The 48155-nt window shown below is 56.2% G+C and carries 57 protein-coding genes and 4 tRNA genes (1 of these 61 only partly in view); 3 read left to right on the plus strand and 58 right to left on the minus strand.

The window, feature by feature from the left end; translation table 11 throughout:
* Positions 1-2: a 2-nt sliver of an OmpW/AlkL family protein gene (locus KL786_RS17750; RefSeq protein ID WP_215518457.1), read on the plus strand. Its footprint begins 697 nt before the window's first position; a 2-nt sliver of its 699-nt coding sequence is all that appears in the window; its start codon lies beyond the left edge, outside the window; the stop codon is cut by the window's left edge — 2 of its three bases fall inside, at positions 1-2.
* A 139-nt stretch (positions 3-141) separates the two neighbouring features.
* Here the strand turns inward: KL786_RS17750 and KL786_RS17755 are convergent, their stop codons facing one another.
* The 4 genes from KL786_RS17755 to KL786_RS17770 form a co-directional block, all read right to left on the minus strand.
* Complete coding sequence (locus KL786_RS17755) at positions 142-1026, minus strand: sugar nucleotide-binding protein (protein WP_032861622.1); 885 nt, start codon at positions 1024-1026, stop codon at positions 142-144.
* 147 nt (positions 1027-1173) lie between these two features.
* Positions 1174-1929, minus strand: a complete 756-nt coding sequence (locus KL786_RS17760; protein ID WP_215518458.1) for an alpha/beta hydrolase family protein — start codon at positions 1927-1929, stop codon at positions 1174-1176.
* Positions 1919-3028: a DUF3182 family protein gene (locus KL786_RS17765; RefSeq protein ID WP_215518459.1), complete on the minus strand. Its 1110-nt coding sequence runs from the start codon at positions 3026-3028 to the stop codon at positions 1919-1921. Before KL786_RS17765 ends, KL786_RS17760 begins: the two co-directional genes overlap by 11 nt.
* Positions 3029-3231: 203 nt before the next feature.
* Positions 3232-4215, minus strand: coding sequence for a GlxA family transcriptional regulator (locus tag KL786_RS17770; RefSeq protein WP_215518460.1), 984 nt, complete (start codon positions 4213-4215; stop codon positions 3232-3234).
* A 96-nt stretch (positions 4216-4311) separates the two neighbouring features.
* Here KL786_RS17770 and KL786_RS17775 point away from each other — a divergent pair, with 96 nt between their 5' ends.
* A complete protein-coding gene (locus tag KL786_RS17775) occupies positions 4312-4860 on the plus strand; it encodes a cysteine hydrolase family protein (RefSeq protein WP_215518461.1) in 549 nt (182 codons plus the stop codon).
* Between the two features lie 39 nt (positions 4861-4899).
* Here KL786_RS17775 and tam read toward each other — a convergent pair whose 3' ends face one another.
* From tam to KL786_RS17800, 5 genes are all read right to left on the minus strand, one after another.
* Positions 4900-5661 carry a trans-aconitate 2-methyltransferase gene (gene tam, locus KL786_RS17780; protein WP_215518462.1) on the minus strand — a complete coding sequence of 254 codons (762 nt, stop codon included), beginning with the start codon at positions 5659-5661 and terminating at the stop codon, positions 4900-4902.
* 114 nt (positions 5662-5775) lie between these two features.
* Positions 5776-7011, minus strand: coding sequence for a type II toxin-antitoxin system HipA family toxin (locus KL786_RS17785; protein ID WP_215518463.1), 1236 nt, complete (start codon positions 7009-7011; stop codon positions 5776-5778).
* Positions 7004-7249, minus strand: coding sequence for a helix-turn-helix domain-containing protein (locus tag KL786_RS17790; RefSeq protein WP_215518464.1), 246 nt, complete (start codon positions 7247-7249; stop codon positions 7004-7006). Before KL786_RS17790 ends, KL786_RS17785 begins: the two co-directional genes overlap by 8 nt.
* Positions 7250-7549: 300 nt before the next feature.
* A complete protein-coding gene (locus KL786_RS17795) occupies positions 7550-8065 on the minus strand; it encodes a single-stranded DNA-binding protein (protein ID WP_017849542.1) in 516 nt (171 codons plus the stop codon).
* 9 nt (positions 8066-8074) lie between these two features.
* Positions 8075-9469, minus strand: a complete 1395-nt coding sequence (locus tag KL786_RS17800; protein WP_215518465.1) for an MFS transporter — start codon at positions 9467-9469, stop codon at positions 8075-8077.
* A 180-nt stretch (positions 9470-9649) separates the two neighbouring features.
* On the opposite strand from KL786_RS17800, the gene uvrA reads away from it, so the two are divergent.
* Entirely contained in the window at positions 9650-12484 is a 2835-nt protein-coding gene (gene uvrA / locus KL786_RS17805; RefSeq protein ID WP_029299403.1) for an excinuclease ABC subunit UvrA, read from the plus strand.
* Positions 12485-12551: 67 nt separating this feature from the next.
* Here the strand turns inward: uvrA and bfr are convergent, their stop codons facing one another.
* From bfr to birA, 49 genes are all read right to left on the minus strand, one after another.
* Complete coding sequence (gene bfr, locus KL786_RS17810; RefSeq protein ID WP_215518466.1) at positions 12552-13016, minus strand: bacterioferritin; 465 nt, start codon at positions 13014-13016, stop codon at positions 12552-12554.
* 155 nt (positions 13017-13171) lie between these two features.
* Positions 13172-14620 (minus strand): catalase, encoded by a 1449-nt coding sequence (locus KL786_RS17815; protein ID WP_215518467.1) that lies wholly within the window; start codon positions 14618-14620, stop codon positions 13172-13174.
* A 240-nt stretch (positions 14621-14860) separates the two neighbouring features.
* Positions 14861-15247: a 50S ribosomal protein L17 gene (gene rplQ / locus KL786_RS17820; RefSeq protein WP_007918448.1), complete on the minus strand. Its 387-nt coding sequence runs from the start codon at positions 15245-15247 to the stop codon at positions 14861-14863.
* A gap of 41 nt (positions 15248-15288) precedes the next feature.
* Positions 15289-16290: a DNA-directed RNA polymerase subunit alpha gene (locus KL786_RS17825; RefSeq protein ID WP_215518468.1), complete on the minus strand. Its 1002-nt coding sequence runs from the start codon at positions 16288-16290 to the stop codon at positions 15289-15291.
* A gap of 22 nt (positions 16291-16312) precedes the next feature.
* A complete protein-coding gene (rpsD, locus tag KL786_RS17830) occupies positions 16313-16933 on the minus strand; it encodes a 30S ribosomal protein S4 (RefSeq protein ID WP_003210056.1) in 621 nt (206 codons plus the stop codon).
* An 18-nt stretch (positions 16934-16951) separates the two neighbouring features.
* Positions 16952-17341 carry a 30S ribosomal protein S11 gene (rpsK, locus tag KL786_RS17835; RefSeq protein WP_002555466.1) on the minus strand — a complete coding sequence of 130 codons (390 nt, stop codon included), beginning with the start codon at positions 17339-17341 and terminating at the stop codon, positions 16952-16954.
* 30 nt (positions 17342-17371) lie between these two features.
* Positions 17372-17728: a 30S ribosomal protein S13 gene (rpsM, locus tag KL786_RS17840; RefSeq protein ID WP_024077676.1), complete on the minus strand. Its 357-nt coding sequence runs from the start codon at positions 17726-17728 to the stop codon at positions 17372-17374.
* 129 nt (positions 17729-17857) lie between these two features.
* Positions 17858-17974 (minus strand): 50S ribosomal protein L36, encoded by a 117-nt coding sequence (gene rpmJ / locus KL786_RS17845; protein ID WP_002555468.1) that lies wholly within the window; start codon positions 17972-17974, stop codon positions 17858-17860.
* A 28-nt stretch (positions 17975-18002) separates the two neighbouring features.
* Entirely contained in the window at positions 18003-19331 is a 1329-nt protein-coding gene (secY, locus tag KL786_RS17850) for a preprotein translocase subunit SecY (RefSeq protein WP_018612224.1), read from the minus strand.
* Positions 19332-19769, minus strand: a complete 438-nt coding sequence (gene rplO, locus KL786_RS17855; RefSeq protein WP_016969471.1) for a 50S ribosomal protein L15 — start codon at positions 19767-19769, stop codon at positions 19332-19334.
* 3 nt (positions 19770-19772) lie between these two features.
* Positions 19773-19949 (minus strand): 50S ribosomal protein L30, encoded by a 177-nt coding sequence (rpmD, locus tag KL786_RS17860; protein ID WP_003176408.1) that lies wholly within the window; start codon positions 19947-19949, stop codon positions 19773-19775.
* Positions 19950-19951: 2 nt separating this feature from the next.
* A complete protein-coding gene (gene rpsE, locus KL786_RS17865) occupies positions 19952-20452 on the minus strand; it encodes a 30S ribosomal protein S5 (protein ID WP_003186035.1) in 501 nt (166 codons plus the stop codon).
* Between the two features lie 3 nt (positions 20453-20455).
* The gene (gene rplR, locus KL786_RS17870; RefSeq protein ID WP_003186037.1) at positions 20456-20806 is read right to left on the minus strand and encodes a 50S ribosomal protein L18; all 351 of its coding nucleotides are present in this window, start codon (positions 20804-20806) and stop codon (positions 20456-20458) included.
* 10 nt (positions 20807-20816) lie between these two features.
* On the minus strand, positions 20817-21350 hold the full coding sequence (rplF, locus tag KL786_RS17875) for a 50S ribosomal protein L6 (protein ID WP_003176412.1): 534 nt from the start codon (positions 21348-21350) through the stop codon (positions 20817-20819).
* Positions 21351-21362: 12 nt separating this feature from the next.
* Positions 21363-21755 (minus strand): 30S ribosomal protein S8, encoded by a 393-nt coding sequence (gene rpsH, locus KL786_RS17880; RefSeq protein WP_017848802.1) that lies wholly within the window; start codon positions 21753-21755, stop codon positions 21363-21365.
* Positions 21756-21963: 208 nt separating this feature from the next.
* Positions 21964-22269, minus strand: a complete 306-nt coding sequence (gene rpsN, locus KL786_RS17885; RefSeq protein WP_159955817.1) for a 30S ribosomal protein S14 — start codon at positions 22267-22269, stop codon at positions 21964-21966.
* Between the two features lie 13 nt (positions 22270-22282).
* Complete coding sequence (gene rplE, locus KL786_RS17890) at positions 22283-22822, minus strand: 50S ribosomal protein L5 (RefSeq protein WP_003210069.1); 540 nt, start codon at positions 22820-22822, stop codon at positions 22283-22285.
* 22 nt (positions 22823-22844) lie between these two features.
* Entirely contained in the window at positions 22845-23159 is a 315-nt protein-coding gene (gene rplX, locus KL786_RS17895; RefSeq protein WP_029299388.1) for a 50S ribosomal protein L24, read from the minus strand.
* A gap of 11 nt (positions 23160-23170) precedes the next feature.
* Entirely contained in the window at positions 23171-23539 is a 369-nt protein-coding gene (rplN, locus tag KL786_RS17900; RefSeq protein ID WP_002555479.1) for a 50S ribosomal protein L14, read from the minus strand.
* Positions 23540-23562: 23 nt separating this feature from the next.
* Positions 23563-23829 (minus strand): 30S ribosomal protein S17, encoded by a 267-nt coding sequence (rpsQ, locus tag KL786_RS17905; RefSeq protein WP_003176419.1) that lies wholly within the window; start codon positions 23827-23829, stop codon positions 23563-23565.
* A 2-nt stretch (positions 23830-23831) separates the two neighbouring features.
* Entirely contained in the window at positions 23832-24023 is a 192-nt protein-coding gene (gene rpmC, locus KL786_RS17910) for a 50S ribosomal protein L29 (RefSeq protein ID WP_002555481.1), read from the minus strand.
* Positions 24023-24436 (minus strand): 50S ribosomal protein L16, encoded by a 414-nt coding sequence (gene rplP, locus KL786_RS17915; RefSeq protein ID WP_003232424.1) that lies wholly within the window; start codon positions 24434-24436, stop codon positions 24023-24025. The genes rpmC and rplP overlap by 1 nt, the downstream gene beginning before the upstream one ends.
* Before the next feature lie 12 nt (positions 24437-24448).
* Positions 24449-25135, minus strand: coding sequence for a 30S ribosomal protein S3 (gene rpsC, locus KL786_RS17920; protein WP_003176422.1), 687 nt, complete (start codon positions 25133-25135; stop codon positions 24449-24451).
* 13 nt (positions 25136-25148) lie between these two features.
* Positions 25149-25481 carry a 50S ribosomal protein L22 gene (gene rplV / locus KL786_RS17925; RefSeq protein ID WP_003103908.1) on the minus strand — a complete coding sequence of 111 codons (333 nt, stop codon included), beginning with the start codon at positions 25479-25481 and terminating at the stop codon, positions 25149-25151.
* Between the two features lie 11 nt (positions 25482-25492).
* Complete coding sequence (rpsS, locus tag KL786_RS17930) at positions 25493-25768, minus strand: 30S ribosomal protein S19 (protein WP_002555486.1); 276 nt, start codon at positions 25766-25768, stop codon at positions 25493-25495.
* A gap of 16 nt (positions 25769-25784) precedes the next feature.
* Positions 25785-26609, minus strand: coding sequence for a 50S ribosomal protein L2 (gene rplB / locus KL786_RS17935; protein ID WP_003176423.1), 825 nt, complete (start codon positions 26607-26609; stop codon positions 25785-25787).
* Between the two features lie 14 nt (positions 26610-26623).
* Complete coding sequence (rplW, locus tag KL786_RS17940; RefSeq protein ID WP_002555488.1) at positions 26624-26923, minus strand: 50S ribosomal protein L23; 300 nt, start codon at positions 26921-26923, stop codon at positions 26624-26626.
* Complete coding sequence (gene rplD, locus KL786_RS17945) at positions 26920-27522, minus strand: 50S ribosomal protein L4 (RefSeq protein WP_029299292.1); 603 nt, start codon at positions 27520-27522, stop codon at positions 26920-26922. Before rplD ends, rplW begins: the two co-directional genes overlap by 4 nt.
* A gap of 12 nt (positions 27523-27534) precedes the next feature.
* A complete protein-coding gene (gene rplC, locus KL786_RS17950; RefSeq protein WP_003194649.1) occupies positions 27535-28170 on the minus strand; it encodes a 50S ribosomal protein L3 in 636 nt (211 codons plus the stop codon).
* 81 nt (positions 28171-28251) lie between these two features.
* A complete protein-coding gene (rpsJ, locus tag KL786_RS17955) occupies positions 28252-28563 on the minus strand; it encodes a 30S ribosomal protein S10 (RefSeq protein ID WP_003186070.1) in 312 nt (103 codons plus the stop codon).
* 158 nt (positions 28564-28721) lie between these two features.
* Positions 28722-29915, minus strand: a complete 1194-nt coding sequence (gene tuf, locus KL786_RS17960) for an elongation factor Tu (protein ID WP_003176426.1) — start codon at positions 29913-29915, stop codon at positions 28722-28724.
* Between the two features lie 30 nt (positions 29916-29945).
* A complete protein-coding gene (gene fusA / locus KL786_RS17965; protein WP_003232412.1) occupies positions 29946-32051 on the minus strand; it encodes an elongation factor G in 2106 nt (701 codons plus the stop codon).
* A 30-nt stretch (positions 32052-32081) separates the two neighbouring features.
* A complete protein-coding gene (gene rpsG / locus KL786_RS17970; RefSeq protein WP_002555493.1) occupies positions 32082-32552 on the minus strand; it encodes a 30S ribosomal protein S7 in 471 nt (156 codons plus the stop codon).
* Between the two features lie 117 nt (positions 32553-32669).
* On the minus strand, positions 32670-33041 hold the full coding sequence (gene rpsL / locus KL786_RS17975) for a 30S ribosomal protein S12 (protein WP_002555494.1): 372 nt from the start codon (positions 33039-33041) through the stop codon (positions 32670-32672).
* A gap of 216 nt (positions 33042-33257) precedes the next feature.
* Complete coding sequence (gene rpoC, locus KL786_RS17980; protein WP_215518469.1) at positions 33258-37457, minus strand: DNA-directed RNA polymerase subunit beta'; 4200 nt, start codon at positions 37455-37457, stop codon at positions 33258-33260.
* A gap of 64 nt (positions 37458-37521) precedes the next feature.
* Positions 37522-41595 carry a DNA-directed RNA polymerase subunit beta gene (gene rpoB, locus KL786_RS17985; RefSeq protein ID WP_090292184.1) on the minus strand — a complete coding sequence of 1358 codons (4074 nt, stop codon included), beginning with the start codon at positions 41593-41595 and terminating at the stop codon, positions 37522-37524.
* Between the two features lie 219 nt (positions 41596-41814).
* Positions 41815-42180: a 50S ribosomal protein L7/L12 gene (gene rplL / locus KL786_RS17990; protein ID WP_003176432.1), complete on the minus strand. Its 366-nt coding sequence runs from the start codon at positions 42178-42180 to the stop codon at positions 41815-41817.
* A 78-nt stretch (positions 42181-42258) separates the two neighbouring features.
* Positions 42259-42759, minus strand: a complete 501-nt coding sequence (rplJ, locus tag KL786_RS17995) for a 50S ribosomal protein L10 (RefSeq protein ID WP_032861608.1) — start codon at positions 42757-42759, stop codon at positions 42259-42261.
* 199 nt (positions 42760-42958) lie between these two features.
* Positions 42959-43654, minus strand: a complete 696-nt coding sequence (rplA, locus tag KL786_RS18000) for a 50S ribosomal protein L1 (protein ID WP_003176434.1) — start codon at positions 43652-43654, stop codon at positions 42959-42961.
* Positions 43654-44085, minus strand: coding sequence for a 50S ribosomal protein L11 (rplK, locus tag KL786_RS18005; protein WP_003210097.1), 432 nt, complete (start codon positions 44083-44085; stop codon positions 43654-43656). The genes rplA and rplK overlap by 1 nt, the downstream gene beginning before the upstream one ends.
* 117 nt (positions 44086-44202) lie before the next feature.
* Positions 44203-44736 carry a transcription termination/antitermination protein NusG gene (gene nusG / locus KL786_RS18010; protein ID WP_003176436.1) on the minus strand — a complete coding sequence of 178 codons (534 nt, stop codon included), beginning with the start codon at positions 44734-44736 and terminating at the stop codon, positions 44203-44205.
* Between the two features lie 9 nt (positions 44737-44745).
* Entirely contained in the window at positions 44746-45114 is a 369-nt protein-coding gene (gene secE / locus KL786_RS18015) for a preprotein translocase subunit SecE (RefSeq protein ID WP_029299242.1), read from the minus strand.
* A 45-nt stretch (positions 45115-45159) separates the two neighbouring features.
* Positions 45160-45235: transfer RNA gene (locus tag KL786_RS18020), tRNA-Trp, on the minus strand.
* A gap of 158 nt (positions 45236-45393) precedes the next feature.
* Positions 45394-45469 (minus strand) — tRNA-Thr (locus tag KL786_RS18025).
* Between the two features lie 26 nt (positions 45470-45495).
* Positions 45496-45569: transfer RNA gene (locus KL786_RS18030), tRNA-Gly, on the minus strand.
* 24 nt (positions 45570-45593) lie between these two features.
* A tRNA-Tyr gene (locus KL786_RS18035) sits at positions 45594-45678 on the minus strand.
* 142 nt (positions 45679-45820) lie between these two features.
* The gene (locus KL786_RS18040) at positions 45821-46267 is read right to left on the minus strand and encodes a hypothetical protein (protein ID WP_215518472.1); all 447 of its coding nucleotides are present in this window, start codon (positions 46265-46267) and stop codon (positions 45821-45823) included.
* 7 nt (positions 46268-46274) lie between these two features.
* A complete protein-coding gene (locus KL786_RS18045) occupies positions 46275-47024 on the minus strand; it encodes a pantothenate kinase (protein ID WP_215518470.1) in 750 nt (249 codons plus the stop codon).
* The gene (gene birA / locus KL786_RS18050) at positions 47014-47973 is read right to left on the minus strand and encodes a bifunctional biotin--[acetyl-CoA-carboxylase] ligase/biotin operon repressor BirA (protein ID WP_215518471.1); all 960 of its coding nucleotides are present in this window, start codon (positions 47971-47973) and stop codon (positions 47014-47016) included. The genes KL786_RS18045 and birA overlap by 11 nt, the downstream gene beginning before the upstream one ends.
* Between the last annotated feature and the right edge of the window lie 182 nt (positions 47974-48155).

Genomic DNA, 48155 nt, shown 5'->3' on the forward strand with positions numbered 1-48155 from the left:
AAGCCCGGCTTAATAAACGCCACAAAACAATGTGGGAGCGGGCTTGCTCGCGATGACGGTGAATCAGTCAATACATCCGGTGACTGACACCCTGCCATCGCGAGCAAGCCCGCTCCCACATTTTGTTATGCGCCGGACCCGTCAGTTATGCCGGTAGAAGCGATCGAGCAACGCCGGCAATCCCGCACGCCACGCCCGTGGCTTGATGCCAAACGTATGCAGGATCTTTTTGCAGGCCAACACCGCATGTTGCGGTTCGTCGGCAGCATCCGGCCGTGCGGCATGGGCTTGGGCTGTCGGCGATTCGACGGCCAGCGCATGGAAATTGCGCGCCTCGGTAAGGATCGCCTGGCCCAGGGCCACAGGGGTAGTCGCCTCTTGCCCGGCGTAGTGGTAGGTGCCCCACAACGGCGCTGCACAATCGAGTTGCTTGAGCACTGAAATAATTACGCGCGCCGCATCGTCAACCGGTGTCGGGTTGCCGCGTCGATCGTCGGCCAGCAGCAACTCCTCGGGTTTCTCGGCACGCGCCAGGAAACGTCCGAGCGTGCCGTCAGCGCTGTCATCGAGCAACCAGCCAAAGCGCAGCAGCACATGTTGCGGGCAGGTGGCACGCACACTCTGCTCAATGCGCCATAGCGCCTGGCCACGCAGGCCCAAGGGCACCGGTTCGTCTTTTTCGCTGTAGGCCGTGGCGCGCGAGCCATCGAACACCCGGTAGCTGGACGGTTGCAGCAGCGTGATGTTGTGGTGCTGGCACAATTCCGCCAAGCGCTCGACGGCCGATTCCTGCCCGGCCAGTCGCGCCTCGTTTACGCTCTCGGCCTGGAACCAGTCGAAATAGTAGGCGAGGTTGATCAAGGCGTCGGGACGGGTGTCGTCGAGCAATTGGGTAAGGCTGGCGGCATCCCAGCCGTCTTGGGGCGGGCGCGGGGCGAGGAAGCCGATGTCTTCTTCCGCACCGAGGCGAATCAGCGCCTGCCCGAGGGCATTCCCGCCGCCCAGTAACATAAGGCGCATTCGCATAGATTGAGCAGGCCCGGTCTGTTTGGAACGATGGCTATTATCGACAGGCGGTCAGGCCGTGCCGTTGGTATTTGCCAGAATCGTTGCATTTTGCGGGTTTGTAGCGCAACCGTCACTTACTAAGTGCCTTTGCATTGCGTGCCCCAATCATCGGGCCTGAATAATGCTCAACCGTTCGCCCACCACCATCTCGGTGATCCAGTCCACCAGGATAGAGGTGTAGGCCTGCTGGGACACCGGGTCGCTCAATGAATGATCTCCACCGTCGATGATCCGATGCGTCAACGAATGGGTCTGCTGGCACGCCGCCCGGTAGCTCATGATGGTGGCGTGGGGCACGTGCTCATCGGTTTGCGATTCAACAATCAACACATCGCCGGTAAACGCAGCGCAGGCGTGCAGTGCACGGTTGGTCTCGGCTTGTACCAGGGTGCTGCGGTAATCTAGCAAGTCGGCTTTATCCAGGTCGCGCTTGGGCGTGTGCCACTGCTGGTCGCGGTACAGCGCCGGCACGCGCAGCGCCAGCCAGCGCACCGGGCGCAAGGAGGTGAGAATCGCGGCCAGATAGCCGCCATAACTGGTACCCACCACCGCGACCGCCGAGGTGTCGATGGCCGGGTGCGCCAGCAGTCGATCGTAGGCCGCCAGCAAATCCCGCAGGTTGTCCTCCCGGGTGACCCGCGACAGGGGAATGCCGTTGCCTGCATGCCCACGCAGATCAAAGGTCAGGCACACGCAGCCCAGGCCAGCAATGCCTTTGGCGCGCTCCAGATCCCGCTCCTGGCTACCGCCCCAGCCGTGGACAAACAACACCCCCGGCACTTTTGACTTGGGACTGAGGAAAGTCCCGCTCATCTGTTCATCGTCAATCTCGATGGTGATGGTTTCGCTTCTAGCCGTCATAAGGTTTGACCGTTACGTACTTGAGAAGAAAGTCGCCGTGCTCCGCCGGGCCGCGATAGATCTCGATGGCGTTGGCGGGCAATGACTGGTCGATATAGGTCTCAACGCAAGACACACGAATCGCGCGCAGGCCCGGATCATTGATAAAGCTCTGCAACGCCGCGACCTCCGCGCTGCTGGCACCGCCCATGCGCCAGGATTGCTCCAGCACACCGCTACGGCGCCGGCCTTGATGGTCCAGGCCCTGGGCGATGTCGTAGTTGCGGCGCGAGGCATAAAAACCAGGATAGGCTTCGTCGGCCGCGCTATCGAAGACTTGCGCTTGTTTAATCGCCAGGCGCACGTCATCGTCCAGCACCAGCGCCAGCAACTCGTCGTAGTAACCCGGCACTACCAACAGATCGGAGCCGCCATAGACCGCTTCGCCCTGCCCGTCTTGCGTCAGGTACTGCTCACCGCAATAACTGAAGACATGACCACCGATAAAGCTTTGTCCGACGCTGTGGGTGATCACATCCTGCAAGTCCTGCTCCAGCACCACGCCTTGGGCGAACAACTCGGCGGCACCGGGCCGGGCGAGGATGCCGTGCACTTGAGCGAGGCCTTTGATCACTTCCTGTCCGCGTCCGGCACAGGCATGCGCCGGTTTCAGGCGAATCGGCCCGCTTTCGAGCAAATGTTCGGCCCCCGTGTGCGCATCCTCCAAGGCAAACACGCTCACGCCCTCCAGCACCACGGCACCCACCCGCTCGCCAAACACCGGCGACCAGCCATCGGGCGCAGTTGCAGCAGTGCCGACGAGGCCATGGCTAATTGTCTTGGTGCAGATGAAGTCATGGTCGACATAACCGCCCCATAAATCCTCTGGCCCCTTCACGCCCAGGCTCAATGCCTGGGCCGGGCCGACCAGAGTCTGGGTGGGCAGCAGGTACAGATCGCAATGGGCATGCAAGTCGAGGCTGTAACTGCCGCCGTATTCAAGCCCGAGGATCTGCGCCAGCCATCGGGCAAGGGCGCGGTTGGTTTCGACTTCATGTAACGGGGCATCGGGCCGGACCGAGTGCGCCACCACGATTTTCTTGCGGTTGGTCGGGGTCATGCGTCCCCCTTTGCAAAGGTTTGCGTGTGTGTAGTGCGAGGGTTGCAGGGATCAGGCCAAGGCACGGCCGGGGCAAAGGGCTAGAGGATCAAACGGTTAGTGAAGAAGTGATAGCATTTGGCCTGCTTCATTCTGCACGAAGGGCTGGGATAGATCCGGCGTTCTGCACGATATAGGTCCCAGCAGCGCCCACATTGGTTGACTCAGGCCTGAGCCTTCACCCCGAAGCGGTTGCGGTAATCGCTGGGCGCAAGGCCGGTGATTTTCCTGAAAATCGCACGAAAGGCGCTCGGGTCCTGATAGCCCACGGTCCAGGCAATCTGATCAATGGTGGTGTTGGTGAACTCCAGCATCTGCCGCGCCTTGCCAACCCTCAGGTGCTGGCAATACTCGGTGGGTTTCAGCCCGGTGGCATTGCGAAAACGCCGCAGGAAGGTGCGCTCTTCCAGGCAGGCTACCTGCGCCATCGCCGCGAGAGAGACATCCACCGCGCCGCTGGCCTGCAAGGCGTGCTGGACCTTGAGGATTGCCCCGTCGCCATGGCTCAGGATCGGCGCAAAGTTGCTGCCGCACTGGCTGGCGCTGTCACTGTGCTCGATCACCAGGAAGCGCGCGGTGCCAGCGGCGATGCTCGGGCCCATGAGGCGGTCGACCAGGCGCAGACCCAGTTCGGACCAAGCCATCAGCCCGGCGCTGGTGATCAGGTCGCCATCATCGACGATAGGCTTGTCGGCCTCCAGGCGCACCGCCGGGAAACGACGGGCAAACGAGTCGGCCGACGACCAGTGGGTCGTCGCGCTGCGTCCATCGAGCAAGCCACTGCGCGCCAACATGATCGAACCGATGCACACGCCGCCCAGCACGGTGCCGGCCGCATGTTGCTGGCGCAGCCATTGCAATAGCTTGGGCGGTGCCTGTTCTTCGCAAAACTCGCCAATCGACGGCGGCACCAGCACCGCCATCAACGGTTGATCGGGGCCAGGCAGGCTGTCGAATGCCCGAATGGGAGTACCATCGCCAGCAACCTGCCAATGGCTGATACGCAACAACGGCAACTGCTCGGCCTGATGTTCGGCGGCAATGCGATTGGCGACCCCAAACAGGTCGGTCAAGCCGTGTACAGCCGCCATCTGCGCGCCGCTGTAAATCAGTACGCCAAGCTCGACGATCGAGCGTTCCAGAGCCATTGTCAGTTTTCCCCCTGTTATTGTCGGTGCGGCCAATCCCCGAGCCACATGCCAGCCACGATACTGGACGCATCAACCCATCACGAGAAAACACCCATGGCCAAGCAAGCACTTATCCTAATTGATATCCAGAACGACTACTTCCCCCAGGGCAAATGGCCACTGGCTGGTGTCGAGGCTGCCGCCGACAAGGCACAACAACTGCTCCAGGTATTTCGCCAGGCCGGTGATGCGGTGATCCACGTGCGCCATGAGTTCACCTCTGACGAGGCGCCCTTTTTCACGCCTGGCTCCGAAGGCGCGCACTTGCACCCCAAGGTGCTGAACGAAAACGACGAGCCAGTGGTGCTCAAGCATTTTGTAAATGCGTTTCGCCAAACCAACCTGCGCGAGTTGCTGGAACAGCGCAGCATCACCGACCTGGTAGTCGTGGGCAGCATGAGCCACATGTGCATCGACGCCGTGGTGCGGGCAGCGGCGGACCTTGGCTACACCGTTACAGTGATCCACGATGCCTGCGCCACCCGTGACCTGGAGTTCAATGGCAAGACCATCCCGGCGGCCCAGGTGCATGACGCGTATATGGCGTCGCTGGCATTTGGCTATGCGAGCGTGGTCTCGGCCGATGAGTTTCTACAGGCATAAACAGGTGGCAATCTGACTGCCACCTGTTGGCATGGAAAGTTAGCGCGTGGCGATGATGAACAGGCGCGGAAAAGGCAGCAACACCGTGCCATCTGCCAAGGCCGGATAGGCCTTGGTGATTAGCCCCAGGTAGGTATCGAGGAAGGCACTTCTCTCGGCGTCATCCAGGGGCGCCAGGAAAGGCCGCAACCCCGTGCCCTTGAACCACTCGACCACGGCGCCATGATCGCTGAGCGGGTGTTGATAGATGGTGTGCCACACATCCACGGTGCTGCAATGTGTGCTCAGCAGTTCGTAGTAGTAGCTCGCCGAGTGGCGCGCGTTGTGTTTGACCGCACCGATCTTGCCCGCCCACGGCCCTTGCGCCGCCACCTCACGGGCCAGGCGGTGAGCGGGCTCGTCAAGGTTGTCCGGGGTCTGCACCGCCAGCGTGCCACCGGGCGTCAACTGGTCCACCAGGTGCGGATAGAGCGTGGCGTGGTCCGGTAGCCATTGCAGCGAGGCGTTGGCAAGAATCACGTCGAATTTTTGCGCCGGGTTCCAGGCGCCGATGTCGGCCAATTCAAAGTTGAGCGCCGGCAGCCGTTCACGGGCGCTGACCAGCATGTCATCGGAACTGTCCAGGCCGGTGACCTGCGCCTGGGGAAAACGCCTGGCCAGCACCTCGGTGGAGTTACCCGGACCACACCCCAGGTCAACTGCGGTGCGCACATCGCCCGCTGGAATGGCAGCCACCAGGTCTCGAACGGGACGGGTGCGCTGTTGCTCAAACATCGAGTACTGCTGGGCAGACCAGGTCATCGGGGTTTCCTTATTCGGCACGGGAATGGGCTACAGCCTAAATCTTGTGGCGCTGAGGGACAAATGCCAGAACAGGGGAATTCTCCTACTTCAAAATAAGCCCCCTCAGGCAAATCACTCCGGCGCGATACTCCTGGCCAGCCCAGCAGTCCATGCAGCAGTCATCTTCTCACCTACCCCTTCGAATTCTGGGTTACTGCCTCGATAGTCCGAAAGCTCCTTCATCGCACAACTCATGCCGTGCTGCACTCGGGCGAGCAGCCCATTGCAGCGCGCTTCTGATAAACCACATGAGCTGCGCCCGAACTGGACCAGCATCTTGCGCTTTGGCCAGGCCTTCGACCCCCCCAGCAACAGAGCCATGATATCGCTGCCCTTATACACAGTGGTGGTTACGAGGTCGTAAGCTGGCGCAAGCCAAATGTCCGCATCCTCGGCACAACTCTCATAGAGCACGCCGAAGTTCTTCAGGTGGCCATCACCATTTTGGATACCGGCAGAGAGCGCCACCATCATGAAGAAGTCTTCCAACGCCTTGGTTACGCGACTTGGTGTGACATACGCTTTGATCAGTTTTGCGCATCCCTGATAGCTGCCGTCGTATTTCCTACCTGTTGCCCATCCTGATAGAACACACATGTCCTCAAATCCTAGGTACGCGCTATCACCGATATCGAACCGTTTCACCACCAGGAACTTCCCCTGCCTACTCAGCTGAAACTCAGGAACCTCAAGGCCAGCATGAAATGCTGCCCGCATGCAGAAAAACTCATTGGCAGCCAGTTGAGGATACTCTTGATCATTGAACGTCTTCACCAGATGCGTGGCTCCCCGGTGGGTGAACCGCGCAACGTCCTGGCTGGTGTCGTCAACGTCGCGCACCAATACCTTCGGTTGAACGCCCGAAACCCCTGAGTAGGCCGCGTAAGTGTTCATAAGGTCATTGAACAGATCTTTAGCCCCGTCATGGACCAACAGCCCAGAGAGCTTGATCTCAGGCAGCGATTTGTCACTGGCGTCATGGGCAATACTGATGCGGCCAAGCTGATGCGGGCCCACGATACTCAGCAAGGCGAAGTCGTCAAAACCACGCACTGACTTGCTGAAACGTCGCACGAGTTCGTCCTTGAGGTGCCCCTCCGGGAGATGCATTTCGAACAGCGGGTGGACTCCATACTCCCAGTTGTAGCTCTGCAAGCGTACTGGCATGGTCAAGGAGACTGCATCCTGTTCGGCTACCGCTTCGTTATACGAGAAAACGCAATCGCGCCTATTGGTTTCGTTTCGCCCGAGTGTTCCAGCAGCCACATCGCCAGCGCCGACATATAGCCGGTCACTTTTCTTAATCATGAACACTTCCTGACTTTAGTTCATCGAGAGTCTTACGCCGATGCTTGGGTGTAGCAGTCAATTCGTACCCGAAGCCCTCAAAGATTGCTGCAACCTTACGAATACCCACTTCAGGGATGGTGTTGTTCTCAATTCCAGAGATGGTTGCGCGGCTCATGCCGTGACGTTGTGCGAGCTGACCTTGTGACAGACCCGCAGCCTTACGCAGGCTTTTAATCAGGGGACCTAAATTGTCCATAAAGCGCACCATATACAATGCATTTATAAAAACAAACAATTAATGCATCGTATAGGATGCATTCGACACTGGATAGCTTTTTATTTGCGCAACAGCGAAACCAGGCATTCCCAACACGCCAGTGCCCAGCGATGTATATGACAGTCAGCCGGCACGGCTTTAGAGCCATTGATAGACTCCTTCGAGAGATAAACGCTTAACAAATGTAGTTCTTAGCGCGCAAGAATCTGCAGACCATAAAAAAGCGAAGCCAAATTAATGGCTTCGCTTCATATGTTGTCACTTGCGAGCTAACGGCTTTTAGAACGGAATATCGTCATCAAAGCTGTCGAAGTCAGCGGCTGGCTGCGGTGCGGCCTGCTGTGGTGCTGGGCGCGACTCACGCTGTGGCTGCTGGCTTGGCTGTGGACGCGACTGCTGTGGACGCGGTGCCGAGTTGGACATGCCACCCTGGCCCTGTTGGTCGCCCTGTGGACGGCCGCCCAGCAGTTGCATGGTGCCTTGCATATCGACCACGATTTCAGTGGTGTAACGCTTGATACCGTCTTTTTCCCACTCGCGGGTCTGCAGTTTGCCTTCGATGTAGACCTGCGAGCCCTTGCGCAGGTACTCACCGGCGATCTCTGCAACCTTGCCGAACATCGACACACGGTGCCATTCGGTTTTCTCGACCTTCTGGCCGGTCTGCTTGTCGGTCCACTGTTCGCTGGTCGCCAGACTCAGGTTGGTCACGGCATTACCGTTAGGCAAGTAGCGAACTTCGGGATCCTGGCCGCAAGTACCGACCAATATGACTTTGTTAACCCCACGGGCCATAACGTTCTCCTAGGCTGGGCGCGCTGTCGGCACTGGGTTGACCAGTTGCTCAAGCGTCGCGCGATCCAATAGTTCGGTGTCCAATTTGATGTAAATGGCCGCCTCTTCAGCGACCACGACTGCATCCGTTACCCCTACGACTGCCTTCAGGCGCTCTACCAGACCGCTTTCACGGATCGCCTCGGGCGATAGCGGCAAACGCAGGCTTGTGACGTAGGGAGGTTCGCGCATGGTAACAGCAAAGAGCAGCCAAAGTGCAGCCAGCCCGGCGCATCCGAGGAACACAACCGACAAACCGCCATGCTGGAACATCCAGCCGCCCATGATGCCACCCAGCGCCGAACCGAGGAACTGGCTGGTGGAATAAACCCCCATTGCCGTGCCCTTGCCACCTGCCGGCGAAACCTTACTGATCAGCGAAGGCAGTGAGGCCTCCAGCAGGTTGAATGCGGTGAAAAACACCACCGTCCCAATGACCAGTGCCCGTAGGCTGTCGCCGAACTGCCAGAAGAATAGTTCAGTGAGCATCAATGTCGCGACGGCGCCGAGCAAAACTCGTTTCATTTTGCGTTTCTTCTCGCCGTAGATGATGAACGGGATCATGGCGAAGAATGAAATCAACAACGCGGTGAGGTAGACCCACCAGTGCTCTTCCTTGGGCAAGCCGGCTTTTTCCACCAGGGCCAGGGGCAAGGCGACGAAGCTGCACATCAGCATCGCGTGCAATACAAAGATACCTAAATCCAGGCGCAGCAGGTCCGGGTGCTTGAGCGTCGGCAGCAGCGCTTGTTTGGCCACACCCGACTCACGGTGCTGCAGCGGCCCGGTGGAGCGCGGCACCATAAAGGCCACGATCACGATACCGAACAACGCCATGCCACCGGTGGCCAGGAACAGGCCGTGCAGGCCGAACGCACGGGTCAGCAGCGGGCCAACCACCATCGCAACGGCAAACGACAGGCCGATGGTCATGCCGATCATGGCCATGGCCTTGGTGCGATGCTGTTCGCGAGTCAGGTCTGACAGCAGCGCCATCACTGCCGCGGAAATTGCACCCGCGCCTTGCAGGATGCGCCCGGCGATCACGCCCCAGATCGAATCGGCATTGGCCGCCAGCACACTGCCCAGGGCGAAGACGATCAACCCCAGGTAGATCACCGGCCGGCGGCCAATGCGGTCGGAAATGATCCCGAACGGAATCTGGAAAAGTGCCTGGGTCAGGCCGTAGGCGCCAATCGCCAGGCCGATCAGGGCTGGGGTCGCGCCGGCGAGGTCCATGCCATAGGTCGCCAGTACCGGCAACACCATGAACATGCCCAGCATACGGAAGGCGAACACCAGTGCCAGACCGCTTGCCGCTCGGGTCTCGCCGCTACTCATGCGTTCGCTGTGGGGATCGTGCATGGAAAAACCTCGTGTGAACCGGCGGCGATTCTACCAGTCCCATCGATTGAGAGGGTATATGCGGCGCTTTGCCGCGCAGCTTTCATCCAAGCCTGAAATGGGCAAATCGACAGTGTATATTCATCCAGTCTTTAGCCGTATACTCCTGCATTATTTATACGCCCGCCGTACGAGGCCATCTTGGACAAGATCCTGATTCGTGGGGCTAGAACCCACAACCTGAAGAACATCGACCTGACCCTGCCCCGGGACAAACTGATTGTCATCACCGGTTTGTCCGGGTCTGGCAAGTCGTCGCTGGCGTTCGATACGCTGTATGCCGAAGGCCAGCGTCGTTATGTGGAGTCGCTGTCGGCCTACGCCCGGCAGTTCCTGTCGATGATGGAAAAGCCTGATGTCGACACCATTGAAGGCCTGTCGCCAGCCATTTCCATCGAACAGAAATCGACCTCCCACAACCCGCGCTCCACCGTGGGCACCATCACCGAAATCTACGACTACCTGCGCCTGCTGTACGCACGCGTCGGTATTCCGCGCTGCCCGGATCACGATATCCCGCTGGAAGCCCAGACCGTCAGCCAGATGGTCGACCTGGTACTGGCCCAGCCGGAAGGCGCCAAGCTGATGCTGCTGGCACCGGTGATCCGCGAGCGCAAGGGCGAACACCTGTCGGTCTTCGAAGAACTGCGCGCCCAGGGCTTTGTCCGCGCCAGGATCAACGGCAAGCTGTATGAGCTGGACGAAGCGCCGAAACTGGATAAACAGAAGAAGCACACCATTGATGTGGTGGTCGACCGCTTCAAGGTGCGTGCCGACCTGCAGCAACGTCTGGCGGAGTCGTTCGAGACCGCGCTGAAGCTGGCGGACGGTATCGCCCTGGTCGCACCGATGGACGACGAGCCCGGCGAAGAAATCATCTTTTCCGCACGCTTCGCCTGCCCGATCTGCGGCCACGCCATCAGCGAACTGGAGCCCAAGCTGTTCTCTTTCAACAATCCGGCCGGCGCCTGTCCGACCTGTGATGGGTTGGGGGTCAAGCAGTTCTTCGACATCAAGCGCCTGGTCAATGGCGACCTGACGCTGGCGGAGGGCGCCATACGCGGCTGGGACCGGCGCAATGTCTACTACTTCCAGATGCTCGGGTCGTTGGCCGCCCACTATAAATTCAGCCTGGAAGTACCGTTCAACGAGCTGCCCGCAGAGCAACAGAAAGTCATCCTGCATGGCAGCGGCTCGCAGAACGTCGACTTCAAATACTTGAATGACCGTGGCGATATCGTCAAGCGCTCCCACCCATTCGAAGGCATCGTGCCCAACCTGGAACGTCGCTACCGGGAAACCGAATCGGCCAGCGTACGCGAGGAACTGGCCAAGTTCCTCAGCACCCAGCCCTGCCCTGATTGCCGTGGCACCCGCTTGCGTCGCGAGGCTCGCCACGTATGGGTCGGCGAGAAGACCCTGCCAGCAGTGACCAACCTGCCCATTGGCGACGCCTGCGAGTACTTTGGCGTACTGAAGCTGACCGGGCGTCGCGGCGAGATTGCCGACAAGATCCTCAAGGAAATCCGCGAGCGCCTGCAGTTCCTGGTCAACGTGGGGCTGGACTATCTGTCCCTGGATCGCAGCGCCGACACCCTGTCCGGCGGCGAAGCCCAGCGCATTCGCCTGGCCAGCCAGATTGGCGCCGGCCTGGTGGGCGTGCTGTACATCCTGGACGAGCCCTCAATCGGCCTGCACCAGCGTGACAACGATCGCCTACTGGGCACGCTCAAGCACCTGCGTGATATCGGTAACACGGTGATCGTGGTCGAGCACGATGAGGATGCCATTCGCCTGGCGGACTATGTGGTCGATATCGGCCCCGGTGCCGGCGTGCATGGCGGACATATTGTTGCCCAGGGCACACCGGCCGAAGTCATGGCACACCCGGATTCGCTCACCGGTAAATACTTGTCTGGCCGAGTGAAAATCGAAGTACCGGCCAAACGTACACCGCGCAACAAAAAACAGGCGTTGCACCTCAAGGGCGCGCGCGGCAACAACCTGCGCAATGTCGACCTGGAAATCCCCCTGGGCCTGCTGACGTGCGTGACCGGCGTCTCCGGCTCGGGCAAGTCGACGCTGATCAACAACACCTTGTTCCCCCTCAGCGCCACCGCGTTGAACGGTGCCACCACCCTGGAAGCTGCCGCGCATGACAGCATCAAGGGCCTGGAGCTCCTGGACAAGGTGGTGGATATCGACCAGAGCCCGATTGGCCGCACCCCCCGCTCCAACCCCGCGACCTATACCGGGCTGTTCACGCCGATTCGCGAACTGTTCGCCGGTGTGCCGGAGTCCCGTTCCCGTGGTTATGGCCCTGGGCGCTTCTCCTTCAACGTCAAGGGTGGGCGCTGCGAAGCGTGCCAGGGCGACGGCTTGATCAAGGTCGAGATGCACTTCCTGCCGGACATCTACGTACCTTGCGACGTGTGCAAGAGCAAGCGCTACAACCGCGAGACCCTGGAGATCAAGTACAAGGGCAAGAACATCCATGAAACCCTTGAGATGACGATCGAGGAAGCGCGGGTGTTCTTTGACGCAGTGCCGGCCCTGGCACGCAAGCTTCAGACCCTGATGGACGTGGGCTTGTCGTATATCAAGCTGGGGCAGTCGGCGACCACGCTGTCCGGTGGCGAAGCGCAGCGGGTCAAGCTGTCTCGTGAACTGTCCAAGCGCGATACCGGCAAGACCCTGTACATCCTTGACGAGCCAACCACTGGGCTGCACTTTGCGGATATCCAGCAGTTGCTCGACGTGCTGCACCGTTTACGTGACCACGGCAACACCGTGGTGGTGATCGAACACAACCTGGACGTGATCAAGACGGCCGACTGGCTGGTGGACCTTGGGCCGGAAGGTGGCTCCAAGGGTGGGCAGATAATTGCAGTGGGCACGCCGGAACAGGTTTCCGAGATGCCGCAATCCCATACTGGCTACTATCTGAAGCCGTTGCTCGCGCGCGACCGGGCCTGATTGTTCGGCCCAACAAAAAGCCCCTGTCACCATAGCGGTGACAGGGGCTTTTTTATAACCGGTGGAATCAGAACTGCGATTGCAGGTAGTTTTCCAGGCCGATCAACTTGATCAGGCCCAACTGCTTTTCCAGCCAGTAGGTGTGATCTTCTTCAGTATCGTTCAACTGTACGCGCAGGATTTCCCGGGTCACGTAGTCGTTGTGCCTCTCGCAAAGCTCAATGCCCTTGCACAGTGCGGCGCGGACTTTGTATTCCAGGCGCAAGTCGCTGGCGAGCATCTCAGGCACTGTGGTGCCGGTATCCAGGTCGTCAGGACGCATGCGCGGCGTGCCTTCGAGCATCAGGATACGACGCATCAGCGCGTCGGCGTGCTGCGCCTCTTCTTCCATTTCGTGGTTGATACGCTCGTAGAGCTCGGTAAAGCCCCAGTCTTCGTACATACGCGAGTGAATGAAATATTGGTCACGAGCTGCCAGTTCGCCCGTCAGCAACGTGTTGAGGTAATCGATTACGTCGGGGTGACCTTGCATCGCCCTACATCTCCCTGCTTGAAAGACCCTAGTTTGAACCATGCAGACTTGCAGGTCACGGGACGAACGGCAGAAAAGTGAAGATTTCCGGAGAAAAGTAGCTGAAATAACGTAAAAACCGCCCAAATGAGGGCGGTTCTGCTTATCACTTAGAGTTAGTTAATCGATACACCCAGCGCAGTTGCGATTCCTTCTCCATAAGCCGGATCTGCCTTGAAGAAGTGTTGCAACTGACGTTGAACCACATCACTGGAAACACCCGCCATCGCACCGGCGATGTTGTTGATCAACAGCGCTTTTTGCTCAGCATTCATCAAGCGGAACAGCGCACCGGCGTGGCTGTAGTAATCAGTATCCTCGCGGTGATCATAACGATCCGCTGCACCGCTCAGAGCCAGGGCAGGCTCTGCGTACTGCGGAGCTTGTTTTGGTGCATCGGCGTAGCTGTTTGGCTCGTAGTTGGGAGCCGCGCCACCGTTGCTGCCAAATGCCATGGAGCCATCACGCTGGTAGTTGTGGACCGGACTGCGCGAAGCATTCACCGGCAGGTGCTGATGGTTGGTGCCAATACGGTAGCGGTGCGCATCGGCGTAAGCGAACACACGGCCCTGGAGCATGCGGTCCGGCGACAAACCGACACCCGGTACCATATTGCTTGGACCAAACGCTGCCTGCTCCACTTCAGCGAAGTAGTTGAGCGGGTTGCGGTTCAACTCCAACTCACCCACCTCAATCAGCGGAAACTCTTTCTGCGACCAGGTTTTGGTCACATCGAAGGGATTCTCGTAGTGAGCATTGGCCTGGGCCTCAGTCATGATCTGGATGCACACACGCCATTTAGGGAAATCTCCGCGCTCAATGGCCTCAAACAGGTCGCGCTGGGCGTAATCCGGATCGGTACCGGCCAGGCGGGCTGCATCGGCAGGCGCGAGGTTCTTGATGCCCTGCTTGGTCTTGTAGTGCCACTTCACCCAGTGACGCTCGCCATTGGCGCTGATCAAGCTGTAGGTGTGACTGCCGAAACCATGCATGTGACGGTAGCCGTCCGGGATGCCACGGTCCGAGAACAGGATGGTGACCTGGTGCAGCGCCTCAGGCGAATGCGACCAGAAGTCCCACATCATCTGTGCACTTTTCAGGTTGCTTTGCGGCAGACGTTTTTGAGTGTGGATAAAGTCCGGGAATTTCAGTGGGTCACGAATGAAGAATATCGGGGTGTTGTTGCCTACGATGTCCCAGTTACCTTCTTCGGTATAAAACTTGAGTGCGAAGCCACGTGGATCGCGCTCGGTATCTGCCGAGCCGCGCTCGCCACCGACTGTAGAGAAACGCAGGAAGGTCGGGGTCTGCTTACCAACAGCTTCAAACAATTTTGCGCTGGTGTATTGGGTAATGTCTTTGGTAACCGTGAACGTGCCATACGCTCCCGAGCCTTTGGCGTGTACACGTCGCTCTGGGATGTTTTCACGGTTGAAGTGGGCAAGCTTCTCGATCAGGTGAAAGTCGTCGAGCAGCAACGGGCCACGCGGGCCGGCGGAACGGGAATTCTGGTTGTCAGCAACGGGAGCGCCACTGGCGGTCGTAAGGGTTTTATTCTGGCTCATGCTCAATCTCCTCAGGTCAGTCTTGGAACTGCCGGCTAATCGGCTTAGAGGGAGTATTGACCATCAGCATGACGTCTACAAATTCATATAATTGTCGGCATCAATAGAAAAAAACTACCGTCACCTCCCTCTCCATAGCACCAGTATCGAGATTGAGGAGCGCTGCTTAAATAGGATTTGTCTTACTTAAAAAACAAAAAACCGGGCACTAGGCCCGGTTTTTAGTTGCAGACTGTCGTCTTACTCGGCGGATACAGCTTCGCCAGCAGTAGCACGATCAACCAACTCGACGTACGCCATAGGCGCGTTGTCGCCAGTGCGGAAACCGCACTTGAGGATGCGCAGGTAGCCACCCTCACGGGTAGCGTAGCGCTTGCCCAGGTCGTTGAAGAGCTTACCAACGATAGCTTTCGAACGAGTACGGTCGAAAGCCAGACGGCGGTTAGCCAGGCTGTCTGTCTTGGCCAAAGTGATCAGCGGCTCAGCAACGCGACGCAGTTCTTTGGCTTTCGGCAGTGTAGTTTTGATCAGCTCGTGCTCGAACAGCGACACCGCCATGTTTTGAAACATGGCCTTGCGGTGCGAGCTGGTACGGCTCAGGTGACGACCACTTTTACGATGACGCATGGTTCATTCCTTACCAAACTCACGTTCGGTGATTACGACGATCAGGCAGTCGCCTTGTCGTCCTTCTTAAGACTTGCAGGCGGCCAGTTGTCGAGGCGCATGCCGAGGGACAGACCGCGGGAGGCCAGAACGTCCTTGATTTCAGTCAAGGATTTCTTGCCCAGGTTCGGAGTCTTCAACAGTTCTACTTCGGTGCGCTGAATCAGGTCACCGATGTAGTAAATGTTTTCCGCCTTAAGGCAGTTAGCCGAACGTACAGTCAGTTCCAGATCGTCAACCGGGCGAAGCAGGATCGGATCGATCTCGTCTTCCTGCTCGATTACCACTGGTTCGCTGTCACCTTTGAGGTCGACGAACGCAGCCAACTGCTGTTGCAGGATGGTTGAAGCGCGGCGAATAGCCTCTTCAGGATCCAGAGTACCGTTGGTTTCCAGATCAATAACCAGCTTGTCCAGGTTAGTACGCTGCTCGACACGGGCGTTTTCCACCACGTATGCGATGCGGCGAACCGGGCTGAACGAAGAGTCAAGCTGCAAGCGACCAATGCTGCGGCTTTCGTCTTCATCGCTCTGACGCGAGTCGGCCGGTTCATAACCACGACCACGAGCTACAGTGAGCTTCATGTTCAGGGCGCCGTTAGACGCCAGGTTAGCGATTACGTGATCGGGGTTAACGATCTCGACATCATGATCCAGCTGAATATCGGCAGCGGTAACCACCCCCGAACCCTTCTTCGACAAGGTCAGCGTAACTTCGTCACGGCCGTGCAGCTTGATAGCCAGACCTTTAAGGTTCAACAGGATTTCAATTACGTCTTCCTGTACACCTTCGATGGCGCTGTACTCGTGGAGCACACCGTCAATCTCGGCCTCGACTACTGCACAGCCGGGCATTGAGGACAACAGGATGCGGCGCAGCGCGTTGCCCAGGGTGTGGCCAAAACCACGCTCGAGAGGCTCGAGAGTGATCTTGGCGCGGGTTGGACTGACAACCTGCACATCAATGTGGCGGGGTGTCAGGAACTCATTTACCGAAATCTGCATGGATGCACCTATTTTCTAGCCCTTACTTGGAGTAGAGCTCGACAATCAGGCTTTCGTTGATGTCGGCGGACAGATCACTGCGAGCAGGAACGTTCTTGAAAACGCCCGACTTCTTCTCAGTGTCTACTTCTACCCATTCTACGCGGCCACGTTGGGCACACAGATCGAGAGCTTGGACAATGCGAAGCTGGTTTTTTGCTTTCTCGCGAATCGCGACAACGTCACCAGCACGAACCTGGTAGGACGGAACGTTAACGGTTTGGCCGTTTACGCTGACGGATTTGTGCGATACCAGCTGACGGGATTCGGCACGAGTCGAACCAAAGCCCATACGGTATACAACGTTGTCCAGACGGCATTCGAGCAGTTGCAGCAGGTTTTCACCAGTTGCACCTTTCTTGCCAGCAGCTTCTTTGTAGTAGCCGCTGAACTGACGCTCGAGAACGCCGTAGATACGACGGACCTTCTGCTTTTCACGCAGTTGGGTGCCGTAGTCGGACTGGCGACCGCGGCGTTGGCCGTGGATACCAGGTGCTGCTTCAATGTTGCACTTCGATTCGATCGCGCGCACGCCGCTCTTCAGAAAGAGATCGGTGCCTTCGCGACGAGCGAGTTTGCATTTTGGACCAATGTAACGAGCCATTCTTTACAATCTCCTGGATTACACGCGGCGCTTCTTCGGCGGACGGCACCCGTTGTGCGGGATTGGCGTCACGTCGGTGATGCTGGCGATCTTATAGCCACAGCCGTTCAAAGCACGGACAGCAGACTCACGACCTGGACCTGGACCCTTGACGTTAACGTCGAGGTTTTTCAGGCCATATTCCAGCGCAGCTTGGCCAGCACGTTCAGCAGCTACTTGAGCAGCGAACGGGGTGGACTTGCGGGAACCGCGGAAACCCGAACCACCGGAGGTAGCCCAAGAAAGCGCGTTACCTTGACGGTCGGTGATGGTCACGATGGTGTTGTTAAAAGATGCATGGATGTGGGCGATGCCATCAACCACTGTCTTTTTAACTTTTTTACGAGGACGAGCAGCAGGTTTTGCCATGATAATTTTCCTGTCGATTCGCTGGGGCGATTACTTGCGGATCGGCTTACGCGGACCTTTACGGGTACGCGCGTTAGTCTTGGTACGCTGACCGCGCACTGGAAGACCACGACGATGACGCAGACCGCGATAGCAACCGAGGTCCATCAAACGCTTGATTTTCATGTTGATTTCGCGACGCAGGTCACCTTCAGTGGTGAACTTCGCCACTTCGCCACGCAGCAATTCAATCTGCTCGTCGCTCAGATCCTTGATCTTAGCGGCTGGGTTTACCCCAGCAACTGCGCAAATTTTCTGCGCAGTAGTGCGACCAACACCATAGATGTAGGTCAGCGAGATAACAGTGTGCTTGTTATCTGGAATGTTAACGCCTGCAATACGGGCCATTCAGTGGGACTCCAATTGACAGCTACCTACGCCCCGGAAGCCAAGAAATAGGGCGCGAGATAATATCGCTGTAATAACAAATAATCAACCCGGCAGCGCACTAGCTGCCGGGCTTCAAGCGGATCACACTCAGCCTTGGCGCTGTTTGTGACGCGGTTCCGCGCTGCAAATTACTCGAACAACACCTTCGCGGCGAATAATTTTGCAGTTACGGCACAGCTTTTTCACCGATGCACGAACTTTCATCACCAACTCCTCGAACCTTATGGGGTACTCAGCGCAACATGCCGCTGCCGTAGCCCTTCAGGTTGGCTTTCTTCATCAGGGATTCGTACTGGTGCGAAACGAGGTGCGATTGTACTTGGGACATGAAGTCCATCACAACCACGACGACGATCAGCAACGAGGTCCCGCCAAGGTAGAACGGAACGTTGGCTGCAACCACCAGGAACTGGGGCAGCAAGCACACGGCCGTCATATATAGAGCACCGAACAGGGTCAAACGAGTCAGAACGCCATCAATATAGCGCGCCGACTGCTCGCCTGGACGAATACCCGGAATAAAGGCACCGGACTTCTTCAGGTTTTCCGCTACGTCTTTCGGATTGAACATCAACGCCGTATAGAAGAAGCAGAAGAAAATAATCCCTGCACTAAACAGCAGAATATTCAACGGCTGACCAGGAGCGATCGACTGCGAGATGTCCTGCAACCAGCCCATACCTTCAGACTGACCGAACCAGGCACCCAACGAAGCCGGAAACAGCAAAATGCTGCTCGCGAAGATAGCAGGAATAACACCGGCCATATTCACTTTCAGCGGCAAGTGGCTGGTCTGCGCAGCAAAAACCTTACGGCCCTGCTGACGCTTGGCGTAATGAACAGCAATACGACGCTGACCACGCTCAATGAACACCACAAAACCGATAATCGCTACTGCCAGCAAACCGATGGCAACCAAGGCGAAGATATTGATATCACCCTGACGTGCAGACTCGAAAGACTGCCCGATTGCCCTCGGAAGACCGGCGACGATACCTGCGAAAATCAACATCGAGATACCGTTGCCAACACCACGCTCAGTAATCTGCTCACCCAGCCACATCATGAACATCGCACCAGCCACAAATGTGGTTACCGCGACGAAATGGAAGCCAAAGTCACCAGTGAACGCTACGCCCTGCCCTGCCAGACCGATGGACATGCCAACAGCCTGGACAAGAGCAAGAACGACAGTGAGGTAGCGGGTGTACTGGCTAATCTTGCGACGACCAGCTTCACCTTCCTTCTTCAACTGTTCCAGCTGCGGGCTGACGGCGCTCATCAACTGCATGATGATCGATGCCGAAATGTACGGCATGATCCCCAGCGCAAAGATGCTCATCCGCTCCAGCGCGCCGCCGGAAAACATGTTGAACAAGCTAAGAATGGTCCCCTCATTCTGTCGAAACAGGTCTGCGAGTCGGTCCGGGTTGATACCTGGAACCGGGATGTGTGCGCCTATTCGGTAGACGATAATCGCCAGGAACAGAAAACGCAGACGAGCCCAAAGTTCAGACATACCGCCTTTGCCGAGCGCTGAGAGAGCACCTTGCTTAGCCATTTATTCCTCGAACTTGCCGCCAGCTGCTTCGATAGCCGAACGCGCACCTTTGGTGGCGCCGATTCCCTTGCCGATAGTGACAGCGCGAGTCACTTCACCGGACAGCATGATTTTCACACGCTGTACGTTGACGTTGATCACGTTGGCATCTTTCAGGGTCTGCAGAGTAACGATGTCGCCTTCCACTTTAGCCAGCTCGGACAAACGCACTTCTGCGCGATCCATGGCCTTCAGGGAAACGAAACCGAACTTCGGCAGGCGACGATGCAGCGGCTGTTGACCGCCTTCAAAGCCTGGAGCAATGGTGCCACCGGAGCGGGAGGTTTGACCTTTGTGGCCACGGCCACCAGTCTTACCCAAACCGCTACCGATACCACGGCCCGGACGATGCTTTTCGCGACGGGAACCCGGCGCTGGACTCAGATCATTGAGTTTCATCGATTAACCCTCGACACGCAGCATGTAGTAAGCCTTGTTGATCATCCCGCGATTCTCGGGAGTATCCTGGACTTCTACAGTGTGACCGATGCGACGCAGACCCAAACCCTTAACGCACAATTTGTGGTTAGGGATGCGGCCGGTCATGCTTTTGATCAGCGTTACTTTAACGGTAGCCATGATCAGAAGATCTCCTTGACGCTTTTGCCACGCTTGGCGGCAATGGATTCAGGAGACTGCATAGCCTTCAAACCCTTGAAAGTGGCGTGAACCACGTTTACCGGGTTAGTCGAGCCGTAGCACTTGGCCAGAACGTTCTGAACGCCAGCAACTTCGAGGACAGCACGCATAGCGCCGCCAGCGATGATACCGGTACCTTCAGAAGCAGGCTGCATGTACACCTTCGAAGCGCCATGGGCAGACTTCATTGCGTACTGCAGGGTGGTGCCGTTCAGGTCAACTTGGATCATGTTGCGACGAGCAGCTTCCATTGCCTTCTGGATCGCAGCAGGCACTTCACGCGACTTGCCACGGCCGAAGCCAACACGGCCCTTACCATCACCAACCACGGTCAACGCGGTGAAGGTGAAGATACGGCCGCCTTTAACGGTCTTGGCTACGCGGTTAACTTGAACCAGCTTCTCAATGTAGCCTTCGTCGCGCTTTTGGTCGTTATTTGACATAACTTAGAACTCCAGCCCAGCTTCACGAGCAGCATCAGCCAGCGCTTTAACGCGGCCGTGGTACTTGAAGCCAGAGCGGTCGAAAGCCACTTGCGAGACGCCAGCGGCCTTAGCACGCGTAGCGACCAGCTGGCCAACCTTAGTGGCCGCGTCGATGTTGCCAGTGGCACCATCACGCAGTTCTTTATCCAAAGTCGAGGCGCTTGCCAGGACTTTGTTGCCGTCGGCCGAGATGACCTGGGCGTAGATGTGCTGCGACGAGCGGAACACGCAGAGACGCACGACTTCGAGTTCGTGCATTTTCAGGCGTGCTTTGCGAGCGCGACGCAGTCGAGTAACTTTTTTGTCGGTCATTTGCTATGCCCTACTTCTTCTTGGCTTCTTTACGACGGACGACTTCGTCCGCGTAGCGCACACCTTTGCCTTTGTACGGCTCTGGTGGACGGAAGTCGCGGATCTCGGCAGCCACTTGACCTACCAGCTGCTTATCGATGCCCTTGATCAGGATATCGGTCTGGCTAGGAGTTTCAGCGGTGATGCCTTCCGGCAGTTCGTAATCCACTGGGTGCGAGAAGCCAAGGGCCAGGTTCAAAACCGTGCCTTTTGCTTGCGCTTTGTAACCAACACCGACCAGCTGGAGCTTACGCTCGAAGCCTTGGCTTACGCCTTGGACCATGTTGTTTACCAACGCACGCGTGGTACCGGCCATTGCGCGAGTTTGTTGATCGCCATTGCGAGCAGCGAAACGCAGCTCACCAGCTTCTTCAACGATCTCAACGGACGAATGGATGTTCAGTTCAAGAGTACCCTTGGCACCCTTCACCGAAAGCTGTTGGCCTGCGAATTTTACTTCGACACCGGCTGGCAGCTTAACGGGGTTCTTAGCGACGCGAGACATGCTTATCCCCCCTTAGAACACAGTGCAAAGAACTTCGCCGCCGACACCGGCAGCGCGCGCAGCACGATCCGTCATCACACCTTTGTTGGTGGAGACGATAGACACACCGAGACCGCCACGAACTTTCGGCAGATCTTCAACGGACTTGTACTGACGCAGGCCTGGACGGCTAACGCGCTTCACTTCCTCGATGACCGGACGGCCTTCGAAGTACTTCAGCTCGATGGACAGCAGTGGCTTGATTTCGCTGCTGATCTGATAACCCGCAATGTAGCCTTCGTCTTTCAGGACTTTGGCAACAGCTACCTTCAACGTGGAAGATGGCATGCTTACGACGGACTTTTCAGCCATCTGGGCATTACGGATACGAGTTAGCATGTCCGCTAACGGGTCCTGCATACTCATGGGCTAGACGCTCCTAATACAAAAAAATTAGCCTTGCGGCTACATATGTCACCGAGAATCTCCGGGCATAAAACACACGGGCTCAGGCGAGCCGCGTATTTTAGACACACTGCGGAAATGAAACAAGCCCCAAAAGGGGCTTGTTCCAGATTCTAGGCCACCGGTGGTCAGTATCTTGCGATCCTGACCACCTGGACTTCGAAAGTACTTACCAGCTGGCTTTAACCAGACCTGGTACGTCACCACGCATTGCCGCTTCACGCAGTTTGTTACGGCCAAGGCCGAACTTGCGGTAAACGCCGTGTGGACGACCGGTCAGGCGGCAGCGGTTACGCATGCGCGCAGCGCTTGCGTCACGTGGCTGCTTCTGCAGAGCTACTGTAGCTTCCCAACGTGCTTCTGGACTTGCGTTCAGATCAACGATGATAGCTTTCAGTGCTGCACGCTTCTTGGCGTACTTGGCAACCGTGAGCTGACGCTTCAGCTCGCGGTTTTTCATGCTCATCTTGGCCATGGTCCTACTCCAATCAGTTGCGGAACGGGAATTTGAACGCACGCAGCAGAGCGCGGCCTTCATCATCGTTCTTGGCAGTGGTGGTCAGGGTGATGTCCAGACCGCGGAGAGCATCGATCTTGTCGTAGTCGATTTCCGGGAAGATGATCTGCTCTTTCACGCCCATGCTGTAGTTACCACGACCATCGAAGGACTTGGCATTCAGGCCGCGGAAGTCGCGAACCCGAGGCAGGGAGATCGACAGCAGACGATCCAGGAACTCGTACATACGCTCACGGCGCAGAGTCACTTTGACACCGATCGGCCAACCTTCACGGACTTTAAAGCCAGCGATGGATTTCCGAGCGTAAGTCACAACGACTTTTTGACCGGTGATCTTTTCCAGGTCAGCAACAGCGTGCTCGATGACTTTTTTGTCGCCGATCGCTTCGCCCAGACCCATGTTCAGGGTGATTTTGGTAACGCGCGGAACTTCCATCACGTTCGAAAGCTTAAGTTCTTCCTTAAGCTTCGGAGCGATTTCCTTCCGGTAAATCTCTTTTAGTCGTGCCATGGTCTTATCTACCTAGCAGTGTTCAAGCATCAACCGCTTTTTGGGTCGACTTGAAGACACGAATTTTCTTACCGTCTTCTACTTTGAAACCAACGCGGTCAGCCTTGTTGGTTTCGCCGTTGAAGATGGCGACGTTAGAAGCGTGCAATGGCGCTTCTTTCTCGACGATACCGCCCTGTACGCCCGACGCGGGGTTAGGCTTGGTATGACGCTTGACCAGGTTCAGACCACCAATGACCAGACGGTCATCAGCAAGAACCTTCAGCACCTTACCGCGCTTACCTTTGTCTTTGCCGGCGATCACGATGATCTCGTCGTCACGACGAATCTTTTGCATGTCGGATCTCCTTACAGCACTTCTGGGGCGAGCGAGACGATCTTCATGAACTTCTCAGTACGAAGTTCACGGGTCACTGGCCCAAAGATACGGGTGCCGATCGGCTCTTGCTTGTTGTTCAGAAGAACAGCAGCGTTGCCATCAAAGCGGATAATGGAGCCATCAGCACGGCGTACGCCGTGACGAGTGCGGACTACAACAGCAGTCATCACTTGGCCTTTTTTCACTTTACCGCGAGGAATTGCTTCCTTGACGGTAACTTTGATGATGTCACCGATACCAGCGTAACGACGATGGGAGCCACCCAGCACCTTGATGCACATAACACGGCGAGCGCCGCTGTTATCGGCCACATCGAGCATGGATTGAGTCTGAATCATATAATTTCTCCGACCCCTAGTCCTTAGACTTCCACAGCGCGTTCGAGAACATCAACCAGTGCCCAAGACTTGGTCTTGGCCAGCGGACGAGTTTCACGAATAGTGACTTTGTCGCCGATGTGGCACTGATTGGTTTCGTCGTGCGCGTGCAGCTTAGTCGAACGCTTAACATATTTACCGTAGATCGGGTGCTTAACGCGACGCTCGATCAAAACGGTGATGGTTTTGTCCATCTTGTCGCTGACAACACGGCCAGTCAGCGTACGGACAGTCTTTTCGGCTTCAGCCATGATCACTTACCTGCCTGCTGGTTGAGCACAGTCTTCACGCGAGCGATGTCACGCTTAACTTGCGAGAGCAGATGAGACTGCCCCAACTGGCCAGTTGCTTTCTGCATACGCAGATTGAACTGGTCGCGCAGCAGGCCGAGCAGTTGCTCGTTCAGCTGCTGTGCGGATTTTTCACGAAGTTCATTCGCTTTCATCACATCACCGTCCGTTTAACAAAGGCGGTGGCGAGCGGCAGCTTTGCAGCAGCCAGGGCAAAAGCCTCACGCGCCAGCTCTTCAGTTACACCCTCGATTTCATACAGGACTTTGCCTGGCTGAATCTGGGCTACCCAGTATTCCACGTTACCCTTACCTTTACCCATCCGAACCTCAAGAGGCTTTTTGGAGATCGGCTTGTCCGGGAATACACGGATCCAGATCTTGCCGCCACGTTTTACGTGACGGGTCAGTGCACGACGCGCTGACTCGATCTGACGAGCGGTGAGACGACCACGAGCTACAGACTTCAGCGCGAACTCGCCGAAGCTGACTTTGCTACCGCGCTGAGCCAGACCACGGTTGTGGCCTGTCATCTGCTTGCGGAACTTCGTACGCTTAGGTTGCAACATTTGGCGTACCCCTTACTTAGCAGCTTTTTTACGAGGCGCTGGTGCTTGTGGTTTCAGTTCTTCTTGGCGACCACCAATTACTTCGCCTTTGAAGATCCAAACCTTTACACCGATCACACCGTAAGTGGTGTGAGCTTCGTAGTTGGCATAGTCGATGTCGGCACGCAGGGTGTGCAACGGCACACGACCTTCGCGATACCATTCAGTACGTGCGATTTCAGCACCGCCGAGACGACCGCTCACTTGGATTTTGATGCCCTTGGCACCAATACGCATGGCGTTTTGCACGGCGCGCTTCATAGCACGACGGAACATTACGCGGCGCTCCAGCTGCTGAGCTACGCTCTGCGCAACCAGCATACCGTCGAGCTCCGGCTTGCGGATCTCTTCGATATTGATGTGCACAGGCACACCCATTTGCTTGGTCAGGTCCTGACGCAGTTTCTCAACATCTTCACCTTTCTTCCCGATAACGATACCTGGACGAGCGGTGTGGATGGTGATACGTGCAGTTTGGGCCGGACGATGGATATCGATACGGCTTACGGACGCGCTTTTTAGTTTGTCTTGGAGATACTCACGCACCTTCAGATCAGCGAACAAATAGTCCGCATAAGTCCGACCGTCTGCGTACCAGACGGAGGTGTGCTCCTTGACGATTCCCAGGCGAATGCCAATGGGATGTACTTTCTGACCCATCTCTTCGACTCCGTTACTTGTCAGCAACCTTGACAGTGATATGGCAAGACCGCTTGACGATGCGATCAGCACGGCCTTTGGCACGCGGCATGATACGCTTCAGCGAACGCCCTTCGTTGACGAAAACGGTGCTGACCTTCAGGTCATCAACGTCTGCGCCTTCGTTATGCTCGGCGTTGGCTACGGCCGACTCCAGCACTTTCTTCATGATCTCGGCGGCTTTCTTACTGCTGAAAGCCAACAGGTTGAGCGCTTCGCCCACCTTCTTCCCGCGGATCTGGTCGGCGACCAAGCGGGCTTTCTGGGCGGAGATTCGAGCGCCCGACAACTTAGCGGCTACTTCCATTTCCTAACCCCTTAACGCTTGGCTTTCTTGTCTGCCACGTGCCCACGGTAAGTGCGGGTACCGGCAAACTCGCCCAGTTTGTGGCCGACCATGTCTTCGTTAACGAGAACTGGGACGTGTTGGCGACCGTTGTGTACTGCGATGGTCAAACCGACCATTTGTGGCAGGATCATAGAACGGCGCGACCAGGTCTTAACTGGTTTGCGATCGTTCTTTTCCGCCGCCACTTCGATCTTCTTCAGTAGGTGAAGATCAATAAAAGGACCTTTTTTCAGAGAACGTGGCACTGTCGTATCCCTCTATTTACTTGCGACGACGGACGATCATTTTGTCGGTACGCTTATTACCACGAGTCTTCGCGCCCTTAGTCGGGAAGCCCCATGGCGATACCGGATGACGACCACCAGAGGTACGACCTTCACCACCACCGTGTGGGTGGTCAACCGGGTTCATGGCAACACCACGAACGGTTGGGCGAACGCCACGCCAGCGTTTGGCACCAGCTTTACCCAGCGAACGCAGGCTGTGCTCGGAGTTCGAGACTTCGCCCAGGGTCGCACGGCATTCAGCCAGTACTTTACGCATCTCACCAGAACGCAGACGCAGGGTCACGTAGACACCTTCACGAGCGATCAGCTGAGCCGAAGCACCAGCGGAACGAGCGATCTGCGCGCCTTTACCTGGCTTCAATTCGATGCCGTGTACGGTGCTACCAACTGGAATGTTACGCAGTTGCAGAGCGTTGCCCGGCTTGATCGGTGCCAGGGCACCTGCGATCAGCTGGTCGCCAGCACTCACGCCTTTAGGCGCGATGATGTAGCGACGCTCGCCATCTGCGTACAGCAGCAGAGCGATGTGAGCAGTACGGTTTGGATCGTATTCGATACGCTCGACAGTGGCAGAGATGCCATCTTTGTCGTTGCGACGGAAATCGACCAGACGATAATGCTGCTTATGGCCACCACCGATGTGACGAGTGGTAATACGACCATTGTTGTTACGACCACCAGTCTTCGATTTCTTCTCGAGCAGCGGTGCGTGAGGAGCGCCTTTATGCAGCTCCTGGTTGACCACCTTGACCACAAAACGGCGGCCAGGGGAAGTCGGTTTGCATTTAACGATTGCCATGATGCACCCCTTCCTTACTCAGCACTGCTGCTGAAATCGAGATCTTGGCCTGGCTGAAGGGAGATAACTGCCTTCTTCCAGTCATTACGCTTGCCCAGACCGCGAGCAGTGCGCTTGCTCTTACCCAGAACATTCAGGGTAGTAACACGCTCTACTTTCACGCTGAACAGGCTTTCGACGGCCTTCTTGATTTCCAGCTTGGTTGCGTCAGTTGCAACCTTGAAAACGAACTGGCCTTTCTTGTCAGCCAGAACCGTAGCCTTTTCGGAAACGTGCGGGCCAAGCAGAACTTTAAATACGCGTTCCTGGTTCATCCCAGCAGCTCCTCGAATTTCTTCACGGCCGACACGGTGATCAACACCTTGTCGTATGCGATCAGACTAACTGGATCGGAACCTTGCACGTCACGTACATCAACGTGTGGCAGGTTGCGAGCAGCCAGGTACAGGTTCTGATCAACAGCTTCGGACACGATCAGAACGTCGGTCAGATTCATGTTGTTCAGCTTGCCCAGCAGATCTTTGGTTTTCGGACCTTCAACAGCGAAGTCCTGAACCACGACCAGACGATCAGTACGCACGAGTTCAGCAAGGATGGAGCGCAGTGCTGCGCGATACATCTTCTTGTTGAGCTTCTGCGAGTGATCCTGCGGACGAGCTGCGAAAGTGGTACCACCGCCACGCCAGATTGGGCTACGGATAGTACCGGCACGAGCACGGCCAGTACCTTTCTGACGCCAAGGGCGCTTACCGCCACCACGAACGTCGGAACGGGTCTTTTGCTGCTTGCTACCTTGACGGCCGCCGGCCATGTAGGCCACGACTGCTTGGTGAACCAGCGTCTCGTTGAACTCGCCGCCAAACGTCAGTTCGGAAACTTCGATCGCTTGAGCGTCATTTACATTTAATTGCATGTCAGCTTCCCCTTAACCGCGAGCCTTGGCCGCTGGACGTACAACCAGGTTGCCGCCAGTAGCGCCAGGAACAGCACCCTTGACCAACAACAGATTGCGTTCAGCGTCGACGCGCACTACTTCGAGGGACTGCACGGTCACGCGCTCAGCGCCCATATGACCGGACATTTTTTTGCCCTTGAATACACGACCAGGAGTCTGGCACTGGCCAATAGAGCCCGGGACGCGGTGGGAAACGGAGTTACCGTGAGTGTTGTCTTGGCCACGGAAATTCCAACGCTTGATCGTACCCTGGAAGCCTTTACCCTTGGACTGACCGGTTACATCAACCAGTTGACCAGCGGCGAAGATTTCAGCGTTGATCAGATCGCCAGCCTGGTAGTCGCCGTCTTCAAGACGGAACTCCATAACAGTGCGACCAGCTGCAACGTTTGCTTTAGCGAAGTGACCTGCTTGAGCAGCAGTCACGCGCGAAGCACGACGCTCGCCGACAGTGACTTGCACTGCACGATAGCCATCGGTCTCTTCAGTTTTGAACTGGGTGACGCGATTCGGTTCGATCTCAATGACCGTGACCGGAATGGAGACACCTTCTTCGGTGAAAATACGGGTCATACCGCATTTACGACCGACTACACCAATAGTCATGTTGTAAACCTCATGAGTGTACGGGGCTTTCACCCGCTATGGCCGCCCATTTCAGAGCGTTACACGACTAAGACCCGAGTCTTAGCCGAGGCTGATCTGTACTTCCACACCGGCCGCCAGATCAAGCTTCATAAGTGCATCAACGGTTTTATCCGTTGGCTGGACGATGTCCAGAACGCGCTTATGAGTACGGATCTCGTACTGGTCACGCGCGTCTTTGTTGACGTGCGGGGAGACCAGAACGGTGAACCGCTCTTTGCGGGTAGGCAGTGGAATAGGACCACGCACTTGTGCCCCAGTACGTTTCGCGGTTTCCACGATTTCCTGGGTGGATTGGTCGATCAGGCGATGGTCAAAAGCCTTCAACCTGATACGGATTTGCTGATTTTGCATTGGATTTCAGACTCCGGCTGCTATTCCCAGCGAGCGCAATACGCCCGTTAAAAGGAGGCGCAATTCTATAGACGCCCCAGATAGGTGTCAACCCAATAAAAAAGGCCTCCGCTAAGCGGAGGCCTTCTCAAAAAACCGAGCTATCTCAGAAGAGATAATTACTCGATGATTTTAGCTACAACACCAGCACCAACGGTACGGCCGCCTTCACGAATTGCGAAGCGCAGACCGTCTTCCATAGCGATGGTCTTGATCAGGGTGACAACCATTTTGATGTTGTCGCCTGGCATTACCATTTCTACGCCTTCCGGCAGTTCGCAGTTACCGGTTACGTCGGTAGTACGGAAGTAGAACTGTGGACGGTAGCCTTTGAAGAACGGAGTGTGACGACCGCCTTCTTCTTTGCTCAGCACGTACACTTCAGCTTCGAACTTGGTGTGCGGCTTAACCGAACCCGGCTTAACCAGAACCTGGCCACGCTCAACGTCGTCACGCTTGGTACCACGCAGCAGAACGCCGCAGTTCTCGCCAGCACGACCTTCGTCGAGCAGCTTACGGAACATTTCAACACCGGTGCAGGTGGTGACGGTAGTGTCACGCAGACCAACGATTTCCAGTGGATCTTGAACCTTGACGATACCGCGCTCGATACGACCAGTTACAACAGTACCGCGACCGGAGATCGAGAATACGTCTTCGATTGGCATCAGGAACGGCTTGTCGATAACACGAACTGGATCTGGGATGTAGCTGTCCAGAGTCTCAACCAGTTTACGAACGGACGTGGTGCCCATTTCGTTATCGTCTTTGCCTTCCAGAGCCATACGAGCAGAACCGATGATGATCGGAGTGTCGTCGCCTGGGAAGTCGTAAGTGCTCAGCAGATCGCGCACTTCCATCTCAACCAGTTCCAGCAGCTCAGCGTCGTCTACCAGGTCAGCCTTGTTCAGGTAAACCACGATGTACGGAACGCCAACCTGACGGGACAGCAGGATGTGCTCACGGGTTTGTGGCATCGGACCATCAGCGGCCGAACAAACCAGGATAGCGCCGTCCATTTGAGCAGCACCGGTGATCATGTTCTTCACATAGTCAGCGTGACCTGGGCAGTCAACGTGAGCGTAGTGACGGATCAGCGAGTTGTATTCAACGTGCGCGGTGTTGATGGTGATACCACGAGCTTTTTCTTCTGGCGCGCTGTCGATTTTATCGAAATCAACGATTGCGGAACCGAATACTTCGGAGCAAACGCGAGTCAGAGCAGCAGTCAGAGTGGTTTTACCGTGGTCAACGTGACCGATGGTGCCAACGTTGACGTGCGGTAGGGAACGATCAAATTTTTCTTTAGCCACGACAATTAACTCCTTGCCTAAAGGACTGAATCAGCCTTGTTTTTTGGATACAGTTTCAGCGATATGCGCCGGAGCTGTGTTGTATTTTTTGAATTCCATAGAGTAGCTTGCGCGACCCTGGGACATGGAGCGAACGTCGGTCGCATAACCGAACATCTCACCCAACGGAACCTCGGCGCGAATCACTTTGCCGGAAACCGTGTCTTCCATACCCAAGATCATGCCGCGACGACGGTTAAGGTCGCCCATGACATCACCCATATAGTCTTCAGGTGTAACAACTTCTACCGCCATGATTGGCTCAAGCAACTCACCACCACCCTTCTGGGCCAGTTGCTTGGTTGCCATGGAAGCAGCCACCTTAAACGCCATCTCGTTGGAGTCGACGTCGTGGTAAGAACCGTCAAAAACGGTTGCTTTCAGGCCGATCAGCGGATAGCCGGCAACAACACCGTTCTTCATCTGCTCTTCGATGCCCTTCTGGATAGCAGGGATGTATTCCTTAGGAACCACACCACCTACCACTTCGTTCACGAATTGCAGACCTTCCTGACCTTCGTCAGCAGGAGCAAAACGGATCCAGCAGTGACCGAACTGACCACGACCGCCGGACTGACGAACGAACTTGCCTTCGATTTCACAGTTCTTCGTGATGCGCTCACGATAGGAAACCTGAGGCTTACCGATGTTGGCTTCGACGTTGAACTCACGGCGCATCCGGTCAACCAGGATGTCCAGGTGCAGCTCGCCCATGCCGGAGATGATCGTTTGACCAGTCTCTTCATCAGTCTTGACGCGGAAAGATGGATCTTCCTGAGCAAGTTTGCCCAGAGCGATACCCATTTTTTCCTGGTCATCCTTGGTCTTAGGCTCTACGGCAACCGAGATAACCGGCTCCGGGAAGTCCATGCGAACCAGGATGATTGGCTTGTCAGCGTTGCACAAGGTTTCACCAGTGGTGACGTCCTTCATGCCGATCAAGGCCGCGATGTCACCAGCGCGTACTTCCTTGATTTCTTCACGGGCGTTTGCGTGCATTTGCACCATACGACCCACGCGCTCTTTTTTACCTTTAACCGAGTTGATCACGCCGTCGCCGGAGTTCAACACGCCCGAGTAAACACGGACGAAGGTCAAGGTACCCACGAATGGGTCAGTGGCAATTTTAAATGCCAAAGCGGAGAACGGTTCTGCGTCGTCTGCATGACGCTCCAGCTCGATAGTCTCGTCATCCGGGTCAGTACCCTTGATGGCAGGAATATCAACTGGCGCTGGCAGGTAGTCGATCACAGCATCGAGAACCAGGGGAACGCCCTTGTTCTTGAACGAGGAACCGCAAACAGCCAAGACGATCTCACCAGCGATAGTACGCTGACGCAGAGCGGCCTTGATTTCCACGTTGGTGAGTTCTTCACCTTCGAGGTACTTGTTCATCAGCTCTTCGTTGGCTTCGGCCGCAGCTTCAACCATGTTGTTGCGCCATTCGTCAGCCAGTTCCTGCATATCAGCAGGGATTGGCTTGCGAACAGGAACCATACCTTTGTCAGCATCGTTCCAGTAAACAGCTTCCATGGTCAGCAGATCGATCTGCCCCTGGAAATTGTCTTCAGAACCGATGGCCAATTGGATTGGAACCGGGGTATGACCCAAACGCTGCTTGATCTGACCGATCACGCGCAGGAAGTTGGCACCAGCACGGTCCATCTTGTTTACGTAAACAAGACGTGGAACACCGTACTTGTTGGCTTGACGCCATACGGTTTCCGACTGAGGCTCAACACCCGAGGTACCGCAGAACACAACGACAGCGCCGTCGAGTACGCGCAGGGAACGTTCAACTTCAATGGTGAAGTCTACGTGGCCCGGGGTATCGATTACGTTGAAGCGGTGCTCATCTTTGTACTGCTTCTCGGAACCCTTCCAGAAGGCGGTAATAGCAGCAGAAGTAATGGTAATACCACGCTCCTGCTCCTGAACCATCCAGTCTGTGGTCGCGGCGCCATCATGCACCTCGCCCATCTTGTGACTTTTGCCGGTGTAAAACAGTACGCGCTCGGTGGTGGTGGTTTTACCAGCATCCACGTGAGCAACGATACCGATGTTACGGTAGCGGCTAATCGGAGTAGTACGAGCCATAAAGCCCTCGCAAAATTAGTGAAGCTAAGATTAGAAGCGGTAGTGCGAGAAAGCTTTGTTAGCTTCAGCCATACGGTGCACGTCTTCACGCTTCTTAACAGCAGCACCTTTACCTTCAGCAGCGTCCAACAGCTCGCCGGCCAAACGCAGAGCCATAGACTTCTCGCCGCGCTTACGGGCGAAGTCTACCAACCAGCGCATTGCCAGGGCGTTACGACGGGACGGGCGAACTTCAACCGGAACCTGGTAAGTAGCACCGCCTACACGGCGCGACTTCACTTCGACCAGCGGAGCGATGGCGTCGAGAGCTTTCTCGAAGATTTCCAGGGGGTCGCTGTTCTTGCGTTCTTTAACCTTTTCCAGCGCGCCATAAACGATACGCTCGGCAACGGCTTTCTTGCCGCTTTCCATCACGTGGTTCATGAACTTGGCCAGAATTTGGCTTCCGTATTTTGGATCGTCAAGCACTTCGCGCTTGGCTGCTACGCGTCTTCTTGGCATGGATAAGCCCTCAAACGGTCTTCAGGTTCGTTCGGAATCGGTGCCCTTGCGGGACGCCTCCGACCTTACTCTTATCGACTCAGAAAATAAGATGATTCAGTTTACAAAAAGCCGCTACTACTTAGGCTTCTTGGTACCGTACTTCGAACGACCCTGGTTACGACCTTTAACGCCGGAAGTATCCAAGGAGCCGCGTACGGTGTGGTAACGAACACCTGGCAAGTCTTTTACACGACCGCCGCGGATCAGTACCACGCTGTGCTCTTGCAGGTTGTGGCCTTCACCGCCGATGTACGAGGAAACCTCGAAACCGTTGGTCAGGCGCACACGGCATACTTTACGCAGTGCCGAGTTAGGTTTTTTCGGCGTGGTGGTATACACACGGGTGCATACGCCACGACGTTGCGGGCAGTTCTGCAGCGCAGGCACGTCGGATTTCTCGACGATACGCTTACGCGGCTGACGTACCAGCTGGTTGATAGTTGCCATCTACTAGCTCCACTGTTGTCTTGCGACGCTATTGTCTTGCAAGAAAAGCAAAATGGCAGGAACGAATTCCCGCCAAATTTAGGGGTACAAGAGTCTAAAGAGGATCTTGCCCCCAGTCAAGGCAAGGCCCCGACCTCCCCCTCCATCGAAACCCGACAAAACTGTCTTGTTCCGACGAACGGGGCTGCCAGGGCCCGGTCTTATTTATCGCAGAACTCAGTTACCGCTAGAGTTCAGCGCTTCGGTCAGTGCAGCTTCCACTTCACTGGCGCTTACGCGCAGCGGCTTGTCGAGTTCACGGCGACGCTTGCGCTCGCTGTGGTAGGCCAAGCCGGTACCGGCTGGGATCAGACGACCCACAACCACGTTTTCTTTCAGGCCGCGCAGGTAATCGCGCTTGCCGGTTACCGCCGCTTCGGTCAGTACGCGAGTGGTTTCCTGGAAGGAAGCCGCCGAGATGAACGATTCGGTGGACAACGACGCCTTGGTGATACCCAGCAGAACACGAGTGAACTTGGAGACAAACTTGTCTTCCGTGCTCAGACGCTCGTTTTCTACCAGTACGTGAGTCAGTTCCATCTGGTCGCCCTTGATGAAACTCGAATCGCCGGATTCAGCGATTTCAACTTTACGCAGCATCTGACGCAGGATGGTCTCGATGTGCTTATCGTTGATCTTCACGCCCTGCAGACGGTAAACGTCCTGGATCTCGTTAACGATGTACTTGGCCAGCGCACTCACACCCAGCAGACGCAGGATGTCGTGTGGATCGCTCGGGCCGTCGGAGATAACTTCGCCGCGGTTTACCTGTTCGCCTTCGAAGACGTTCAGGTGACGCCACTTCGGAATCAGCTCTTCGTACGGATCGGTACCGTCGTTCGGGGTAATGACCAGACGGCGCTTGCCCTTGGTCTCTTTACCGAACGCGATGGTGCCGCTGACTTCAGCCAGAATCGACGCTTCTTTCGGACGACGAGCTTCGAACAAGTCGGCAACACGCGGCAAACCACCGGTGATGTCGCGGGTCTTCGAAGTTTCTTGCGGGATACGCGCGATAACATCACCGATCGCGATCTTCGCACCATCCGCTACACCGACCAGGGCGTTGGCTGGCAGGAAGTACTGAGCGATAACGTCAGTGCCTGGCAGCAACAGATCCTTGCCGTTGTCATCGACCATCTTCACGGCAGGACGGATGTCTTTACCGGCAGCTGGACGATCTTTGGCGTCGAGTACTTCAATGTTGGTCATACCGGTCAATTCGTCAGTCTGACGCTTGATCGTGATGCCTTCTTCCATGCCCACGTAGGTCACGGTACCTTTCATTTCGGTAACGATTGGGTGAGTGTGCGGATCCCACTTGGCCACGATTGCGCCAGCGTCGACCTTGTCACCTTCCTTAACCGAAATCACAGCACCGTACGGCAGCTTGTAACGCTCGCGCTCACGACCGAAGTCATCAGCGATTGCCAGCTCACCGGAACGGGACACAGCAACCAAGTGGCCATCCACTCGCTCAACGTGTTTCAGGTTGTGCAGACGGACAGTACCGCCATTCTTCACCTGAACGCTGTCAGCCGCGGAGGTCCGGCTTGCCGCACCACCGATGTGGAACGTACGCATGGTCAGCTGGGTACCCGGCTCACCGATGGACTGGGCAGCGATAACGCCGACCGCTTCACCGATGTTCACCTGGTGACCACGAGCCAAGTCACGGCCATAGCACTTGGCGCAGATGCCGTAGCGGGTTTCGCAGCTGATCGGCGAGCGAACAATCACTTCGTCGATGCTGTTGAGTTCGATGAACTCGACCCACTTCTCATCTACCAGGGTGCCGGCAGGAACGATAACTTCCTCGGTACCTGGCTTGAATACGTCACGGGCAATAACACGACCCAATACGCGCTCACCCAGCGGCTCTACAACGTCACCGCCTTCAATATGCGGAGTCATCAGCAGGCCGTGCTCGGTGCCGCAATCGATCTCGGTCACAACCAGATCTTGTGCAACGTCTACCAGACGACGAGTCAGGTAACCGGAGTTAGCGGTTTTCAACGCGGTATCCGCCAGACCTTTACGAGCACCGTGCGTGGAGATGAAGTACTGAAGTACGCTCAAACCTTCACGGAAGTTCGCAGTAATCGGCGTTTCGATGATGGAACCGTCCGGCTTGGCCATCAGGCCACGCATACCGGCGAGCTGACGGATCTGCGCAGCAGAACCCCGTGCGCCCGAGTCGGCCATCATGTACATCGAGTTGAAAGACTCTTGATCGACTTCGACGCCATGACGGTCGATGACTTTCTCTTTCGAGAGGTTGGCCATCATCGCCTTGGACACTTCGTCGTTGGCCTTGGACCAAAGGTCGATCACTTTGTTGTACTTCTCGCCCTGGGTTACCAGGCCCGAGGCGTACTGGCTCTCGATCTCTTTCACTTCGTCAGTGGCAGCACTGATGATGCGGGCTTTTTCATCCGGGATAACGAAGTCGTTAACACCGATGGAAACGCCGGAAATGGTCGAGTAAGCAAAACCGGTGTACATCAACTGGTCAGCGAAGATCACGGTCTCTTTCAGACCAACCACGCGGTAGCACTGGTTGATCAGCTTGGAGATCGCCTTTTTCTTCATCGGCAGGTTGACGACGTCGTAAGACAGGCCTTTTGGCACAACCTGGTACAACAGCGCACGGCCGACAGTGGTGTCGACGATACGAACGTTGCTCACGCTGCCGCCGTCACGGTCGTTGACGGTTTCGTGGATCCGCACCTTGACCTTGGCGTGCAGTGCGGCTTCGCCGGCACGGAACACACGGTCAACTTCTTGCAGGTCAGCGAACACACGACCTTCGCCCTTGGCGTTGATCGCTTCACGGGTCATGTAGTACAGACCCAATACAACGTCCTGCGACGGAACGATGATTGGCTCACCGTTGGCTGGCGACAGAATGTTGTTGGTCGACATCATCAACGCACGCGCTTCCAACTGGGCTTCCAGTGTCAGCGGTACGTGCACGGCCATTTGGTCGCCGTCGAAGTCGGCGTTGTACGCAGCACAGACCAGAGGGTGCAGCTGGATAGCCTTACCTTCGATCAGTACTGGTTCAAACGCCTGGATACCCAGACGGTGAAGGGTCGGTGCACGGTTGAGGAGAACCGGGTGTTCGCGGATCACTTCAGCAAGAACGTCCCAAACCTCTGGCAGTTCGCGCTCGACCATTTTCTTGGCCGCTTTGATGGTGGTCGCGAGACCGCGCATTTCGAGCTTGCCGAAGATGAACGGCTTGAACAGCTCCAGCGCCATCTTCTTAGGCAGACCGCACTGGTGCAGACGCAGGGTCGGGCCTACGGTAATTACCGAACGACCGGAGTAGTCAACACGCTTACCGAGCAAGTTCTGACGGAAACGACCCTGCTTACCCTTGATCATGTCAGCCAGGGATTTCAGAGGACGCTTGTTGGAACCAGTGATAGCGCGGCCACGACGACCGTTGTCGAGCAAGGCGTCGACAGCTTCCTGCAACATACGCTTTTCGTTGCGCACGATGATGTCCGGAGCGGACAGATCAAGCAGGCGCTTCAAGCGGTTGTTACGGTTGATCACGCGGCGGTACAGGTCGTTGAGGTCGGACGTCGCGAAACGACCACCGTCCAACGGTACCAGCGGACGCAGGTCTGGCGGCAGAACCGGCAGAACGGTCAGCACCATCCACTCTGGCAGGTTGCCGGAACCCTGGAAGGCTTCCATCAACTTCAGACGCTTGGACAGCTTCTTGATCTTGGTTTCGGAGTTGGTTTGCGGAATCTCTTCGCGCAGACGGCCAATCTCGTGCTCCAGGTCGATAGCGTGCAGCAGTTCGCGGACAGCTTCGGCACCCATGCGGGCATCGAAATCGTCGCCGAACTCTTCCAGCGCTTCGAAGTACTGTTCGTCGTTCAGCAGCTGACCCTTTTCAAGGGTGGTCATGCCTGGATCGATAACGACATAGCTCTCGAAGTAGAGAACGCGTTCGATATCACGCAGGGTCATGTCCATCAGCAAGCCGATACGGGACGGCAGCGATTTCAGGAACCAGATGTGGGCAACCGGCGAAGCCAGCTCGATGTGCGCCATGCGCTCACGACGAACCTTGGCCAGTGCAACTTCAACGCCGCACTTCTCGCAGATCACACCACGGTGTTTCAAGCGCTTGTACTTACCGCACAGGCACTCGTAATCCTTTACCGGGCCAAAGATCTTGGCGCAGAACAGGCCGTCACGCTCAGGTTTGAACGTACGGTAGTTGATGGTTTCCGGCTTTTTAACTTCACCGAACGACCACGAACGGATCATCTCAGGCGATGCCAATCCAATACGGATGGCGTCGAACTCTTCGACTTGACCCTGGTTTTTCAGCAAATTCAGTAGGTCTTTCAAGGCCTTTCCTCCTGGCGGAGCAGAGAGCGGGCTAAATAGCCCCGCTCTCGATTCGCGTCACGTGTTATTCGGTTTCCAGATCGATATCGATGCCGAGGGAACGAATTTCTTTGATCAACACGTTGAAGGACTCGGGCATGCCCGGCTCCATACGGTGATCGCCGTCCACGATGTTTTTGTACATCTTGGTACGACCGTTCACATCGTCCGACTTCACTGTGAGCATTTCTTGCAGAGTGTATGCAGCACCGTATGCTTCCAGTGCCCAGACCTCCATCTCCCCGAAACGCTGACCACCGAACTGAGCCTTACCACCCAGCGGCTGCTGGGTAACCAGGCTGTACGAACCGGTAGAACGAGCGTGCATCTTGTCGTCTACCAAGTGGTTCAGCTTCAGCATGTACATGTAGCCAACAGTAACCGGGCGCTCGAACTTGTTGCCGGTACGGCCGTCGAACAGCTGCATCTGGCCGCTTTCTGGCAGGTCTGCCAGTTTCAGCATGGCCTTGATTTCGCTTTCCTTGGCACCGTCGAACACTGGGGTAGCCATTGGAACGCCACCGCGCAGGTTCTTCGCCAGATCCAGGATTTCCTGGTCGGTGAAGGTGTCCAGCTCTTCGTTGCGACCGCCGATCTCGTTGTAGATCTCGTGCAGGAACTTACGCAGGTCAGCGACCTTGCGCTGCTCTTCGATCATACGGTTGATCTTCTCGCCCAGACCTTTGGCCGCGAGGCCCAGGTGGGTTTCAAGGATCTGACCAACGTTCATACGCGAAGGTACGCCCAACGGGTTGAGGACGACGTCGACCGGGGTGCCATTGGCATCGTGCGGCATGTCTTCAACCGGCATGATCACAGAGACCACACCTTTGTTACCGTGACGACCGGCCATCTTGTCGCCCGGCTGGATGCGACGACGGATTGCCAGGTAAACCTTGACGATTTTCAGCACGCCTGGAGCCAGGTCATCGCCCTGCTGCAGTTTGCGCTTCTTGTCTTCGAACTTGTCGTCCAGCAGACGGCGGCGATCAACGATGTAGGCCTGGGCCTTTTCGAGCTGCTCGTTCAGAGCATCTTCAGCCATGCGCAGTTTGAACCACTGGCCGTGCTCAAGACCGTCGAGGATTTCGTCGGTGATGTCCTGACCTTTCTTCAGGCCGGCGCCGCCTTCGGCCTTGTGGCCTACCAGGGCAGAACGCAGACGCTCGAAGGTCGCGCCTTCAACGATACGGAACTCTTCGTTCAGGTCCTTACGGATCTCGTCGAGCTGGGTCTTCTCGATGGACAGTGCACGAGCATCACGCTCAACACCGTCACGGGTGAAGACCTGTACGTCGATGACAGTACCCTTGGTACCGGTAGGTACGCGCAGGGAGGTGTCTTTAACGTCGCTGGCTTTTTCACCGAAGATGGCACGCAACAGCTTCTCTTCTGGCGTCAGTTGGGTCTCGCCTTTCGGAGTGACCTTACCTACCAGAATGTCGCCAGCGCCAACTTCAGCACCTACGTAAACGATACCAGCTTCGTCCAGCTTGTTCAGTGCAGCTTCACCCACGTTCGGGATGTCTGCAGTGATCTCTTCAGGCCCAAGCTTGGTGTCACGCGCCACACAGGTCAGTTCCTGAATGTGGATCGTGGTGAAGCGATCTTCCTGAACCACACGCTCGGACAGGCAGATGGAGTCTTCGAAGTTGTAACCGTTCCAGGCCATGAACGCGATGCGCATGTTCTGGCCCAGTGCCAGCTCACCCATATCGGTGGACGGACCGTCTGCCATGATGTCGCTGCGCTGAACCCGATCACCCTTACGCACCAGCGGACGCTGGTTGATGCAGGTGTTCTGGTTGGAGCGGGTGTACTTGGTCAGGTTGTAGATGTCGACACCGGCTTCGCCAGTTTCAACTTCGTCATCGGCAACACGAACCACGATACGGCTGGCATCAACAGAGTCGATCACGCCGCCACGACGAGCCACGACGCAAACGCCGGAGTCACGAGCTACGTTACGCTCCATGCCGGTACCTACCAGCGGCTTGTCGGCACGCAGGGTGGGTACAGCCTGACGCTGCATGTTGGAACCCATCAACGCACGGTTGGCGTCATCGTGTTCCAGGAACGGGATCAGCGACGCTGCGACCGAAACTACCTGCTTGGGCGACACGTCCATCAAGGTGACGTCTTCCGGCGCCTTGACGGTGAACTCGTTCAGGTGACGAACAGCTACCAGCTCGTCGATCAGGACTTTCTTGTCGTTCATCGTGGCCGAAGCCTGAGCGATCACGTGATCAGCTTCTTCGATGGCGGACAGGAAGACGATCTCGTCGGTGACCAACGCGTCTTTCACCACACGGTACGGGCTTTCCAGGAAGCCGTACTGGTTGGTGCGCGCATAGGCCGCCAGGGAGTTGATCAGGCCGATGTTCGGACCTTCCGGCGTTTCGATCGGGCATACACGACCGTAGTGCGTCGGGTGTACGTCACGAACTTCAAAGCCAGCACGCTCACGCGTCAGACCGCCCGGGCCCAGTGCAGAAACACGGCGCTTGTGGGTGATCTCGGAGAGCGGGTTGTTCTGGTCCATGAACTGCGAGAGCTGGCTGGAACCGAAGAACTCTTTCACCGCCGCAGCCACTGGCTTGGCGTTGATCAGGTCTTGCGGCATCAGGCCTTCGCTTTCAGCCATCGACAGACGCTCTTTGACCGCACGCTCAACACGTACCAGGCCAACGCGGAACTGGTTCTCGGCCATTTCGCCTACGCAGCGAACACGACGGTTACCCAAGTGGTCGATGTCATCGACGATGCCTTTGCCGTTACGGATGTCGACCAAGGTCTTCAGGACCGCAACGATGTCTTCCTTGCACAACACGCCCGAACCTTCGATCTCGGTACGACCGATACGACGGTTGAACTTCATCCGGCCTACAGCAGACAGGTCATAGCGCTCTGGGCTGAAGAACAGGTTGTTGAACAGGGTTTCGGCAGCGTCTTTGGTTGGTGGCTCGCCAGGACGCATCATGCGATAGATCTCGACCAGCGCTTCCAATTGGTTGCTGGTGGAGTCGATCTTCAGGGTGTCGGAGACGAACGGACCGCAGTCGATATCGTTGGTGTACAGGGTCTCGATGCGAACAACCTGGGCCTTGGCGATTTTTGCCAGGATCTCGGTGTTCAGCTCGGTGTTGCACTCAGCCAGGATTTCGCCTGTAGCCGGGTGAACGATGACCTTGGCGGTGGTGCGACCCAGGACGTAGTCCAGAGGCACGTCCAGCGACTTGATACCGGCCTTTTCGATCTGGTTGATGTGGCGCGCAGTAATACGACGGCCAGCTTCAACAATGACCTTGCCCTTCTCGTCCTGAATATCCAGGACCGCAATTTCACCACGCAGACGCGAAGCAATCAGCTCCAGGCTGAGGGTTTCATCCTTCAGGCTGAATACGTTGGTGGTGTAGAAGGCGTCCAGCACTTGCTCAGTGGTATAGCCGAGCGCGCGCAGCAGTACCGAGGCCGGCAGCTTGCGACGACGGTCGATACGCACGAACACGCAGTCTTTCGGGTCGAACTCGAAGTCCAACCACGAACCACGGTACGGAATGATCCGCGCGGAGTACAGGAGCTTGCCGGAGCTGTGCGTCTTGCCGCGGTCGTGGTCGAAGAACACGCCCGGGGAACGGTGCAGCTGGGAAACAATTACACGCTCGGTACCGTTGATAACGAAGGTACCGTTCTCAGTCATCAATGGGATTTCGCCCATGTAGACTTCTTGCTCTTTGATGTCCTTGATCGCTTTGTTCGACGATTCTTTGTCGAAAATGATCAGGCGGACTTTTACCCGCAAAGGTACGGCGTACGTAACACCGCGCAACACGCATTCTTTGACATCAAATGCCGGTTCGCCCAGGCGATAACCGACGTACTCCAGCGCAGCATTGCCGGAGTAGCTGATGATCGGGAAAACGGATTTGAAGGCCGCATGCAGGCCCACGTCGCGGAACTGATCTTTGGTCGCTCCCGCCTGCAAGAATTCACGATACGAATCCAGCTGGATAGCCAGAAGGTACGGGACATCCATGACGTCCGGCAACTTGCTAAAGTCCTTGCGGATACGTTTTTTCTCAGTATATGAGTAAGCCATCAGCGTTCCCCAGCTTGGTCACCTGCTTGTTTGGCCCTCCCGACGGGAGCAGCCAGAAAATCTTGCAAACCCCATGGTTTGCACCACCGCATCGGGTGGCTACAGCGCGTTAGTGGCGGCGACCGAGTCGACAGCCAAGAACGGAAAAAGGCCGGTGGCAAGAGCCACCAGCCATCAGCCTTCAGCTTAACGCTTGGGCTGGAGACGCAAGGTCGATGCTTACTTCAGCTCGACTTTAGCGCCTGCTTCTTCCAGAGTAGCTTTGGCTTTGTCAGCGGCGTCTTTCGACACAGCTTCCAGAACCTGGGCAGGAGCGCCGTCAACTACAGCCTTGGCTTCTTTCAGGCCCAGACCGGTCAGTTCACGTACTGCCTTGATCACGTTTACTTTCTTCTCGCCAGCTTCCAGCAGCATGACGTTGAATTCGGTTTGCTCTTCAGCAGCAACAGCAGCAACAGCTGGGCCAGCGGAAGCAGCGGCAGCGGAAACGCCGAATTTTTCTTCGAAAGCTTTGATCAGCTCAACAACCTGCAGAACCGACATTTCAGCTACGGCGTTGAGGATATCGTCTTGGGAGATAGACATTGCTGTATTTCCTGAATTGGGGGACGGCCTACGCGGCCATCGAAATAAACAAAAAAACGCGAGAGAGGTCGCTCAGCCTTAGGCTGCGGCAGCTTCTTTTTGCTCGCGAACTGCGGCCAGAGTACGAGCCAACTTGCTGGTAGCGCCTTGAATCACGCTCATCAGCTGAGAAATAGCTTCGTTACGGGTCGGCAGTGTTGCCAGTACGTCGATTTGGTTAGCTGCGAGGAACTTGCCCTCGAACGCAGCTGCCTTGATCTCGAACTTATCCTGACCCTTGGCGAATTCCTTGAACAAACGAGCAGCAGCGCCCGGGTGATCTTTGGAGAACGCAATCAGGGTCGGGCCGGTGAACACGTCGTTGAGGACACTGTATTCAGTGTCAGCAACAGCGCGCTTGAGCAGGGTGTTACGTACAACACGTACGTATACGCCAGCTTCACGAGCCTCTTTACGGAGTCCGGTCATAGCGCTTACTGTCACACCACGGGCATCAGCCACGACAGCGGACAGAGCAGCTTTGGCAGCCTCGTTGACTTCAGCGACGATGGCCTTCTTGTCTTCGAGATTAATTGCCACGGGTTTAACTCCTGCTTGTTACCGTTTCATCTGGCCTAGGCCGGATGTCGTTTTGGTGTCTGATTCGGTAAGGAACCGGGAGCACCATCTGCGTAGGCTTGATGGTTTAAGACTTGCGTCGCCTACGGTCTTGGATAGCCCCCGCCAGGCAGGGACCCCAATCTTTCAATTGGCGCGATCGCTCACGCCAACGTGTGTCTTATACGTCCAGCGAGCCTTGGTCGATGACCAGACCTGGGCCCATAGTGGTGCTCAGGGTAACGCGCTTGACGTAGATACCTTTCGAGGAAGCTGGCTTGATACGCTTCAGATCAGCGATCAGGGCTTCAACGTTTTCCTTCAGCTTGACGGCGTCGAAGCCGACCTTGCCAACGGAGGTGTGAATGATGCCGTTTTTGTCGGTGCGATAACGAACCTGACCAGCCTTGGCGTTTTTAACCGCGGTGGCTACGTCTGGCGTTACGGTACCGACTTTCGGGTTAGGCATCAGGCCACGTGGGCCCAGGATCTGACCCAACTGACCTACAACGCGCATTGCATCCGGGGAGGCAATAACGACGTCATAGTTCAGGTCGCCGCCTTTCATTTCGGCAGCCAGGTCGTCCATGCCAACGCGATCGGCGCCAGCGGCCAGAGCAGCTTCAGCTGCCGGGCCTTGGGTGAAGACAGCAACACGTACAGTCTTGCCAGTACCGTGTGGCAGCACAGTAGCGCTACGAACGACCTGGTCGGATTTACGTGGGTCAACACCCAGGTTTACAGCAACGTCAACGGACTCGCTGAACTTGACAGTCGACAGCTCGGTCAGCAGGGCAGCAGCGTCTACAAAGTTGTAGGACTTGCCCGCTTCGATTTTGCCGGCGATAGCCTTTTGGCGCTTGGTCAGCTTAGCCATTACACACCCTCCACGTTAAGGCCCATGCTACGAGCAGAACCGGCGATGGTACGCACGGCTGCATCCATATCAGCTGCAGTCAGATCCGCGTTTTTGGTTTTCGCGATTTCTTCCAGCTGAGCACGAGTTACAGTGCCAACCTTAACGGTGTTCGGACGAGCGGAACCGCTAGTCAGACCAGCAGCTTTCTTCAACAAAACCGAAGCCGGGGTCGACTTGGTTTCGAAAGTGAAGCTACGGTCGCTATATACAGTGATGATCACTGGAGTCGGCAGACCTGGCTCAATACCCTGAGTGCGGGCGTTGAAGGCCTTGCAGAATTCCATGATGTTCACGCCGTGCTGACCCAGAGCTGGACCGACGGGTGGGCTAGGGTTGGCCTGAGCGGCCTTCACTTGCAGCTTGATGTAAGCGGTAATCTTCTTGGCCATGAGGCACTCCAATTACGGGTTCAAGCGCCTCGAAAGGCTCCCCGGTTACTTGCGCGTTTATCCCAGTGACGACAAAACCCCACAGCCTAAGGCTGCGGGGTTGGGATGCTTTGTCAGCTAGACCTTCTCGACCTGGCTGAACTCCAACTCTACCGGAGTAGAGCGACCGAAAATGAGCACTGCCACTTGGATCCGGCTCTTTTCGTAGTTAACTTCTTCGACAGTGCCGTTAAAATCAGCAAACGGACCATCAGTGACACGAACAACTTCGCCCGGCTCGAACAATGTCTTCGGCTTCGGCTTGTCGCTACCGTCAGCAACACGACGCAGAATCGCTTCTGCCTCTTTGTCGGTGATCGGCGCAGGCTTGTCAGCGGTACCGCCGATGAAGCCCATCACGCGAGGAGTGTCCTTGACCAAGTGCCAAGTACCCTCATTCATGTCCATCTGTACCAGCACGTAGCCAGGGAAGAACTTGCGTTCGCTTTTGCGCTTCTGGCCATTGCGCATCTCTACCACTTCTTCAGTGGGAACCAGAATTTCGCCGAAGCCATCTTCCATGCCTGCCAGCTTTACGCGCTCTAGCAAAGAGCGCATGACATGCTTCTCGTAACCCGAGTAAGCATGCACAACGTACCAACGCTTAGCCACGGGACACCCTTAGCCAACAATCAAGGAAACAAGCCAGCCGAGCAGGGAATCAAGACCCCACAACAGCAACGCCATAACCAGAACAACAGCCACAACAATCAGCGTGGTCTGCGTGGTTTCTTGGCGAGTTGGCCAAACGACTTTACGTATTTCGGTGCGAGCTTCCTTAACCAGTACGGCGAAAGACTTACCCTTTACAGTCTGCAGACCGATAAACACAGCCACAGCAGCAAGAGCGAGCAATACGAGTACGCGGTACAGGATCGGCGAAGCAGAATAATACTGATTGCCAACAACGCCTACGACCACCAAAGCGACGACAGCGAGCCACTTAACCAGATCGAAACGAGAGCTTTGAGCTTCAGCCTTAGGAGTCATCTATGAAGATCCTGTGAAAAGAAAGCCAGACACACCACGTGAATCTGGCAGGTCAGGAGGGAATCGAACCCCCAACCTACGGTTTTGGAGACCGTCGCTCTGCCAATTGAGCTACTGACCTAAAACAAAATCAGGCCGACCATTATGCAGGCCTGAAAAAGACTTTACAACAACCAACCCCAAGAGACTTGAAACAACCTGATAACACCAGGTAAAACAGAATCAAGCCGAGACAGCTGTTAAAACAAAGGCAGATATTTTCATATCTGCCTTGTTATATGGAGCTCTTGAGCGGATTTGAACCGCTGACCTCACCCTTACCAAGGGTGTGCTCTACCAACTGAGCTACAAGAGCGAAACATCTTGCACAACCTGCAAACTTGGAGCGGGTAGCGGGAATCGAACCCGCATCATCAGCTTGGAAGGCTGAGGTTCTACCACTAAACTATACCCGCGGAGCTTGCAGCTCACGCTAAAAATGGTGGAGGGGGAAGGATTCGAACCTTCGAAGTCGTAGACGTCAGATTTACAGTCTGATCCCTTTGGCCGCTCGGGAACCCCTCCTAAGCGAGCCGGCATTTTACATTACGCCGACCTTCTGTCAAGCATTTTCTCATTAAAAATATGAGGTTAGCTGCGTGACGATCGCTTCACACCAACTTCCCGAAAGGGTCATCACTGTGGAGCGGGCGCCATTCTATGCAAACTATTCGACAGTTGCAATGCCTTCGCACGGCATTATTTTATGTTTTAACTCATTGAATTCATTAGCAAGGCTTTCAAACGGCAGATCGTCAGCCAGGCGGCGACTTTCAGGTGCTACACGCAACCAGAAAGAAGGTGCGCCCGCCGAGACCAACGACTGGATTCGAGCCTTGATATCCAGGCTGATCAGACGCTGCTCAAGGAACTGGGCTTGCTCCTGGCCGGCGAAACCACCGACATACAAGCAACCTGGAGGAACCTCTGGAGCCTTGGGCCGATCGCGACGCGCCACAGCGTCAGCCGACTCGCTCAACAACTGAATATCCTGCTGGGAGCCCCGGTATAGCGCCAAGGGCGTTACATCCTTTGCACGCAAGGGCGCCTCTTGCTGGTGCCAGACGTAATAAAAGACATTGAGGACCAGCAACAACAGAAACAACCAACGCATAAAAACCTCAAGACAAAGGGCATGCCATCGCCAAGCCGACAAATACCAGGTCCGGAACGAAGCGAGCGCCTGGCAAAGCGTCAGCGACCAACTCAGCATCACCACCCGTAAGGAAAACCGAAAAGTCGCTTCCCCAGTAACTGCGGGCCAGTTCCAGTTGCGACTGCGCGAATCCACGCAGCATGAGCGTACAACCCCGCTCAACGGCCTGGGCAGTGGTACGTCCAGGTACAAGGCTTTCCAATGCACGCTCAGCGGCAACATCGTCATAGCGTATTTTTCGAGTATGGGTGCGCAGCTGATTTCTCATCAGCGGCATGCCAGGACAGATAAACCCTCCAAGATGCTCGCCATCTGCCGTGATGAAGTCAGCAGTGGCCGCCGTACCGAAATCAAGTACCAGACATGCTCCAGAGGCTAGCTGGAAGCCTCCAAGCATCGCCAGCCAACGATCCAGCCCCAAACGGGCGTACTCTTCATACCCATTGCGCACACCCGCCATCTCACGCGCTGGCGCAGCACAGCTTATAGAGACACCAAAGGCTGCAACCAACACACCTACCAGGCGATTGGTCTCTTCCTGAGCACGCACACTGACCAATCTGCAGTGCTGCAGTGAAAGACCAGCCAGTGAGTGAAGGCCACCCAGCAACGCCACATCAGAATCAACAACACCTTCAGCAAAAACGGCCGCCTGGCTTGCCTCAAGGACACGCCATTTGATGAAGCTATTCCCACAGTCGAGCTCAAGAATCATCACGCAACCTCAGGCTTAACTCACCGCCACTGTAGATTTTCTCAACACCATTTACCTCAAGACGTAGCGCGCCTTGGCCGTCGATACCCAGCACAACACCGTCTATCTGGTTGACGCCAGCGATCAACGACACCGCCCTACCCTGCCATAGATGATTGCGCTCCCACTCCTCTCGGATGACCGCAAAACCGGAATCCCTATGACGCTCGAGATAAACCTGCAACGCCTGGCTCAGATGAGCGACCAGATGATTTCGATTTACCACGCGGCCCGTTTCTAGCTGTATCGATGTCCACTGCTGATCAACTTCCGCAGCGCCCCGCATGTTTGCGTTGATACCAATACCGAGCACCACGTGGCAAACATCAGCGGGATCCCCTACCAATTCAAGAAGAATGCCCGAAATCTTCTTCGACCCAACAAGAACGTCATTAGGCCATTTCAAACCTGCCCCCTGGACACCAAGATCGCGCAGGGTTTGCATTACTGCCAACCCCACGACGAGGCTCAGGCCTTCAAGCTGTCGCAAACCACCATCGATACGCAGCACAAGGCTGTAGTAAACATTCTGTGCAAATGGACTGACCCACTGACGCCCTCGACGCCCTCTGCCGGCAGTCTGCTGCTCAGAGAGAACCAGAAAGGGCGCCGCTTGCCCCGCATCGATAAGACGTAGAGCCTCGGCATTAGTGGAGTCGATGGTATCGGATATAAAAACCGAACCTGCGCATAGCGGCGACTGCAAGGCGATCTCGTCAGCACTCAGCAGAACCAGCGGAGATGCCAATTGATAGCCTCTACCCCTGACTTTATGAATGGTCAGATCCAGCTCAACCTCCAGATGCTGGAGCTGCTTCCACACAGCACTACGACTGACGCCCAGGGCTGCGCCTAGCGCTTCACCCGAATGGAATCGGCCATCTTTCAGAAGTTTTAACAACGTCAGCATGCAGGTCTCGCCTCACAATGAGGCACGCATGATAGCCATGCGCAGGGCCATTGCATAGAAAGCAAGCTGACAGCTGATAGGGCCGAGCCTTGAGTCTTGCAGCTCAACGCTTGAAGCTTGCCGCTGCCCTTTCCAACCGCCCAAAACAAAACCCCAACTGCTTTCGCAATTGGGGTTTCGGA

The organism is Pseudomonas sp. TAE6080, from assembly GCF_018732265.1.
Classification (GTDB): Bacteria; Pseudomonadota; Gammaproteobacteria; order Pseudomonadales; family Pseudomonadaceae; genus Aquipseudomonas; species Aquipseudomonas brenneri.

Coding starts and splice junctions, on each gene's coding strand:
- rpsN (WP_159955817.1), bottom strand. CDS start 22,269: ATGGCCAAGATGAGCATGAAAAACCGCGAGCTGAAGCGTCAGCTCACG.
- rplW (WP_002555488.1), bottom strand. CDS start 26,923: ATGAACCAGGAACGCGTATTTAAAGTTCTGCTTGGCCCGCACGTTTCC.
- rpmD (WP_003176408.1), bottom strand. CDS start 19,949: ATGGCTACCGTTAAAGTAACGCTGATCAAAAGCATGACCGGCCGCATC.
- rpsD (WP_003210056.1), bottom strand. CDS start 16,933: ATGGCTCGTTACATTGGTCCAAAATGCAAACTCGCTCGTCGCGAAGGC.
- KL786_RS18040 (WP_215518472.1), bottom strand. CDS start 46,267: ATGCGTTGGTTGTTTCTGTTGTTGCTGGTCCTCAATGTCTTTTATTAC.
- KL786_RS17815 (WP_215518467.1), bottom strand. CDS start 14,620: ATGAGCCAGAATAAAACCCTTACGACCGCCAGTGGCGCTCCCGTTGCT.
- rplV (WP_003103908.1), bottom strand. CDS start 25,481: ATGGAAGTAGCCGCTAAGTTGTCGGGCGCTCGAATCTCCGCCCAGAAA.
- rpsE (WP_003186035.1), bottom strand. CDS start 20,452: ATGTCAAATAACGACCAAAAGCGCGACGAAGGCTACATTGAGAAGCTG.
- rpmJ (WP_002555468.1), bottom strand. CDS start 17,974: ATGAAAGTTCGTGCATCGGTGAAAAAGCTGTGCCGTAACTGCAAAATT.
- KL786_RS17790 (WP_215518464.1), bottom strand. CDS start 7,249: ATGGACAATTTAGGTCCCCTGATTAAAAGCCTGCGTAAGGCTGCGGGT.
- KL786_RS17765 (WP_215518459.1), bottom strand. CDS start 3,028: ATGACCCCGACCAACCGCAAGAAAATCGTGGTGGCGCACTCGGTCCGG.
- KL786_RS18045 (WP_215518470.1), bottom strand. CDS start 47,024: ATGATTCTTGAGCTCGACTGTGGGAATAGCTTCATCAAATGGCGTGTC.
- rplP (WP_003232424.1), bottom strand. CDS start 24,436: ATGTTGCAACCTAAGCGTACGAAGTTCCGCAAGCAGATGACAGGCCAC.
- birA (WP_215518471.1), bottom strand. CDS start 47,973: ATGCTGACGTTGTTAAAACTTCTGAAAGATGGCCGATTCCATTCGGGT.
- KL786_RS17770 (WP_215518460.1), bottom strand. CDS start 4,215: ATGGCTCTGGAACGCTCGATCGTCGAGCTTGGCGTACTGATTTACAGC.
- KL786_RS17760 (WP_215518458.1), bottom strand. CDS start 1,929: ATGACGGCTAGAAGCGAAACCATCACCATCGAGATTGACGATGAACAG.
- rpsQ (WP_003176419.1), bottom strand. CDS start 23,829: ATGGCTGAAGCCGAAAAGACTGTCCGTACGCTGACTGGCCGTGTTGTC.
- KL786_RS17800 (WP_215518465.1), bottom strand. CDS start 9,469: ATGCACGATCCCCACAGCGAACGCATGAGTAGCGGCGAGACCCGAGCG.
- rpsG (WP_002555493.1), bottom strand. CDS start 32,552: ATGCCAAGAAGACGCGTAGCAGCCAAGCGCGAAGTGCTTGACGATCCA.
- rplQ (WP_007918448.1), bottom strand. CDS start 15,247: ATGCGTCATCGTAAAAGTGGTCGTCACCTGAGCCGTACCAGCTCGCAC.
- KL786_RS17825 (WP_215518468.1), bottom strand. CDS start 16,290: ATGCAGATTTCGGTAAATGAGTTCCTGACACCCCGCCACATTGATGTG.
- rplR (WP_003186037.1), bottom strand. CDS start 20,806: ATGACCGACAAAAAAGTTACTCGACTGCGTCGCGCTCGCAAAGCACGC.
- tam (WP_215518462.1), bottom strand. CDS start 5,661: ATGACCTGGTCTGCCCAGCAGTACTCGATGTTTGAGCAACAGCGCACC.
- rpsL (WP_002555494.1), bottom strand. CDS start 33,041: ATGGCAACTATCAACCAGCTGGTACGTCAGCCGCGTAAGCGTATCGTC.
- rplN (WP_002555479.1), bottom strand. CDS start 23,539: ATGATTCAGACTCAATCCATGCTCGATGTGGCCGATAACAGCGGCGCT.
- rpsC (WP_003176422.1), bottom strand. CDS start 25,135: ATGGGTCAGAAAGTACATCCCATTGGCATTCGCCTGGGAATCGTCAAG.
- KL786_RS17755 (WP_032861622.1), bottom strand. CDS start 1,026: ATGCGAATGCGCCTTATGTTACTGGGCGGCGGGAATGCCCTCGGGCAG.
- secE (WP_029299242.1), bottom strand. CDS start 45,114: ATGACTCCTAAGGCTGAAGCTCAAAGCTCTCGTTTCGATCTGGTTAAG.
- KL786_RS17795 (WP_017849542.1), bottom strand. CDS start 8,065: ATGGCCCGTGGGGTTAACAAAGTCATATTGGTCGGTACTTGCGGCCAG.
- rplF (WP_003176412.1), bottom strand. CDS start 21,350: ATGTCTCGCGTCGCTAAGAACCCCGTTAAGCTGCCAGCCGGTGTCGAA.
- rplB (WP_003176423.1), bottom strand. CDS start 26,609: ATGGCAATCGTTAAATGCAAACCGACTTCCCCTGGCCGCCGTTTTGTG.
- KL786_RS17775 (WP_215518461.1), top strand. CDS start 4,312: ATGGCCAAGCAAGCACTTATCCTAATTGATATCCAGAACGACTACTTC.
- rplK (WP_003210097.1), bottom strand. CDS start 44,085: ATGGCCAAGAAGATTACCGCTTACATCAAGCTGCAAGTGAAGGCCGCT.
- rplL (WP_003176432.1), bottom strand. CDS start 42,180: ATGTCTATCTCCCAAGACGATATCCTCAACGCCGTAGCTGAAATGTCG.
- rplD (WP_029299292.1), bottom strand. CDS start 27,522: ATGCAATTAAATGTAAATGACGCTCAAGCGATCGAAGTTTCCGAACTG.
- rpmC (WP_002555481.1), bottom strand. CDS start 24,023: ATGAAAGCGAATGAACTTCGTGAAAAATCCGCACAGCAGCTGAACGAG.
- rplC (WP_003194649.1), bottom strand. CDS start 28,170: ATGACTATTGGTGTAGTCGGTCGTAAATGCGGTATGACCCGTATTTTC.
- rpsJ (WP_003186070.1), bottom strand. CDS start 28,563: ATGCAAAATCAGCAAATCCGTATCAGGTTGAAGGCTTTTGACCATCGC.
- KL786_RS17785 (WP_215518463.1), bottom strand. CDS start 7,011: ATGATTAAGAAAAGTGACCGGCTATATGTCGGCGCTGGCGATGTGGCT.
- fusA (WP_003232412.1), bottom strand. CDS start 32,051: ATGGCTCGTACTACTCCGATTAGCCGCTACCGTAACATCGGTATCGTT.
- rpoB (WP_090292184.1), bottom strand. CDS start 41,595: ATGGCTTACTCATATACTGAGAAAAAACGTATCCGCAAGGACTTTAGC.
- rplX (WP_029299388.1), bottom strand. CDS start 23,159: ATGCAAAAGATTCGTCGTGACGACGAGATCATCGTGATCGCCGGCAAA.
- bfr (WP_215518466.1), bottom strand. CDS start 13,016: ATGCAAGGTCACCCCGACGTAATCGATTACCTCAACACGTTGCTGACG.
- secY (WP_018612224.1), bottom strand. CDS start 19,331: ATGGCTAAGCAAGGTGCTCTCTCAGCGCTCGGCAAAGGCGGTATGTCT.
- rpsK (WP_002555466.1), bottom strand. CDS start 17,341: ATGGCAAAACCTGCTGCTCGTCCTCGTAAAAAAGTTAAAAAGACAGTG.
- rplA (WP_003176434.1), bottom strand. CDS start 43,654: ATGGCTAAGCTGACCAAGCGCCAAAAGGCTATCGCCGGCAAAATCGAA.
- rpsH (WP_017848802.1), bottom strand. CDS start 21,755: ATGAGTATGCAGGACCCGTTAGCGGACATGCTAACTCGTATCCGTAAT.
- rplE (WP_003210069.1), bottom strand. CDS start 22,822: ATGGCACGACTAAAAGAGATTTACCGGAAGGAAATCGCTCCGAAGCTT.
- rpsM (WP_024077676.1), bottom strand. CDS start 17,728: ATGGCCCGTATTGCAGGCGTTAACATTCCAGATAACAAGCACACTGTT.
- rplO (WP_016969471.1), bottom strand. CDS start 19,769: ATGAAACTCAATGATCTGAGTCCAGCGCCGGGTTCCCGTCGCGAAAAG.